Origin of the sequence: Streptomyces lincolnensis (assembly GCF_021173675.1) — a bacterium.
In the GTDB taxonomy this organism is placed as follows: Bacteria; Actinomycetota; Actinomycetes; order Streptomycetales; family Streptomycetaceae; genus Streptomyces; species Streptomyces lincolnensis_B.
On record NZ_JAIHON010000002.1, the window covers coordinates 742,611 to 796,938 of the forward strand.

At 71.3% G+C, this 54,328-nt stretch carries 57 protein-coding genes (1 of these 57 running past the window's edge); 31 read left to right on the forward strand and 26 right to left on the reverse strand.

Translation table 11 applies throughout. The features are described from left to right. Nucleotides 1-290, forward strand: the final stretch of a protein-coding gene (locus tag K4B79_RS06875; RefSeq protein ID WP_232025353.1) for an alpha/beta hydrolase. The gene continues 889 nt to the left of window position 1, outside the view; only the last 290 of its 1,179 coding nucleotides appear in the window; its start codon lies off the left edge, out of view; the stop codon is at nt 288-290. Nucleotides 291-522: 232 nt separating this feature from the next. After that, nucleotides 523-2,019, forward strand: coding sequence for a hypothetical protein (locus K4B79_RS06880; RefSeq protein ID WP_232025354.1), 1,497 nt, complete (start codon nt 523-525; stop codon nt 2,017-2,019). A 7-nt stretch (nt 2,020-2,026) separates the two neighbouring features. Here the strand turns inward: K4B79_RS06880 and K4B79_RS06885 are convergent, their stop codons facing one another. Then, entirely contained in the window at nt 2,027-2,440 is a 414-nt protein-coding gene (locus K4B79_RS06885) for a VOC family protein (RefSeq protein WP_232025355.1), read from the reverse strand. 291 nt (nt 2,441-2,731) lie between these two features. Here K4B79_RS06885 and K4B79_RS06890 point away from each other — a divergent pair, with 291 nt between their 5' ends. The 3 genes from K4B79_RS06890 (at nt 2,732) to K4B79_RS06900 (ending at nt 5,834) form a co-directional block, all read left to right on the forward strand. After that, entirely contained in the window at nt 2,732-4,330 is a 1,599-nt protein-coding gene (locus tag K4B79_RS06890; protein ID WP_232025356.1) for an ABC-F family ATP-binding cassette domain-containing protein, read from the forward strand. A 335-nt stretch (nt 4,331-4,665) separates the two neighbouring features. Beyond that, entirely contained in the window at nt 4,666-4,887 is a 222-nt protein-coding gene (locus tag K4B79_RS06895) for a helix-turn-helix domain-containing protein (RefSeq protein ID WP_010355597.1), read from the forward strand. 125 nt (nt 4,888-5,012) lie between these two features. Then, a complete protein-coding gene (locus tag K4B79_RS06900; protein ID WP_232025357.1) occupies nt 5,013-5,834 on the forward strand; it encodes an enoyl-CoA hydratase/isomerase family protein in 822 nt (273 codons plus the stop codon). 4 nt (nt 5,835-5,838) lie between these two features. Here the strand turns inward: K4B79_RS06900 and K4B79_RS06905 are convergent, their stop codons facing one another. After that, complete coding sequence (locus tag K4B79_RS06905; protein ID WP_232025358.1) at nt 5,839-6,573, reverse strand: nucleopolyhedrovirus P10 family protein; 735 nt, start codon at nt 6,571-6,573, stop codon at nt 5,839-5,841. Between the two features lie 85 nt (nt 6,574-6,658). On the opposite strand from K4B79_RS06905, the gene K4B79_RS06910 reads away from it, so the two are divergent. From K4B79_RS06910 to amaP, 5 genes are read left to right on the forward strand one after another with little or no spacing between them, the layout of a single operon-like run. Then, nucleotides 6,659-7,144 (forward strand): Asp23/Gls24 family envelope stress response protein, encoded by a 486-nt coding sequence (locus K4B79_RS06910; RefSeq protein WP_067430125.1) that lies wholly within the window; start codon nt 6,659-6,661, stop codon nt 7,142-7,144. A gap of 27 nt (nt 7,145-7,171) precedes the next feature. Continuing rightward, the gene (locus K4B79_RS06915) at nt 7,172-7,366 is read left to right on the forward strand and encodes a hypothetical protein (protein ID WP_232025359.1); all 195 of its coding nucleotides are present in this window, start codon (nt 7,172-7,174) and stop codon (nt 7,364-7,366) included. Continuing rightward, complete coding sequence (locus tag K4B79_RS06920) at nt 7,363-7,746, forward strand: Asp23/Gls24 family envelope stress response protein (protein WP_232025360.1); 384 nt, start codon at nt 7,363-7,365, stop codon at nt 7,744-7,746. Before K4B79_RS06915 ends, K4B79_RS06920 begins: the two co-directional genes overlap by 4 nt. Next, nucleotides 7,743-8,438 (forward strand): DUF6286 domain-containing protein, encoded by a 696-nt coding sequence (locus K4B79_RS06925; RefSeq protein ID WP_232025361.1) that lies wholly within the window; start codon nt 7,743-7,745, stop codon nt 8,436-8,438. The genes K4B79_RS06920 and K4B79_RS06925 overlap by 4 nt, the downstream gene beginning before the upstream one ends. Then, the gene (gene amaP / locus K4B79_RS06930; protein WP_232025362.1) at nt 8,435-9,022 is read left to right on the forward strand and encodes an alkaline shock response membrane anchor protein AmaP; all 588 of its coding nucleotides are present in this window, start codon (nt 8,435-8,437) and stop codon (nt 9,020-9,022) included. The genes K4B79_RS06925 and amaP overlap by 4 nt, the downstream gene beginning before the upstream one ends. Before the next feature lie 19 nt (nt 9,023-9,041). Here amaP and K4B79_RS06935 read toward each other — a convergent pair whose 3' ends face one another. The 5 genes from K4B79_RS06935 to K4B79_RS06955 all read right to left on the reverse strand — a co-directional run bounded on the left by K4B79_RS06935 (nt 9,042) and on the right by K4B79_RS06955 (nt 13,878). Next, on the reverse strand, nt 9,042-9,797 hold the full coding sequence (locus K4B79_RS06935; protein WP_232025363.1) for an SDR family oxidoreductase: 756 nt from the start codon (nt 9,795-9,797) through the stop codon (nt 9,042-9,044). A 5-nt stretch (nt 9,798-9,802) separates the two neighbouring features. Further along, nucleotides 9,803-11,587 (reverse strand): glycoside hydrolase family 15 protein, encoded by a 1,785-nt coding sequence (locus K4B79_RS06940; RefSeq protein ID WP_232025364.1) that lies wholly within the window; start codon nt 11,585-11,587, stop codon nt 9,803-9,805. A 100-nt stretch (nt 11,588-11,687) separates the two neighbouring features. Then, nucleotides 11,688-12,482 (reverse strand): SURF1 family cytochrome oxidase biogenesis protein, encoded by a 795-nt coding sequence (locus K4B79_RS06945; RefSeq protein ID WP_232025365.1) that lies wholly within the window; start codon nt 12,480-12,482, stop codon nt 11,688-11,690. A gap of 87 nt (nt 12,483-12,569) precedes the next feature. Beyond that, nucleotides 12,570-12,803, reverse strand: coding sequence for a hypothetical protein (locus tag K4B79_RS06950; RefSeq protein WP_232025366.1), 234 nt, complete (start codon nt 12,801-12,803; stop codon nt 12,570-12,572). A 79-nt stretch (nt 12,804-12,882) separates the two neighbouring features. Next, nucleotides 12,883-13,878, reverse strand: a complete 996-nt coding sequence (locus K4B79_RS06955) for a DEDDh family exonuclease (protein ID WP_232025367.1) — start codon at nt 13,876-13,878, stop codon at nt 12,883-12,885. 202 nt (nt 13,879-14,080) lie between these two features. On the opposite strand from K4B79_RS06955, the gene K4B79_RS06960 reads away from it, so the two are divergent. After that, entirely contained in the window at nt 14,081-14,791 is a 711-nt protein-coding gene (locus K4B79_RS06960) for a VIT1/CCC1 transporter family protein (RefSeq protein WP_232025368.1), read from the forward strand. 47 nt (nt 14,792-14,838) lie between these two features. On the opposite strand, the gene K4B79_RS06965 is transcribed toward K4B79_RS06960, so the two are convergent. From K4B79_RS06965 to K4B79_RS06980, 4 genes are all read right to left on the reverse strand, one after another. Next, nucleotides 14,839-15,849, reverse strand: coding sequence for a CopD family protein (locus tag K4B79_RS06965; RefSeq protein ID WP_232025369.1), 1,011 nt, complete (start codon nt 15,847-15,849; stop codon nt 14,839-14,841). Nucleotides 15,850-15,949: 100 nt separating this feature from the next. Next, entirely contained in the window at nt 15,950-17,320 is a 1,371-nt protein-coding gene (locus tag K4B79_RS06970) for a CoA transferase (RefSeq protein ID WP_232025370.1), read from the reverse strand. A 61-nt stretch (nt 17,321-17,381) separates the two neighbouring features. Beyond that, a complete protein-coding gene (locus tag K4B79_RS06975) occupies nt 17,382-18,950 on the reverse strand; it encodes a S8 family peptidase (RefSeq protein ID WP_232025371.1) in 1,569 nt (522 codons plus the stop codon). A 108-nt stretch (nt 18,951-19,058) separates the two neighbouring features. Continuing rightward, entirely contained in the window at nt 19,059-20,588 is a 1,530-nt protein-coding gene (locus tag K4B79_RS06980; RefSeq protein WP_232025372.1) for a S8 family peptidase, read from the reverse strand. Between the two features lie 275 nt (nt 20,589-20,863). Between K4B79_RS06980 and K4B79_RS06985 the strand changes: the two genes are divergently transcribed. From K4B79_RS06985 to moaA, 3 genes are all read left to right on the forward strand, one after another. Beyond that, nucleotides 20,864-21,220: a DUF485 domain-containing protein gene (locus K4B79_RS06985; RefSeq protein WP_232025373.1), complete on the forward strand. Its 357-nt coding sequence runs from the start codon at nt 20,864-20,866 to the stop codon at nt 21,218-21,220. Next, nucleotides 21,217-22,845 carry a solute symporter family protein gene (locus K4B79_RS06990; RefSeq protein ID WP_232025374.1) on the forward strand — a complete coding sequence of 543 codons (1,629 nt, stop codon included), beginning with the start codon at nt 21,217-21,219 and terminating at the stop codon, nt 22,843-22,845. The genes K4B79_RS06985 and K4B79_RS06990 overlap by 4 nt, the downstream gene beginning before the upstream one ends. 139 nt (nt 22,846-22,984) lie before the next feature. Beyond that, the gene (gene moaA, locus K4B79_RS06995) at nt 22,985-23,974 is read left to right on the forward strand and encodes a GTP 3',8-cyclase MoaA (protein ID WP_232025375.1); all 990 of its coding nucleotides are present in this window, start codon (nt 22,985-22,987) and stop codon (nt 23,972-23,974) included. A gap of 24 nt (nt 23,975-23,998) precedes the next feature. On the opposite strand, the gene K4B79_RS07000 is transcribed toward moaA, so the two are convergent. Both K4B79_RS07000 and K4B79_RS07005 read right to left on the reverse strand, forming a co-directional pair. Beyond that, on the reverse strand, nt 23,999-24,226 hold the full coding sequence (locus tag K4B79_RS07000; protein WP_232025376.1) for a hypothetical protein: 228 nt from the start codon (nt 24,224-24,226) through the stop codon (nt 23,999-24,001). Nucleotides 24,227-24,467: 241 nt separating this feature from the next. Then, nucleotides 24,468-24,887: a DUF3099 domain-containing protein gene (locus K4B79_RS07005; RefSeq protein WP_232025377.1), complete on the reverse strand. Its 420-nt coding sequence runs from the start codon at nt 24,885-24,887 to the stop codon at nt 24,468-24,470. Between the two features lie 245 nt (nt 24,888-25,132). Here K4B79_RS07005 and K4B79_RS07010 point away from each other — a divergent pair, with 245 nt between their 5' ends. Beyond that, nucleotides 25,133-25,411 carry a GlsB/YeaQ/YmgE family stress response membrane protein gene (locus tag K4B79_RS07010; protein WP_232025378.1) on the forward strand — a complete coding sequence of 93 codons (279 nt, stop codon included), beginning with the start codon at nt 25,133-25,135 and terminating at the stop codon, nt 25,409-25,411. A 59-nt stretch (nt 25,412-25,470) separates the two neighbouring features. Here K4B79_RS07010 and tyrS read toward each other — a convergent pair whose 3' ends face one another. Genes tyrS through K4B79_RS07025 form a run of 3 tightly spaced genes read right to left on the reverse strand, consistent with a single transcriptional unit; the run spans nt 25,471 to nt 29,697 of the window. Beyond that, on the reverse strand, nt 25,471-26,739 hold the full coding sequence (gene tyrS, locus K4B79_RS07015) for a tyrosine--tRNA ligase (RefSeq protein WP_232025379.1): 1,269 nt from the start codon (nt 26,737-26,739) through the stop codon (nt 25,471-25,473). A gap of 43 nt (nt 26,740-26,782) precedes the next feature. Continuing rightward, complete coding sequence (locus K4B79_RS07020) at nt 26,783-28,177, reverse strand: metallopeptidase TldD-related protein (RefSeq protein ID WP_232025380.1); 1,395 nt, start codon at nt 28,175-28,177, stop codon at nt 26,783-26,785. Beyond that, entirely contained in the window at nt 28,174-29,697 is a 1,524-nt protein-coding gene (locus K4B79_RS07025; protein WP_232025381.1) for a TldD/PmbA family protein, read from the reverse strand. Before K4B79_RS07025 ends, K4B79_RS07020 begins: the two co-directional genes overlap by 4 nt. Before the next feature lie 249 nt (nt 29,698-29,946). On the opposite strand from K4B79_RS07025, the gene fabG reads away from it, so the two are divergent. The 3 genes from fabG to K4B79_RS07040 all read left to right on the forward strand — a co-directional run bounded on the left by fabG (nt 29,947) and on the right by K4B79_RS07040 (nt 31,952). Next, a complete protein-coding gene (fabG, locus tag K4B79_RS07030) occupies nt 29,947-30,651 on the forward strand; it encodes a 3-oxoacyl-[acyl-carrier-protein] reductase (RefSeq protein ID WP_232025382.1) in 705 nt (234 codons plus the stop codon). Nucleotides 30,652-30,656: 5 nt separating this feature from the next. Then, entirely contained in the window at nt 30,657-31,424 is a 768-nt protein-coding gene (gene fabI, locus K4B79_RS07035) for an enoyl-ACP reductase FabI (protein ID WP_232025383.1), read from the forward strand. 174 nt (nt 31,425-31,598) lie between these two features. Next, the gene (locus tag K4B79_RS07040) at nt 31,599-31,952 is read left to right on the forward strand and encodes a hypothetical protein (RefSeq protein WP_232025384.1); all 354 of its coding nucleotides are present in this window, start codon (nt 31,599-31,601) and stop codon (nt 31,950-31,952) included. On the opposite strand, the gene K4B79_RS07045 is transcribed toward K4B79_RS07040, so the two are convergent. Further along, a complete protein-coding gene (locus K4B79_RS07045) occupies nt 31,927-32,622 on the reverse strand; it encodes a FadR/GntR family transcriptional regulator (protein WP_232025385.1) in 696 nt (231 codons plus the stop codon). The two genes, K4B79_RS07040 and K4B79_RS07045, sit on opposite strands and share 26 nt — an antisense overlap. Before the next feature lie 82 nt (nt 32,623-32,704). Between K4B79_RS07045 and K4B79_RS07050 the strand changes: the two genes are divergently transcribed. The 4 genes from K4B79_RS07050 (at nt 32,705) to K4B79_RS07060 (ending at nt 35,202) form a co-directional block, all read left to right on the forward strand. Next, nucleotides 32,705-34,069 (forward strand): CynX/NimT family MFS transporter, encoded by a 1,365-nt coding sequence (locus tag K4B79_RS07050; protein WP_374208428.1) that lies wholly within the window; start codon nt 32,705-32,707, stop codon nt 34,067-34,069. Between the two features lie 51 nt (nt 34,070-34,120). Then, complete coding sequence (locus K4B79_RS47685) at nt 34,121-34,237, forward strand: SGM_5486 family transporter-associated protein (RefSeq protein ID WP_269463113.1); 117 nt, start codon at nt 34,121-34,123, stop codon at nt 34,235-34,237. Between the two features lie 173 nt (nt 34,238-34,410). Then, complete coding sequence (locus tag K4B79_RS07055; RefSeq protein ID WP_232025387.1) at nt 34,411-34,617, forward strand: hypothetical protein; 207 nt, start codon at nt 34,411-34,413, stop codon at nt 34,615-34,617. 66 nt (nt 34,618-34,683) lie between these two features. Beyond that, complete coding sequence (locus K4B79_RS07060) at nt 34,684-35,202, forward strand: SixA phosphatase family protein (RefSeq protein WP_232025388.1); 519 nt, start codon at nt 34,684-34,686, stop codon at nt 35,200-35,202. A 76-nt stretch (nt 35,203-35,278) separates the two neighbouring features. Here the strand turns inward: K4B79_RS07060 and serB are convergent, their stop codons facing one another. Continuing rightward, nucleotides 35,279-36,493 (reverse strand): phosphoserine phosphatase SerB, encoded by a 1,215-nt coding sequence (gene serB, locus K4B79_RS07065; protein ID WP_232025389.1) that lies wholly within the window; start codon nt 36,491-36,493, stop codon nt 35,279-35,281. A gap of 256 nt (nt 36,494-36,749) precedes the next feature. Further along, complete coding sequence (locus K4B79_RS07070) at nt 36,750-38,993, reverse strand: streptophobe family protein (RefSeq protein ID WP_232025390.1); 2,244 nt, start codon at nt 38,991-38,993, stop codon at nt 36,750-36,752. A gap of 251 nt (nt 38,994-39,244) precedes the next feature. On the opposite strand from K4B79_RS07070, the gene K4B79_RS07075 reads away from it, so the two are divergent. Next, nucleotides 39,245-41,779, forward strand: a complete 2,535-nt coding sequence (locus K4B79_RS07075; protein WP_232025391.1) for an ABC transporter ATP-binding protein/permease — start codon at nt 39,245-39,247, stop codon at nt 41,777-41,779. A 93-nt stretch (nt 41,780-41,872) separates the two neighbouring features. Here the strand turns inward: K4B79_RS07075 and K4B79_RS07080 are convergent, their stop codons facing one another. The 3 genes from K4B79_RS07080 to K4B79_RS07090 all read right to left on the reverse strand — a co-directional run bounded on the left by K4B79_RS07080 (nt 41,873) and on the right by K4B79_RS07090 (nt 44,699). Continuing rightward, nucleotides 41,873-42,622: a transglycosylase SLT domain-containing protein gene (locus tag K4B79_RS07080; protein ID WP_232025392.1), complete on the reverse strand. Its 750-nt coding sequence runs from the start codon at nt 42,620-42,622 to the stop codon at nt 41,873-41,875. A 299-nt stretch (nt 42,623-42,921) separates the two neighbouring features. Continuing rightward, on the reverse strand, nt 42,922-44,007 hold the full coding sequence (locus K4B79_RS07085; protein WP_232025393.1) for an S-adenosylmethionine:tRNA ribosyltransferase-isomerase: 1,086 nt from the start codon (nt 44,005-44,007) through the stop codon (nt 42,922-42,924). Beyond that, nucleotides 44,004-44,699, reverse strand: coding sequence for an SDR family NAD(P)-dependent oxidoreductase (locus tag K4B79_RS07090; protein WP_232025394.1), 696 nt, complete (start codon nt 44,697-44,699; stop codon nt 44,004-44,006). The genes K4B79_RS07085 and K4B79_RS07090 overlap by 4 nt, the downstream gene beginning before the upstream one ends. A gap of 182 nt (nt 44,700-44,881) precedes the next feature. Here K4B79_RS07090 and K4B79_RS07095 point away from each other — a divergent pair, with 182 nt between their 5' ends. The 4 genes from K4B79_RS07095 to K4B79_RS07110 all read left to right on the forward strand — a co-directional run bounded on the left by K4B79_RS07095 (nt 44,882) and on the right by K4B79_RS07110 (nt 47,502). Continuing rightward, nucleotides 44,882-46,027 carry a GAF domain-containing sensor histidine kinase gene (locus K4B79_RS07095; RefSeq protein ID WP_232025395.1) on the forward strand — a complete coding sequence of 382 codons (1,146 nt, stop codon included), beginning with the start codon at nt 44,882-44,884 and terminating at the stop codon, nt 46,025-46,027. Beyond that, nucleotides 46,020-46,661 (forward strand): response regulator, encoded by a 642-nt coding sequence (locus tag K4B79_RS07100; protein WP_232025396.1) that lies wholly within the window; start codon nt 46,020-46,022, stop codon nt 46,659-46,661. Before K4B79_RS07095 ends, K4B79_RS07100 begins: the two co-directional genes overlap by 8 nt. A gap of 168 nt (nt 46,662-46,829) precedes the next feature. Beyond that, a complete protein-coding gene (gene chpE, locus K4B79_RS07105) occupies nt 46,830-47,075 on the forward strand; it encodes a chaplin ChpE (RefSeq protein ID WP_232025397.1) in 246 nt (81 codons plus the stop codon). Nucleotides 47,076-47,262: 187 nt separating this feature from the next. After that, on the forward strand, nt 47,263-47,502 hold the full coding sequence (locus tag K4B79_RS07110; protein ID WP_232025398.1) for a chaplin: 240 nt from the start codon (nt 47,263-47,265) through the stop codon (nt 47,500-47,502). A 179-nt stretch (nt 47,503-47,681) separates the two neighbouring features. Here the strand turns inward: K4B79_RS07110 and K4B79_RS07115 are convergent, their stop codons facing one another. Further along, complete coding sequence (locus tag K4B79_RS07115) at nt 47,682-48,470, reverse strand: hypothetical protein (protein WP_232025399.1); 789 nt, start codon at nt 48,468-48,470, stop codon at nt 47,682-47,684. 151 nt (nt 48,471-48,621) lie between these two features. On the opposite strand from K4B79_RS07115, the gene K4B79_RS07120 reads away from it, so the two are divergent. The 3 genes from K4B79_RS07120 (at nt 48,622) to K4B79_RS07130 (ending at nt 51,021) form a co-directional block, all read left to right on the forward strand. After that, nucleotides 48,622-49,419, forward strand: coding sequence for an ABC transporter ATP-binding protein (locus tag K4B79_RS07120; RefSeq protein WP_232025400.1), 798 nt, complete (start codon nt 48,622-48,624; stop codon nt 49,417-49,419). Nucleotides 49,420-49,512: 93 nt separating this feature from the next. Further along, nucleotides 49,513-49,944: an NfeD family protein gene (locus tag K4B79_RS07125; RefSeq protein ID WP_232025401.1), complete on the forward strand. Its 432-nt coding sequence runs from the start codon at nt 49,513-49,515 to the stop codon at nt 49,942-49,944. A gap of 129 nt (nt 49,945-50,073) precedes the next feature. After that, a complete protein-coding gene (locus K4B79_RS07130; protein ID WP_232025402.1) occupies nt 50,074-51,021 on the forward strand; it encodes an SPFH domain-containing protein in 948 nt (315 codons plus the stop codon). Nucleotides 51,022-51,094: 73 nt separating this feature from the next. Here the strand turns inward: K4B79_RS07130 and K4B79_RS07135 are convergent, their stop codons facing one another. The 3 genes from K4B79_RS07135 to K4B79_RS07145 all read right to left on the reverse strand — a co-directional run bounded on the left by K4B79_RS07135 (nt 51,095) and on the right by K4B79_RS07145 (nt 53,110). Further along, nucleotides 51,095-51,601, reverse strand: a complete 507-nt coding sequence (locus K4B79_RS07135; RefSeq protein WP_232025403.1) for an HNH endonuclease — start codon at nt 51,599-51,601, stop codon at nt 51,095-51,097. Between the two features lie 143 nt (nt 51,602-51,744). Then, a complete protein-coding gene (locus K4B79_RS07140) occupies nt 51,745-52,284 on the reverse strand; it encodes a YbhB/YbcL family Raf kinase inhibitor-like protein (RefSeq protein WP_232025404.1) in 540 nt (179 codons plus the stop codon). 43 nt (nt 52,285-52,327) lie between these two features. After that, complete coding sequence (locus K4B79_RS07145; RefSeq protein ID WP_232025405.1) at nt 52,328-53,110, reverse strand: sporulation protein; 783 nt, start codon at nt 53,108-53,110, stop codon at nt 52,328-52,330. A 138-nt stretch (nt 53,111-53,248) separates the two neighbouring features. Between K4B79_RS07145 and K4B79_RS07150 the strand changes: the two genes are divergently transcribed. Continuing rightward, nucleotides 53,249-53,899, forward strand: a complete 651-nt coding sequence (locus tag K4B79_RS07150) for a DNA-3-methyladenine glycosylase (protein ID WP_232025406.1) — start codon at nt 53,249-53,251, stop codon at nt 53,897-53,899. The last annotated feature ends 429 nt before the right edge of the window (nt 53,900-54,328 follow it).

Below are 54,328 nucleotides of genomic sequence, written 5' to 3' on the forward strand. Positions count from 1 at the left end.
TGCACGGCCGCCGCCCCACCACCGACACCGCCACCAACACCGCGGCCGACACTTCCGCCGGCACCGCGGCCGGCACTCCCGACCGCCACCGCCCCATGGCGCCCACCCTGATCATCCACGGCCCGGACGACCGGGTGGCCCCCTGGGCCCACTCCCGCCGCCTCGCCGACGCCCACCCCAACCGGGTCGCCCTCCACACCGTCCGCGACGCTCCCCACGGAGCCATGTGGAACGCCGATCCGAAGGGGTACGAGGAAGCACTGCGCCGCTTCCTGACCCCCTTGATGTGATCCCCATGTGATCCCCTGCGATCCCCGTGCGCCCCCGCACGCTCCCCGCACCCACCGACGTCCCACCGACGACACCCCCCTCCACACCCGGTCCCACAGGTTCCGTTTAACCCCGTACCACTGGCCTGATCTCGTACTTCGTCCTCCCGCGACGGCCCGCCGCAGACCCTCCCCCCGGCCCGCCGTGGCATTCCGTTTGGGTTTTCGGACCGTCAACCGGAAGACTGCACCCGTGACGTCCCGTATCCCGCGCGACTCCAGGCTTCGACTCGTCCGCCCGCGACCCCTGGCCGCCGCCCCCTCAGCTGTGAACCAGCGGCGCCCACGCCGCCCCGCGCCCCGGCCCCCGGAAGGCACACCGGCCCCCGCGGAACTGGCCAGAATGGCGCGCTCCGGCCTGGCAGCCGCGGCCCGTGTCGCCCGCTGGGCGGACGCCGCACTCCACCCCGGCCGGGACGGCGCGACCTCCGACGGCAAAGGCACCCTCTCCGACGAGACCGCCGAACGGGCCGCGGCCGAGCTGGGCCTGACCCCGGATCAGATCCGCGCGGACTGGGACACGGCCCGCCTCGCCGGCCTCGTCGAGGTGCACGGCGACAGCGCCCGCCCCGGTTGGCGGCTGCGCGCCTGGAACCGCGACGACAGTGCCGTGCTGCGCGGCTGGGTCGCCCTCTTCGACGCCTGGTCGCTGGCCTACCCGGAACCCACCGACCACGAGCCGGCCGCCGTCGCCGAGGTCGTCTCGGCCATGCCCCAGGTGCTCTCCTTCCTCCAGCTGTCCGCCGGCCCCGTGCCCGAGGAACAGCTCCTGGACCTCCTCCAACAGCGGGTCACCGAACTGCGCACCGAGCGCTGCGAGATCCCCTACGGCCCTCGCTCGGAACCCGCCCACCCGACGCACCCGGCCCACCCGGCCCTCGCGGAGGCCGAGCCGGCGCAGTCCGCCGCGCTCCACCTCGCCTCCGCGCGACCGGAGTCCGAGGCCGCACCGCGGCCCGAGCCCGACGCCCCGCTCGCCCCCCTCCTCGACTGGGCCCTGCGCGCGCTCGCCTCCGTCGGCGCCCTCACCTACGGCCACGGACAGGCCACGCTCACCCCGCTCGGCAGCTGGGCGGTCTGGGTCAAGCTGGAGCAGATCTGCGTGGCCGCCCAGAGCCCCGCCGGGAACATCGAGCAGGCCGCCGAGGGCATGCTCCGCGGCTGCGCCCAACTGCGCCCGAACGCGGCCCGCGCCGAGTACCGCGCCTGGCTCGCCGCGCGCCCCGTCGGCAACGCCGTCACCGAACTGATCGACGCCGCCCGCGGTGACGACGCCCTGCTGCGCGGCCTCGCCTTCGAGGCCCTGCGCGTCGTCGGCGCCCCCGCCGAGCCCGACGTGCGCTCCGTGGCCGACGAGCCGACGCTGCGGCCGTACGCCCTGCTGTGGCTGGCCGAGCACGACGGGATCGACCCGGAGGACGCCCACGAGGTCCTCACCCGCGAGGAGGCCACCTGGCTGTGGGTCGACACCGCGGCCGCCGTCGCCGACCACGGCGAGGCCCCGATGCTGGTCCGGCACCTGGAGTCCGCCCTCCAGCCGACCGTCCCCGCCCTGCTCGACGAGGTGCGCGCCGTCGGCCACCCCCGCACCGTGCAGGTCCTGGTCGCCCTCGCCGCCGCGCACCCCGACCCGGCCCTGGCCAAGGCCGTCCGCCGGGCCGCCTTCCAGGTGCACACCGGAGGAAGCTGACGGCCTGCTACGCCCCTATCTCCGGGGCGTAGGTGCCGAAGCTCCAGACATTGCCCTCGGCGTCGCGGGCCATGTAGTCCCGTGAGCCGTAGTCCTGGTCGGTCGGGGGCATCAGGATCTCCGCGCCGTGTTCCACGGCCCGCTGGTGGTGTGCGTCGACGTCGTCCACGACGACGTACACCCCGGTCGGGCCCGCCTCCTTCATCGCCTTGTCGTAGGCGCTGCCGGTGCCCTTGGAGCCGAGCATCACCGCGCCGTTGCCCTGCACCAGTTCGGCGTGCACCACCGCGCCGTTCTCGTCCTCGTACACGGACAGTTCCGTGAAGCCGAAGGCCTCCGTGAGCTGCCGGATGGCCGCCTTGGCGTCCGCGTAGATCAGGGTGGGGTAGATGCTGGGACGCCCGCCGCCCGTGCCTGCCATGTCCATCACTCCCTCGTGACCGCATGCCGGAAATCGGTGATCTCTCCCGGAACTGCCGGATCTCCCGGAAAATCACCTGCTGCCCAGTCTTGCAGGGACCACTGACAACGGCCCCCGCGCCGGTGAGGCCGGGCGGGGCAGGGTGGGGCCGGTGATCGAACACGCGAACGCAGAAAAAGTGGTTGCACGGCCCCGTTAGACTGGCCCCATGGCCATTCTCCTCGCGCATTAGACGGCGGGAACGTCCTCAGCCGTCCATCCCGCCCCCCATATCCGCCCTGGAGTCTGTCCGTGATCTCCGCCTCCGGTATCGAGCTGCGCGCCGGTGCCCGCGTCCTCATCGAGTCCGCCACCTTCCGTGTCACCAAGGGCGACCGCATCGGCCTGGTCGGCCGCAACGGCGCAGGGAAGACCACCCTCACCAAGTGCCTGGCCGGCGAGGGCGTCCCGGCCGGCGGCACCATCACCCGCTCCGGCGAGGTCGGCTACCTCCCGCAGGACCCCCGCACCGGCGACCTCGACGTCCTCGCCCGCGACCGCGTCCTGTCCGCGCGCGGCCTCGACGTACTGATCCGCAAGATGCGCGAGAACGAGCAGCGGATCGCCAACGGCCAGGGCTCCACCCGCGAGAAGGCCCTCAAGCAGTACGAGCGCCAGGAGACGGAGTTCCTCACCAAGGGCGGGTACGCCGCCGAGGCCGAGGCCGCCACCATCGCCGCCGCGCTCAACCTGCCCGACCGGGTGCTCGGCCAGCCGCTGCACACTCTCTCCGGCGGTCAGCGCCGCCGTATCGAGCTGGCCCGCATCCTGTTCTCCGACGCGGACACCCTGCTGCTCGACGAGCCGACCAACCACCTCGACGCCGACTCGATCGTCTGGCTGCGCGACTACCTCAAGACCTACCGCGGTGGCTTCATCGTGATCTCCCACGACGTCGACCTGGTCGAGACGGTCGTGAACAAGGTGTTCTACCTGGATGCCAACCGCGCCCAGATCGACGTCTACAACATGGGCTGGAAGCTTTACCAGCAGCAGCGCGAGGCCGACGAGAAGCGCCGCAAGCGTGAGCGGCAGAACGCCGAGAAGAAGGCGGCCGCGCTCAACTCGCAGGCCGACAAGATGCGCGCCAAGGCCACCAAGACGGTCGCCGCGCAGAACATGGCCCGCCGTGCCGAGCGGCTGCTGGCCGGGCTCGACGAGGTCCGGCAGTCCGACAAGGTCGCCAAGCTCCGCTTCCCGGAGCCCTCGCCCTGCGGCAAGACCCCGCTCATGGCGGAGGGCCTGTCGAAGTCGTACGGCTCCCTGGAGATCTTCACCGACGTCGACCTGGCCATCGACAAGGGCTCCCGGGTCGTCATCCTCGGCCTGAACGGCGCCGGCAAGACCACCCTGCTACGGCTGCTGGGCGGGGTGGAGAAGCCCGACACCGGCGAGGTCATCGAGGGCCACGGCCTCAAGCTCGGCTACTACGCCCAGGAGCACGAGACCCTGGACCCCGAGCGCACGGTCCTGGAGAACATGCGGTCCGCCAACCCCGACCTGGACCTGGTCGAGGTCCGCAAGACGCTCGGCTCGTTCCTGTTCTCCGGCGACGACGTCGACAAGCCGGCCGGGGTCCTGTCCGGCGGTGAGAAGACCCGTCTCGCGCTCGCCACCCTGGTGGTGTCCTCGGCGAACGTGCTGCTGCTGGACGAGCCGACCAACAACCTCGACCCCGCCAGCCGCGAGGAGATCCTCGGCGCGCTGCGCACCTACAAGGGCGCGGTCGTCCTGGTCACCCACGACGAGGGCGCCGTCGAGGCGCTCCAGCCGGAGCGGATCATTCTGCTGCCGGACGGTGTCGAGGATCTGTGGGGTTCCGACTACGCGGATCTCGTCGCGCTCGCTTGATCGAATCCGTGATCCACAGCGTATGGATCATTCGGCCTACCGGTGATCCATCATCTGTGTGAGATCTCCTCGTACCGAGGTGTGTCCTACATCCATTTCCCGGCCGAGCCCTTTATCGACAAGGGCTCGGCCGTCGCACGTCTCTGACCTGGTCATTCGTGAAAGAACCCGTTCGGCGGTACGAACGCCACTGAGTTGAATCACGGATTCCGCTTGTGGGGACGCGCTCCTGTCGTCAAAACCAGGTCTTACGGACCTTGCCGAATGGGTGGCCATGAAGCCCCGGAGGGGTGATCATGAGGAGACCAGAGCGCACTTCCCATGAGGAGGCACGGGTGGCCGAGACTCTGAAGAAGGGCAGCCGGGTAACCGGCGCCGCGCGCGACAAGCTCGCGGCAGACCTGAAGAAGAAGTACGACTCCGGTGCGAGCATTCGAGCGCTGGCCGAGGAAACCGGCCGCTCGTATGGCTTCGTCCACCGGATGCTCAGTGAGTCCGGCGTCACGCTTCGTGGGCGTGGCGGCGCGACCAGGGGCAAGAAGGCCGCGACGTCCTGAACCGGGCGGCCCATCGGCTTTCGATGGTGGCCACCCGGTCGTTCAGCTGATCGACCGGGTGGTTACTGTGCAGTCACTTAGCATCGCTGTATCGCTCTGCTGACCGCACGCATCGGAGGCACCCCATGGCTTCGCCCGACCAGGACGTCGTTGCCCGAGGTCCCGAAGTTTCCGCACTCGACAAGGACGGCGTACGGCTCACCGTCGACGACGCGATCGCCACGGTGACGCTGACCAACCCGGCCAAGCGCAACGCGCAGAGCCCCGCTCTGTGGCGGGCGCTGGCCGAAGCCGGTCGGCTGCTGCCGGGGTCGGTCCGTGTCGTCGTGCTGCGTGCCGAGGGCAAGTCCTTCTCCGCCGGACTCGACCGGCAGGCGTTCACGCCCGAGGGCTTCGACGGCGAGCCGTCGTTCATCGACCTCGCGCGTGGCACCGATGCCGAACTGGACGCTGCCATCGCCGAGTACCAGGAGGGTTTCACCTGGTGGCGGCGGAGCGACATCGTGTCCATCGCCGCCGTACAGGGGCATGCCATCGGGGCGGGCTTCCAGCTCGCCCTTGCCTGTGATCTGCGCGTCGTCGCCGACGACGTGCAGTTCGCCATGCGCGAGACCAGCCTGGGCCTGGTGCCCGACCTCACCGGCACGAACCCCCTCGTGGGGCTCGTCGGATACGCCAGGGCCCTGGAGATCTGCGTGACCGGACGGTCCGTGCAGGCCGAGGAGGCCGTGAGCACGGGGCTGGCGAACGTCGCGGTACCCCTGGACCAGCTCGACGGCGCGGTACGCGACCTGGCGGGAGCGGTCCTCGCCGCGCCCCGCGACGCCGTCATCGAGACGAAGGCACTGCTGCGCGGCGCCCAGGACCGCGACTACGAGGCCCAGCGCACCGCGGAACGAGCGGCCCAGGCCCGGCGGCTGCGGGATCTGGCCGGCGTGGGCGAGTGAGCGCTCATCCGACCGCGGTCACCAGGACCGCCACCGTCGGATGACCCGGCAGCGCCCGTTCCACCGCCGCACGGACCTCCCGGGCCACGTCCAGGGCCCGGTGGTCCGTGCCGACCGCCAGCTCCACCCGGACATGCCGTCGGGGCAGGGCGGCGGTGTCGTCCTGCCGTTCCGCGATGTGCGCCGGGCGGCCCAGCACGTCCGTCAGACGGTCCACGCCGGGGACACCCAGGGCCGCTTCGGCCGCCCGTCCGGCGTCGTCGTCCCCGCTCGACGGAGCGGCGGGGGCCGGCTCGGAGGGTCGTACGGGATCGGGCCGGGGCTCCTGCGCAGGCGGTTCCGGCTCCTCGTCCAGCAGGTCCGTCACCCGTAGGTCGACCTCCGCCACCTCCAGGCCGAGGCCCTGGGCCGCCGTCACCACCAGCGCGCGCAGGCGCGCCGCCGTCACCGGCAGGGGTGCGGACGCCGTCGCGCCGAACTCCGCCGTCACGCGCAGCGGACCGGGCGGCAGAGCGCCCGGCGGAGGCGGTACGGCGGGCTCGCGCACGTCCGCCGGATCGGCGAGCCCGATCCGCACCGGACCCAGCCGCAGCCCGCGCGTCTCCCGTGCCGCGCGCCCCAGTACCGCCCCGGCCGCCTGCTCGGTGATCCACACGCCGTCGCGCGCGCCGCCCAGGGGCAGCAGTCTCCCGAGCCCCAGCTGATGCCGCACTGCCCGCGCCCACCGTTCCGCTGTCATTCCTCCAGCCTGCCGCATCCCTGGCGCGCGATCGCGCAACCCCGCTTACGGTGGTCGAAGAGACGAGCGGAAGGGGAGTACGGCCATGAGCGACATGACGGAGCGGAACCGGACACAGAGCGCCGAGGGCGAGTTCGAGCCGCCGGTCCAGACCCGCAAGACCGTCAAGCGCGGCGGCGGGGACCCGGCCACCAGAGGGCGGACGACCATCGCCGACGGTGTCGTGGAGAAGATCGCCGGCATGGCCGCCCGGGACGTCGTCGGCGTGCACGCCATGGGCAGTGGGCTGAGCCGCACCTTCGGAGCGGTGCGGGACCGGGTCCCCGGCGGGGCGAAGTCGGTGACACGCGGGGTCAAGGTCGAGGTCGGCGAGGTGCAGACCGCGCTCGACCTGGAGATCGTCGTCGACTACGGCGTGGCGATCGCCGACGTGGCCCAGGCCGTACGGGAGAACGTCATCGCCGCGGTGGAACGGATGACCGGCCTGGAAGTCGTCGAGGTCAACATCGCCGTGAGCGACGTGAAGCTTCCCGAGGAAGAGGACGAGGAGCCGGAATCCCGTCTCCAGTAGCCACCCCCACAGCTTAGGGAGCGCAGCATGAGCATGGCCGTGGTCGGCATGATCGCCGGCATGGCGCTGGGCTTCGCCGGGTATTTCGGCGGGTTCGGCGCCTTCCTGCTGGTGGCGGCCCTGGGCGCCGTCGGATTCGTCGTCGGCCGGTTCCTGGAGGGGGACCTGGAGCTCGGCGACTTCTTCCGCGCCCGTGACGACCGCCGCGACCGGCGGCGATGACGTCCGCGAGCGGTGCCGCCGGAGAACCTCGCGGATCCCTGACCGCCGTCCCGCCGGGTGAGCGCGGCGCGACCCGGATCGCGGACCGGGTCGTCGCGAAGATCGCCGGACAGGCGGCACGCGAGGCGCTCGGCGCCCTGTCCCCGGAGGCCGAACCCCCCTACGCCGGTGTCGTGGTGCACCACGAGGTCGCCCGGATCCGGGTGCACGTCGAACTCGACTACCCCGGCGACATCGGTTCCCGGTGCGGTCGGGTGCGTCGTCATGTCGCCGAGCGGGTAGGCGCGTTGGTGGGTATGGAGGTGTCGGAGGTCGCCGTCCAGGTGGAGCGGCTGCACCTGGCTCCGGCGCACGGCGCGGCACAGGGGAGGACGCGATGAGCGAGCCCCAGGGCTCCGAGGGCACCACACGACGACTGCCGGTCATCGAGAAGGCGGCCGACACGGGCGGGGAGTACGAGGCTCCACCCGTCGAGGTCCCGCCCGCCGAAGCCCCGCCCGTCCTGGACGACACGGGCGGCGAGACGGGCGGCGACCGCCGCTTCTGGTCGGCCCGCCGGGTCCCCGCGGGGATCGTGGCCGTGCTGCTCCTGGTCGTCGCGGGCGCCTTCCTGTACGACGTCGCCGCCGTGCGCGCCCGTCGGGACGCCCTGTCCTGGCGCCGCGATCTGGCCCGGCAACTCGCCGAGCGGCCCCTCGACGACACCTGGGTGCTGGTCGGCGCGGGCGTCGCCGGGGTGCTCGGCCTGTGGCTGATCGTGCTCGCCTGCACGCCCGGCCTGCGCGCCGTGCTGCCGATGCGCCGCCCCCGCGCCGACGTACGCGCCGGCCTCCACCGGGACGCGGCCGCCACAGTGCTGCGCGACCGGGCCATGGAGGTCTCGGGCGTGCAGTCCGTACGGGTGCGCGTGCGCCGCGCCCGGGCCGACGTCCGCGCCGTCTCCCACTTCCGTGAGGTGGACGAGGTCCGCGCCGACCTGGACGCCACCCTCGCCGCGGCGGTCGGGGGCCTGGGACTGGCCCGCCCGCCCGCGCTGTCCGTGCATGTGGCCCGACCCGGCCGGAAGGGGTGAGGACGGTGCTCAGGACCGTCAACCGCGTAGTGCTCGGCCTTGTCGGCCTCGTCCTGTTCGTCCTCGGCGGTTCCGTCCTCGCCGTGGGGCTGGGCGCCCCGGCCCCCTCCTGGTGGATCCACGACGGCCGCCACGACGTGCTGTTCAGCGACGGCGAGCGGACCCGCTGGCGCGACGCCGGCTGGTGGTGGCCGACCGTCCTCGCGGTCCTCGCCGTCCTCGTCCTGCTCGCCCTGTGGTGGCTGACCGCCGTCCTGCGCCGCCGCCGGCTCTCCGAGGTGCTCGTCGACACCGGCGACGGCGAGGGCGCGCTGCTCAGGGGGCGGGCCCTGGAGAACGTACTCGCCGGGGAGGCGGCCCGGTCGGACGGCGTCGACCACGCCCACGCCCACCTCACCGGCCGCTCCAGCGCCCCGGAGGCCCGCGTACGGCTGCACCTGGAGCCGCACGTGGACCCGGCGGCGGCCCTGCGCGACCTCACCGCCCAGGCCCTGACCCACGCCCGCGATTCGGCGGGGCTCGCGTCCCTCCCGGCGGAGGTCCGGCTGAACGGGGTCAAGCACCGCGCGGAAAGGGTCAGTTGAGAAACCGGCAGGCAGCCGCTCAGAACCCGTGCCGCATCCCACCGTCGACAGGCAGCATGACCCCCGTCAGATAAGAAGCCGCCGGCGACAGCAAAAACGCCCCGACCCGCCCGAATTCCTCCGGCGTCCCGTACCGCCGCAACGGAATCCGCGATTCCTGCGCGGCCCGCGCGGCCTCGGGATCCGCGGCCATTCCGTCCAGCTCCCGCACCCGGTCCGTGTCGATACGCGACGGCAGCAGCCCCACGACCCGAATTCCCCGCGGCCCCAGTTCGTCGGCGAGCGACTTGGCGAATCCGGCGAGACCCGGACGCAGTCCGTTGGAGATCGTCAGCCCGGGAATCGGCTCGTGCACCGACGCGGACAGTACGAACCCGATGACACCCCCCGCTTCCAACGCGGCGGCGGCCGCCCGCGCGAGCCGGACCGCGCCGAGGAACACCGACTCGAATGCCGCCTGCCACTGCTCGTCCGTGTTGTCGGCGACGAACCCCGGCGCGGGCCCGCCCACGCTGACGAGCACGCCGTCGAATCCGCCGAAGTGCTCACGCGCCGCGGCGATCAGCCGGGCCGCCGCCTCCGGGTCGGCGTTGTCCGCCGAGACCCCGACCGCGTTCGGTCCCAGCGCCCCGGCCGCGTCGGCGACCCGCTTCTCCTCCCGCCCCGTGATGACCACCTTCGCCCCGTCGGCGACGAGTTCGCGCGCGACCGCGTTGCCCAGGCCCCGCGTGGCTCCGGTGACGACGTACACCCGGTCCTTCAGTCCAAGATCCATGGCCCCTATCCTGCCCCTTCGGTCCCGAAGAGGGCGAGGGCGGTGTTCACCAGACCGATGTGGCTGAACGCCTGCGGGACATTGCCGAGCTGGACGCCCGCCACCGGGTCGTACTCCTCGGACAGCAGCCCCACGTCGTTGGCGAGACCGACCAGCCGTTCGAACAGCTCGCGCGCCTCCTTCGTACGGCCCGTCATGTGCAGTGCGTCGGCGAGCCAGAACGAGCAGGCCAGGAAGGTGCCCTCGCCGCCCGGCAGCCCGTCCACGGGGCTCTCGGCGGCGCTGTAGCGGCGCAGCAGACCGCCGTGGCCGAGTTCGTCGCGGACCGCGTCGATGGTGCCGATCACGCGCGGGTCGTCCGGCGGGAGGAAGCCGACACGGGGGATGAGCAGCAGCGCGGCGTCCAGTTCGCGCGAGCCGTAGTACTGGGTGAAGGTGTTCCGGTCGGCGTCGTAGCCCTTCTCGCACACCTCGCGGTGGATCTCGTCCCGCAGGGCGCGCCAGCCGTCCAGGTCGCCGGGCAGGTCCGGGTGGGCCTCCAGGGTGCGCACGGCCCGGTCGGCGGCCACCCACACCATCACCTTGGAGTGCACGAAGTGGCGGCGGCCCCCGCGCACCTCCCACAGCCCCTCGTCCGGCTGCCGCCAGGCCGAGCCCAGGAACTCCATCAGGGCGCACTGCAGGGCCCACAGGTGCGGCCGGGTGGGCAGGCCCGCCTCCCGGGCCAGCGACAGGGAGTCCATGACCTCGCCGTAGACGTCCAGCTGGAGCTGGTCCACGGCCCCGTTGCCGATCCGTACGGGACGCGAGTCGGCGAAGCCGGACAGCCACGGCACCTCGAACTCGGGCAGCCGCCGCTCGCCGGCCAGGCCGTACATGATCTGGAGGTCCGCCGGGTCGCCGGCCACCGCGCGCACCAGCCAGTTCCGCCAGGCCTCGGCCTCCTCGTGGTAGCCGCACGCGATCAGGGCGGCCAGGGTGAGGGTGGAGTCGCGCAGCCAGCAGTAGCGGTAGTCCCAGTTGCGCACCCCGCCCGCCTCCTCCGGCAGCGAGGTGGTCGCGGCGGCCACGATGCCGCCCGTGGGCGCGTAGGTGAGGGCCTTGAGGGTGATCAGGGAGCGCACCACGGCGTCCCGGTGCGGGCCGTCGTAGCGGCAGCGGTCGGTCCATGCCTTCCAGTCGGCGAGGCTGGTCTCCAGTGACCGGTACGGGTCGACCAGCGGCGGGCGCGGCTCGTGCGAGGGGTGCCAGGTCAGGACGAAGGCGACCTTCTCGCCCTCGGCGACGGTGAACTCCGCGTGCGTGCCGAAGTCCTCGCCCCAGGTGCGCACCGCGGGCTCGCTGCGCAGCCACGCCGAGTCGGGCCCCGCGACGGCCACCCGGTGCCCGTCGGACCGGCGCATCCACGGCACGACCGAGCCGTAGTCGAAGCGCAGCCGCAGGGTGCTGCGCACGGTGACCTGACCACCGAGCCCCTCGACGATGCGTACGACGTCGGGGGCGCGGTCGCGTTGGGGCATCAGGTCGGTGACGCGCACGCTGCCCTCGGCGGTCTCCCACTCGGTGTCCAGGACCAGGGTGCCGGGGCGGTAGGCGCGCCGCGTACACAGGTCCGCACCCTGGGGGGCGATTCTCCAGTGGCCGTTGTCCTCGTCGCCGAGGAGCCGGGCGAAGCAGGCGGCCGAGTCGAAGCGGGGCAGGCACAGCCAGTCCACGGAGCCGTCCCGGCCGACCAGCGCCGCGGTCTGTTCGTCGCCGATGAGGGCGTAGTCCTCGATAAGGGGGTGCACTCAGTGCGGGTTCCCGGCGGGCCGAGGGGGCAATCAGGCGAAGGGCCGGGGGAGTGACGGCGCCCGGGGCGCCCCGGTTCACGTGAGGGTGGGACGCGGTTCAGACCGCCGCCGGTGCGGACTCCTCCGTCGTCTCCTCGGTGTCCGCCGCCCCGCGGTCGCGCAGTTCACGCCGGACCAGGACCACCCAGCCGACCGGGACGGCCGCGGAGAACAGCCACCACTGGATGGCGTACGCGTAGTTCAGCGCGGCGTCCTCCTTGCCGGGCTGGCCGACCAGCTCGGGGGTGTCGCCCTTCGGCTCGGGAGCCGTCTGCGCGAGATAGCCGCCCAGCACGGTGGCGCCCAGGCGGCGCGCCTGCTCCTCGCTGTTGATCAGCATGATCTGCCGGTCCGGCAGGCCCTTGAGGTCCTTGATGCCGCTCGCCGCGGTCGTCTCGTCGGGCATCAGCCGCCCGGTGACGGTGATCCGGCCGCTCGGCGGCGCGGGGATCTTGGGGAACGCGGTCTGGCTCGGGCCGTCCGCGGGGATCCAGCCCCGGTTGACCAGCACCACCTTGCCGTCCGTGAGGACGAACGGGGTCAGCACGTGGAAGCCGACCGTCTCGTCGGAGTTGACCCGGCGGCGGACGACGACCTCGTCCGCGGTGTCGAAGGTGCCCGTCGCGGTCACGCTGCGGTACCGGTCCTCGGAGGTGACCGTGTGCCCGGGGGAGGTCATCGTCTCCACCGGCACCGGCTTCGCGCCCAGCGCGTCGGTGACCAGCTGGTTCCTCGCCGAGCGCTCCTCGTAGCGGTGCATCTGCCAGATGCCCAGCCGGATCATCGTGGGGATGAGCAGCAGGGCGACCAGCGTGAGGATCACCCACTGCCGGGACAACAGGAAGCGGTACACCCCACGACCGTACAACTCGGGCCATGGGGTGTTCGCACAGGGGTGTGGTGAAGGGAGGGGCGGACCGTGTCGGTGGCAGGGGTGTGGTCAGACCTTGTCGACGATGCCCGCCTTTCCCTCCGCGCGGGCGCAGTGGGCGCCGCAGTACCAGTGGCCCTCGACCTCGACGCCCTGCCCGATGATCTGCACCCGGCAGTGCTCGCAGATGGGGGCCATGCGGTGGATCGCGCAGGAGAAGCAGTCGAAGACGTGCACCGCGCCCTGGGCGTGCACCTCGAAGGTCATTCCGTAGTTGTTGCCGCACACTTCGCAAGTCGCCATGCGCCACAGGGTGGGGGCTCGGCGCGGCACGGGCGAGCGGGCGCCGGGCGAGTCGCCCGGCAATCACCCGTCCGTACGGTCATCCCTCCGACGCCGGTTCCACATCGGCGAGGAGCTGCCCGAAGGCCGCCTCGTCCACCACCGGTGTGCCGTACTGCCGGGCCTTGACCACTTTCGAGGTGCCCGAGTCCGGGTCGTTGGTGACGAGCAGGCTGGTCAGCCGGGAGAGCGAGGTGGCGACATGCAGCCCGGCCTCGACCGCGCGGTCCTCCAGCAGGTCGCGCTCGACCGAGGTGTCCCCGGAGAACGCCACCCGCATGCCCTGCTTGAGTGGTTTGCCCGTTTCGTAGCGGCCCGGGTTGGGGTAGGGGCAGGCGGGCCTGCTGCGGGAGGGGCGCCAACTGGTCGGCCGGTAGCTGCCGTAGCCGCCGCTCGACTGCTGCCCGATCCGGGGGGCCGCCCGGTCCGTCCACTCGGTGAGCGGCCGGCACTCGTGCAGCGGCAGCCGGACCCCGCCCGCGGCCGCGGCCAGCAGGCTCGGCCGGAAGGCCTCCGCCAGCACGCGCGCGTCGTCCAGCGCGTGGTGGGCCCGCCGCTGGACGACGCCGAAGTGCGCCGCCAGGGTCTCCAGTTTGTGGTTGGGCAGGGGCAGGCCCAGCTCCTTGGACAGCGCGATGGTGCACAGCCGCTGCCGCACCGGTGCCTCGCGCTCCGCGCGCGCGTACTCGCGGGCGATCATCTGCCAGTCGAAGACCGCGTTGTGCGCGACGAGCACACGGTCCTCCAGACGGGTGGAGAACTCCTCGGCGATGTCCTTGAAGAGGGGAGCGCCCCGCAGTACGTCGCTCGTCAGACCGTGGATCCACACCGGGCCCGGATCGCGCTCCGGGTTGACGAGCGTGTACCAGTGGTCCTCGACCTCGCCGCGCGCGTCCAGGCGGTAGACGCCCGCGGAGATTATCCGGTCGTCCCGGGCCAGGCCGGTGGTCTCCACGTCAACGACCGCGTATCCCTTCGGATACGCGGCCGGCCAGTCTGTGGCGGAGGAGGCTGCGGGCATGCGGTCTTCGAGCATGGTTCCTGAGGATACGGGCCACGACTGACAGTCCGGTCCGGCCCCCGTCCGTCAGGTGCCGTGCCGCGTCCGCCTGTTCGGGCGTCGAGCGGCGGCACGGGTCGCGGGACGCCGAAGTTCCCCTGCCCGGTGGCGGGTTCGCTCCCGGCGCCGGACCGCGTCGGTCCCGCCCCGCCGCGCCCCGGAGTGCGATCCTCCGGCTGTGACCGAACCCACGCATGACGAGTCCCACGGCGGAGCGCTCGGCGTCCGCCTCAACTGGCTGCGGGCGGCGGTCCTGGGCGCGAACGACGGCATCGTCTCGACCGCGGGTCTCGTCGTCGGCGTGGCCGGGGCGACCGCGGACCGCTCCGTGCTGCTGACGGCCGGCCTGGCGGGTCTGCTGGCCGGCTCCCTGTCCATGGCGGCGGGGGAGTACGTGTCCGTCTCCACCCAGCGCGACTCCGAGAGGGCCGCCCTGGCCCTGGAGCGGCGGGAGTTGCGCGAACAGCCCGCCGCGGAACTGGCGGAGCTGACCGAGCTGCTGGAGCAGCGGGGCCTGACGCGGGAGGTGGCCCGGGAGGCGGCCGTCCAGCTGACGGAACGTGACGCGCTCAGGGCGCACGCGCGCGTGGAGCTCGGTATCGACCCCGACGAGCTCACCAACCCGTGGCACGCGGCCTGGGCGAGCTTCCTGGCGTTCACCGTCGGAGCGCTGCTGCCGCTCCTGGCGATCGTCCTGCCGCCCTCCTCCGGGCGCGTGCCGGTCACCGTCGTCTGCGTCCTGGCCGCGCTCGCCCTGACCGGCTGGAGCAGCGCGCGACTGGGAGCGGCGACGCCGGGGCGGGCGGTGCTGCGGAACGTGGCGGGCGGCGCGCTGGCGATGGCGGTGACGTACGGGGCGGGGTCACTGCTGGGCGCGGCGGGGGTCTGAGGGCCGGTCGGGGGCAGCGGGCCTCCTCCTCGGTACCTGACGCCCGGTCACCAGCGGATCGGCAACGGGAGTGCGGTCAGCAGGCCGGACACCGCGACCACCATTCCCAGCGCCACGACCTCGGCCCGCGCGGGAGAACAGGCGCTCAGAGGGTCGGCCGCCCGGCCCAGCCGGATCCGCGCCCACAGCGCGAGCGCGGCGACGGCGGCGACGAGGAGCACCTTGGCCAGCAGGGCGCGCCCGTACGCCGTCGCCGTCAGCTGCTCCAGGATCGTGCCGGAGGGCATGCGGCGCAGCGAACTCCACACCCCGGTCGCCGTGATGACGGCGAGCAGAACGGCGGCCACGCGCGCGTACAGGCCGAGGAGGGCGGCGCCCGCCGTCGGCGAGGACCGCCAGTGCCGCAGCGTCCGGAGCGCGTACACCAGACCGCCCGTCCACAGCGACGCGCACGTCAGGTGCACCAGGGTCAGGCCGGAGCCGACCAGGGCGGTGTCCTCGGGGGCGGGATGCGCCCGCAGGGCCTCCGCCACGATCACCGCGGCCAGCGGCCAGACCTGGGTCGCCGGACGGCGCGAGAGGGCGCACAGACCGGCCGCGAGGAAGGCGTTGACCTCGATCAGGGCGAGCTTGCCCTCCCGGGACTCGTACAGGCCGCCCACGTCGATCTCGGCGACGCCCCCCGGCACCAGGTTGCCCGTCGCCACCACCGAGGCGAGCCCCAGGGCCGCGACGAACCCGGTGCCGGCCGCGTACGGCGCCCAGCTCGGGGGTCCGGCCGGGGGAGCGCCGGGCACCGAACGGGCCAGCCGGCGCACGAACAGCTCGCCCAGGGGAACGCACAGCGCCGCGAACAGCACCGCCCGCAGGAGGCCCACGCCGCGGACGCCGGGCGCCGCCGCCTCCCCCGTCTCGTGCAGCGCGACGGACGGCCCGAGCAGGGGGATCGAGGCGCCCAGCGCCACCAGGACGAGAACGGCGACGGCCCGGCCGGTACCGGGGCGCCGCTCGGGCCCGCTCGCTTCGGCCACACCGGTACCGGGTCTTATCAAGGTCACCTCAAGATCTTCACCAGGCCCGACAGAACAGGGCAAGTGCAGGGAAACAACTGGCGGTACGGCATTCCGCCCATAGGTACGTTTCCGGCCCGGCACCCGCTCAGTGCCAGCGCCCCTCGTCGGCGCCCCACGGTCCCGGCGGCCGGGCCCAGTCGACCGGCCCGCCCGCGAAGGACACGGGCGACCGGGCGTACCGCAGCCGCCCGAGCGGACTGTCCCGCTCGGCCAGCCACGGCTCGGCACCGTCATAGAGGGCACCGTCGGCGTCCCCGGTTCCCGCCCCGTCCGTCAGCCACCGTGCCGTCCGCGCCAGCGCCAGCCGGACCACCCGGCTGCCTCCGTCGTACGACTGCTCCGTCAGCGCCCGCAGCACCGCCGCCGCCAGGAGGTAGCCCGTCCCGTGGTCCAGGGCCTGCGCGGGCAGCGCGCCGGGCCGCTCCCGTGACCCCTCGACGGCCGCGATGCCGGTGGCCGCCTGGACCAGGCTGTCGAAGCCCCGACGCCCGGCCCACGGCCCGTACGCACCCCAGGCCGACAACTGCGCCACGACCAGGCCGGGCCGCCGCTCGGCCAGGGCCGGCGCCGACAGTCCGAACCGGTCCAGGGCGCCCGGCCGGTAGCCGGTGACGACCACGTCCGCCGCCGCGAGCAGGTCCTCGAAGACCCGTCGGTCGGTGGTGAGGTCGAGGGTCGCGGACCGCTTCCCGAAGCCCGTGTCGGCGTGCTGGTCGGGGAGTTCGGGCAGCCGTGGCGCGTCCACGCGCAGGACGTCCGCGCCGAGCAGGGCGAGCGTGCGGGTGGCGACGGGGCCCGCGATGACCCGGGTCAGGTCCAGGACGCGCAGCCCCGCGGCGGGCAGCAGGGGAGCGTCGGCGGGGTCGAGCGGGGCGAGCACGCGCGCGTGGGCCGAGTCCAGGCGCTCCCGCTCCACCAGGGGGCGTCCGGCCACTGCGGCCGCCTGTTCGTGCGCGGCCCATTCCTCGGGGGTGCGCAGGGCGACGGCGAGGCCGCCGGCCGCGTACACCGCCTCCTCGACCTCCAGGGCGGGCCGTTCGGCGAGCGCCGCCTCGACCGCGGCCACGTCCGGGGGCACGCCCAGCACGTCCAGCAGCCGGGCGCGATGGTGCGGATAGTTCGCGTGCGTGCGGACCCAGCCGTCGGCCGTCCGCCAGAACCGGGACAGCGGGGCGAAGGTGACGGGCGCCCGCCCGTCGACCGTCAGATGCCGTTCGCTCAGGAACGCGGTCGCCACGGCCCCGTCGTCCACGCGTACGGCGGGCACCTCGGGCAACCCGGCCCGGCGTGCGCCCAGTTCGGCGGCGGCCAGCGCGCACGCGCCCACGCAGGCCCTCGCCAGTGCCCGTACGGGAAGGCGCCCTCGCAGAGCGCCCTCCCGCACCACGGTCGACATCCGGGAGACGAGGGCGGGATCGCCGCCCACCGCGGACCAGGCCACCTTGATACCAGTCATTACTGCACTATGCAGTATTGATTCGATCAATATGTGGACGGGTCTTGACCGTCCCTTGCGGCTACTTCGTCACCGCGTCCAGCGCGTCCACCGTGCCCCAGCCGTAGAACCCGTTGCGGTTCTTCGAGCCCTCGCACACCGCGTCGACCTTGCCGTCGCCGTTGATGTCGTACGGGTCCGTGCACGGCGTGGCGTCGGCCTCCGCGTACAGCAGGGCCTTCACCAGGGCCGGCGTGGCGTACGGGTGCGTCGACTTGATCAGGGCGGCGACGGCCGCGGCGTGCGGCGACGCCATCGACGTACCGGCCATGTAGCCCCACTTGCCGCCGGGCAGCGTGCCCAGGATCAGACCGCTCGTCGCGGGCGGCGCCGGGGTCTGGTAGGCGGTCGAGTCACCGCCGGGCGCGGCGACGTCGATGACGCCGAGGCCGTGGTTGGAGAAGGACGACTTGATGCCCTTCGCGCCGGTCGACGCGACCGTCACGACACCCGGCAGCTGGGTCGGTATGTCCAGGCACTTCGACGGGTCGATCACCCGGTCCGAGGGCGTGCCGTCGTTCGGCGAGACCGGGTCGGTGATCTCGTCGGCCGCGAGGTCGTAGTTCTCGTTGCCGGCCGCGGCGACGTTGACCACGCCCTTCTTCTCCGCGTACCGCGAGGCCCGGGTGATGGCGTCGACGAGCGCCTTCTGGTCAGGGTCGTCGGTGCAGTTGAAGTACCACGGGTCGGTGTAATAGCTGTTGTTGGTGACGTCGACGCCGTGCGTGGCCGCCCACATGAAGCCGCAGACCACGGCCTCCGTGTAGAAGTAGCCGGCGGTGGTCGACACCTTGATGCCGGACACCTTCACCCCGGGCGCGACACCCGTCATGCCGACGCCGTTCTTCGCCGCGGCTATCTCACCGGCCACGTGCGTGCCGTGCGGGCTCTCGGACGCGCTCGGCCGCCACGCCCCGTCGGCCGTGTCCGGCTTGCCCGTCACGCAGTTGACCGACGCGGCCCGGTCGAAGTTCGGCGCGATGTCCGGGTGGGTGTCGTCGACACCGGTGTCGATCACCGCGACGGTGACCTTGCTGCTGCCGAGCGTCTTCTCGTGCGCCTTGTCCGCCTTGATGGCCGGCAGGTCCCACTGCAGGTTCTCCAGCGGGTCCTGGCCGGCCTCCGCGTCGGCCTTGGCCGCGGCGAGCTCCGTCGCGGTGAGCGCCTTCGGCGTCCCCAGGTCCTCGGTCGACTGCGCGGGCAGCGGCGCGTTGCGCGTGTTGCCCGCCGAGTCCACCCCCTTGACCTTGCGGATGGTCTTCGCGAAGTCCGGGTTCGACGAGTGGACGACGATCACGCCGATCGTGTCGTACGACGTCACGATCGTGCCGCCGGCGTCGGCGATGGCCTTCTTCACCGTGGCCGAAGGGGCCTTCCCGGGGCGGACGTTGACGACATAGCTCAGCGCGCCCGCGTCGGCCTTGCCGACCGAGGCGAGGACGTCGTTCACCGTGCCGGTGACGCCCTGCACCGTGTCGGGCAGAACGGACGCGGACGCCGTCGCGGTGGGCAGGAACGCCATGGCCGTGGCCATGGTCATCCCGAGCGGGATCGTGATCGCGCGCCGGAAGCGCGGGTGAACCACTGTCATGGTGTGGATGTCTCCAGTTCGTTCGTGGGACGAGCGGACCGTGCGGGAGGTCTGAGGGGACCTGGGGCGCCCTGAGGTGCACAGGGACGGGGGTGTGGGCAGGAGCGGCTACTTCACCGCGCGCAGCGCGTTGACGATGCCGTACCCGTAGAAGCCGTTGACACGCTTGCCGCCCTCGCACACCGCGTCCTGCGTGCCGTCGCCGTCCTGGTCGTAGGAGGCGGGGCAGCCCGGGTTGTCCGCCTGGGCCTTGAGCAGCGCCTGGAGCTGGGCCGGCGTGGCGAACGGATGCTTCGACTTCAGCAGCGCGGCGACTCCGGCCGCGTGCGGCGAGGCCATCGAGGTGCCCTGGAGGAAGGCGTACGCGCCGTTCGGCATCGTGGACAGGATGCGGCCGTCCTTCGACGGCGTGTCCGGCAGCTGGTAGCGCCGGTCACCGCCCGGAGCCGCCACGTCGACGACGCCCTTGCCGTACGTGGAGTAGTACGACTTGAGGTTCTGCACGCCCGTCGCGCTGACCGTGACGACACCCGGCAGCTGGGTCGGGACGTCGAAGCACTCGTGCGGATCGATGGTCCGCGTCACCGGCGTGGAGTCGTCCGGGCTGGTGCTGTCGACGATCGCGTCCGAGTCCAGGTCGTGGTTGGAGTTGCCCGCCGACGCCACATTGAGCGTGCCCTTGCGCTGGGCGTACAGCTGTGCCCTGTTGACCGCGTCGACGATCGCCTTCTGGTCCGGGTCGTCCATGCAGTTGTACAGCCAGGGATCGACGTAGTAGCTGTTGTTCGTGATCTCCACACCGTGGTCGGCGGCGAACACGAAGGCGCACACGACGCTCTCGGGGTAGAAGAGGCCGTTGTCCGGGTCGCTCACCTTGATGCCGGCGACCTTGACGCCGGGGGCGACCCCGGCGACGCCTATGCCGTTGCGGGCCGCGGCTATCTCACCGGCCACATGCGTGCCGTGGTAGTCCTCCGGGGTGTACGGGCGCCAGGCACCCGCGGCGGTGTCGGCGACGCCGCCGACGCAGTTCGCCGACTGGGACGCGGAGAAGTTCGGGGCGAGGTCGGGGTGGGTGTCGTCGACACCGGTGTCGATCACGGCGACGGTCACCTTGCGGCTGCCCGGGTTGATCTTCGCGGCCTTGTCCGCGCCGATCGCCCGCAGGTCCCACTGGTCGGCTTCCAGGGGCTCGCTGTCCGGCACCGCGGCGGAGGCGCTCGCGACCTTGGCGGCCTGCGTCCCGGACAGGAACTGCGCCGCGCCCTCGTCCGTCGTCCCCGCGGCGGTCAGCGGCGCGGTGCGCGTGGCACCCGCCGACTGCACCCCGCGCACGGCACGCATGGCCTTCGCGAAGTCCGGGTTCGAGGAGTGGGCGACGATCACGCCGATCTTGTCGTACGTGGTCACGACCGTGCCGCCGGCCGCGGGAACGGCCCGCTTCACCGACTCGATCGTGCGGCGGTCCACCTTGGTGTTGACGACATACGCCAGGGCCGGCGCGTCCGCCGTCTGCGTGGCCTTCTCCGCGCTCGGGGCGGCCGAGGCGGCAGCCGGCAGGAAGCCGAGCGAGGCGGTCAGCGACAGCACCACGGGCACGGCGAGAGCGAGACGCGGTCTGGAACGCAGATGAGGCATGGGGTCTCCACTTCATCCAGGAGCGTTTCCGGAAATATCCAGAAACGAGACCGGCCCGAGACACAGGTCGCGCTCGGGCAGGTACATGACGGGCAGTGCAGCCCGAAGCTATCTTCCGAAGTCGCTGGCCAGCAATGACTTCTCCGAGGTGACTTGCGAAAGAAGCCCTCGTTGTTGAACCGGTCCTTGCGCGCCGCCGTGACCTTGGGCAGGGAGCGCGAGGACACTCGCCCCCGATCCCCGTCACAACCGCACCCGCAACGCGAGGAGACTCCGTGGCCACCGACGCACCGCCACCCTCGAAAGAACAACACAAACTCCCCTCCCCCGAGGAGTTCACCGAGGTGCACGAGAGCGCGGAGTTCGGTGAACTGCGCCGCTCCTACCGCTCCTTCGCCTTCCCGCTGACCGTCGGCTTCATCGCCTGGTACCTGCTGTACGTCCTGCTCTCGAACTACGCGGGCGACTTCATGGGCACCAAGGTCGTCGGCAACATCAACGTGGCGTTCGTCTTCGGTATCGCCCAGTTCGTCACCACCTTCCTCATCGCCTGGTGGTACTCGCGGCATGCCGCCGCGAAGCTCGACCCCAAGGCCGAGGCCATCAAGACCCGAATGGAGGGCGGCGCATGAGCCCCGCGATGACCCATGTGCAGCTCGCGGCCAACGAGGCCAGCGAACACCGGCCACTGATCATCACCCTGTTCGCGCTCTTCGTGGTCGCGACCCTCTTCATCACCGTCTGGGCGGGCCGCCAGACCAAGGACGCCGCGGACTTCTACGCCGGCGGCCGGTCCTTCAGCGCCTTCCAGAACGGCCTCGCCGTCTCCGGCGACTACATGTCCGCCGCGTCCTTCCTCGGCATCGCGGGCGCCATCGCCCTCTTCGGATACGACGGCTTCCTGTACTCCATCGGCTTCCTGGTCGCCTGGCTGGTGGCGCTGCTCCTGGTGGCCGAGCCGCTGAGGAACTCCGGCCGCTACACCATGGGTGACGTCCTCGCGTACCGCATGCGCCAGCGCCCGGTGCGCACGGCGGCCGGTACGTCCACGATCGTCGTGTCGATCTTCTACCTGCTGGCCCAGATGGCGGGCGCGGGCGTCCTCGTCTCGCTGCTGCTCGGCATCACCTCCGACGCCGGCAAGATCCTCATCGTCGCCCTCGTCGGCGTCCTGATGATCGTGTACGTCTCCATCGGCGGCATGAAGGGCACCACCTGGGTCCAGATGGTCAAGGCCGTGCTGCTCATCGGCGGCACCATCCTGATCACCTTCCTGGTGCTGCTGAAGTTCAACTTCAATATCTCCGACCTGCTGGGCACGGCCGCCGAGAACAGCGGCAAGGGCGCCGCCTTCCTGGAGCCCGGCCTCCAGTACGGCGCGACCGGCACCACCAAGCTGGACTTCATCTCCCTCGGCATCGCCCTGGTCCTCGGCACCGCCGGTCTGCCGCACATCCTGATCCGCTTCTACACGGTGCCCAACGCCAAGGCCGCCCGGAAGTCCGTGAACTGGGCGATCGGCATCATCGGCGGCTTCTACCTGATGACCATCGCGCTCGGCTTCGGCGCCGCCGCACTGATCTCGCAGGACGAGATCATCGCGTCCAACCCGTCCGGCAACACCGCGGCGCCACTGCTCGCCCTGCATCTGGGCGGCGTGGACTCGGCCTGGGGCGCGATCCTGCTCGCCACCATCTCGGCGGTGGCCTTCGCGACGATCCTGGCGGTCGTCGCCGGCCTGACCCTGGCCTCGTCCTCGTCGTTCGCGCACGACATCTACGCGAACGTCATCAGGAAGGGCCAGGCCACCGAGAAGGAGGAGGTCAGGGCCGCCCGCCTCGCGACCATCGGCATCGGCGCCGTCTCCATCCTCCTCGGCGCCCTCGCCCGCGACCTCAACGTCGCCGGCCTGGTCGCCCTGGCCTTCGCGGTCGCGGCCTCCGCCAACCTGCCGACGATCCTCTACAGCCTGTTCTGGAAGCGGTTCACCACCCAGGGCGCGCTGTGGTCGATCTACGGCGGTCTGATCGTCGCCGTCGGTCTGGTGCTGTTCTCGCCCGTCGTCTCCGGTGACCCCAAGGCGATGTTCCCCGACGTGGACTTCGCCTGGTTCCCGCTGAAGAACCCGGGCATCATCTCCATCCCGTTCGGCTTCCTGATGGGCTGGCTCGGCACCGTCCTGTCCAAGGAGGAGCCCGACGTCAAGAAGTACGCGGAGCTGGAGGTCCGGTCCCTGACCGGCACCGGCGCCCACTGAGCACGTCCCCCGCGCGGCCGCGTCGTAGTTCTCTACGACGCGGCCGCGTCGTACGTCGTGGGTTCGGGCCCTGTCGATGTCAGACGTCTCACGTAGGCTCACAGGTGACGGAAACAGTGTGACGAGGGAGGGGGCCCACGTGCTCATCGACACCTACGGCCGGCAGGCCACCGACCTGAGGGTCTCGCTGACCGACCGCTGCAATCTGCGGTGCACCTACTGCATGCCCGAGGAGGGCCTGCAGTGGCTGGCCAAGCCCGACCTGCTCACCGACGACGAGATCGTCCGTCTGATCGACATCGCCGTCACCTCCCTGGGCATCGAGGAGGTCCGCTTCACCGGCGGCGAGCCCCTGCTGCGGCCCGGCCTGGTCGGCATCGTCGAGCGGGTCGCCGCCCTGGACACGCGCCCCCAGATGTCGCTGACCACCAACGGCATCGGCCTCAAGCGCACCGCGACCGCCCTGAAGACGGCCGGCCTGGACCGGGTCAACGTCTCCCTGGACACCCTGCGCCCCGACGTCTTCAAGACCCTCACCCGCCGGGACCGCCACCAGGACGTCCTCGCCGGCCTGGAGGCCGCCCGGGACGCGGGCCTGACCCCGGTCAAGGTCAACTCGGTCCTGATGCCCGGGCTCAACGAGGACGAGGCCCCGGACCTGCTGGCCTGGGCGGTGGAGCACGACTACGAACTGCGCTTCATCGAGCAGATGCCCCTGGACGCCCAGCACGGCTGGAAGCGCGACGGCATGATCACCGCAGGGGACATCCTCACCTCCCTGCGCACCCGCTTCGAGCTCACCGAGGAGGGTTCCGAGAAGCGCGGCTCGGCCCCCGCCGAGCGCTGGATCGTCGACGGCGGCCCGCATGTGGTCGGGGTCATCGCCTCCGTCACCCGCCCGTTCTGCGCGGCCTGCGACCGCACCCGGCTCACCGCCGACGGCCAGGTCCGCACCTGCCTGTTCGCCCGCGAGGAGACCGACCTGCGCGCCGCCCTGCGCTCCGGCGCCGGCGACGAGGAGATCGCCCGCATCTGGCGCCTGGCGATGTGGGGCAAGAAGGCGGGCGCGGGCCTGGACGACCCGACCTTCGTCCAGCCGGACCGGCCCATGTCGGCGATCGGCGGCTAGGGGCTGTCCTCCGCCGGACAGACCTTAGGAGCCCTCCGGCGCCGTCCAGTCCTCGAACCTCACCACGTCCTTGAGAAAGCCCCGGACGCCGAGGAACTGCGACAGATGCTCGCGATGCTCCTCGCACGCCAGCCACGTCTTGCGCCGCTCCGGCGTGTGCAGCTTCGGGTTGTTCCAGGCGAGGACCCACACGGCGGCCGCGCGGCAGCCCTTCGCGGAACAGATCGGGGTATCGGGGTCAGGGACGATCACAGCCCGACCCTAACCCGATCGGCGCACAAGAAAGCACGCACAAAAGGCGACGCCGAGCAGCCACGGGGGGAGCTGCCCGGCGTCGGTCTGTCGCTCCGACGGGGGATGCGGAGCGCCTACGAAGTATGTCACGGGTAACCCACCGCCCGGCACCGGAACAACATGATTGATCTGAGCTTTTCTTGAGCTTGGTGGGGGCCTGACTTCCGCTTCCGGCGCACCCGATACGGATGCGCCATGATCACGCCCGCTCGTGCGGTCCGGAGCGCGCACCGGGTGTCGGATCGGCCCTCACGTCCTCCGGACCGGGTTCCGCGAAGCCGTCCTGGGGCGCGGCGCCGGCCTCCTCCGCACGCGGCGGGAGGATCATCGGCGGGGTCGGCGCGGTCACGAACGTCGACGGCAGTGACGGCGCGTTCTCCCGCCCCGCGTTGGCGACCACCACGGCGACATACGGCAGCACCATGCCGAGCACCAGGGCAACGATCGCGACGTGCCGTTCGACGTTCCACAGGGTGGCCGCGAGGATCACCGCGATCGTGCGGACCGTCATCGAGATGACGTACCGGCGCTGCCGCCCGCGCACATCCTCCTGGAGCCCCGTCCGGGCTCCGGTGATCCGGAACACCTGGGCGTTGCCGCCGTCATGCTGCTTCCGCATCACATTCCACCATCCGCCCGCATCGGCCCCTCCCCGTACCGCACCAGGTCCGTCCCCCGTCGGGGAACCGGGCCCGGACAGCTCCCACGTTACGCCTGGCCTGCGCCGCCTACGAGACCGGGGCGCCCCGGATCGGGCCGATCCGACCGGGCCGTAGCGCGTACGGGCGAGGCCGACATGCGGCGTAGCGCGTACGGGCCGACACTGGGCGTAATGCTCACGTCGAGCCGTACAAGGAGGCAGCCATGGGCTGGTTGTGGGCGATCATCGTCGGATTCGTGCTGGGCCTGATCGCGAAGGCGATCATCCCGGGCAAACAACACAGCCCCCTCTGGCTGACGACCATCTTCGGCATGCTGGGAGCCATCGCCGGCAACGCCCTCGCCCGCGCCTTCGGCGTCGACGCGACGTCGGGCATCGACTGGAGCCGCCACGCCTTCCAGCTCATCGCCGCGGTGGTCATCGTCCTGGTGGGCGACATGCTCTACATGGCGACGCTGGGAAGGAACAAGCAGAGAACCTGAGGGCAGGCGAGCGAAGGGGGCGGTTGCCGATACCGGGAACCGTCCCCTTCGCGTGTGGCTCAGGCGCCCGTGACCTCGACCGCCGCCAGGTTCTTCTTGCCGCGCCGCAGCACCAGCCACCGCCCGTGCAGCAGCTCGTCCTTCGAGGCGACCGCGTCCTCCGCCGTGACCTTCACGTTGTTCACGTAGGCCCCGCCCTCCTTCACGGTCCGCCGCGCGGCGGACTTGCTGGCCACGAGACCGACCTCGGCGAACAGGTCGACCACGGGACCGAGCTCGGCGACCCGGACGTGCGGCACCTCCGACAGGGCGGCCGTCAGCGTCTTGTCGTCCAGCTCCGCCAGCTCGCCCTGCCCGAAGAGCGCGCGGCTCGCGGCGATCACCGCGGCCGTCTGGTCGGCGCCGTGGACCAGGGTCGTCAGCTCCTCGGCGAGCGCCCGCTGCGCGGCCCGGGCCTGCGGCCGCTCCTCGGTCTGCTGCTCCAGCTCCTCGATCTCCTCGCGGGACCGGAAGCTGAAGATGCGCAGGAACTTGGAGACGTCCCGGTCGTCCGCGTTCAACCAGAACTGGTAGAAGGCGTACGGCGTGGTCATCTCGGGGTCGAGCCAGACCGTGCCGGACTCCGTCTTGCCGAACTTGGTGCCGTCGGCCTTGGTGATCAGCGGAGTGGCCAGCGCGTGCACCACGGCGTCGGGCTCGACCCGGTGGATCAGGTCGGTGCCCGAGGTGAGGTTGCCCCACTGGTCGCTGCCGCCGGTCTGCAGCGTGCAGCCGTGCCTGCGGAACAGCTCCAGGAAGTCCATGCCCTGGAGGATCTGGTAGCTGAACTCCGTGTAGCCGATGCCCGCGTCGGAGTTGAGCCGCCGGGCGACGGCCTCCTTCGCGATCATCTTGTTGACCCGGAAGTACTTGCCGACATCCCGCAGGAACTCGATGGCCGACAGTCCCTGGGTCCAGTCCAGGTTGTTGACCATGATCGCGGCGTTCGGGCCCTCGAAGTCGAGGAGCGGGGTGATCTGCCCCCGGAGCCGCTCGACCCACTGGGCCACGACGTCCGGCGAGTTCAGCGTCCGCTCCGCGGTCGGCTTGGGGTCGCCGATCAGGCCCGTCGCACCGCCCACGAGGCCCAGCGGACGGTTGCCCGCCTGCTGGATCCGGCGCATCGTCAGGATCTGCACGAGGTTGCCGAGGTGCAGGCTGGGCGCGGTCGGGTCGAACCCGCAATAGAACGTGACGGGACCGTCCGCGAACGCCTTGCGCATTGCGTCCTCGTCAGTGGAGAGGGCGATCAGCCCGCGCCACTTCAGTTCGTCGACGATGTCCGTCACGGTTCTCGTATCTCCTTGGTTTCGCTCGTAATCAGGTACGAGGTTATACGCCCTGACTGACAGAGCTCATATTGAAGTCCGGCACCCGCAGGGCCGGCATCGCAGCCCTAGTGAACCAGTCGCTCCACTCTCGCGGCAGCGTCTTTTCCGTGCGCCCGGCCTCCGTGGCCCGGCCCAGCAGATCGACCGGCGACTCGTTGAACCGGAAGTTGTTCACCTCGCCGCTGACCTCGCCGTTCTCGACGAGATAGACGCCGTCCCGGGTCAGGCCGGTGAGCAGCAGCGTGGCCGGGTCGACCTCGCGGATGTACCAGAGGCAGGTCAGCAGCAGCCCGCGCTCGGTGTTCGCGACCATCTCCTCCAGGGATTTGTCCTCGCCCCCGTCCAGGATCAGGTTGTCGATCCCCGGCGCGACCGGCAGCCCGGTCAGGTCCGCGCTGTGCCGGCTGGTCAGCAGACCGCTCAGCTGGCCCTGCCGCACCCACTCGGTGGCGGACAGCGGCAGCCCGTTGTCGAAGACCGACTGGTCGCCCCCGGAGGAGTGCACGAGCACGAAGGGCGCGGACTCAAGGCCCGGCTCGTTCGGGTCGCTGCGCAGCGTCAGCGGCAGATCGGTGAGCTTCTCGCCCACGCGCGTGCCGCCGCCCGGCTTGGAGAACACCGTGCGGCCCTCGACCGCGTCCCGGCCCGACGCCGACCACATCTGGTAGATCAGCAGGTCCGCGACGGCCGTCGGCGGAAGCAGCGTCTCGTACCGCCCGGCGGGCAGCTCGATGCGCCGCTCCGCCCAGCCGAGCCGGACGGCGAGCTCCGCGTCCAGCGCCGCCGGGTCGACGTCCTTGAAGTCCCGGGTGGAGCGGCCCGCCCACGCCGAGCGGGTGCGGTCCGGAGACTTGGCGTTCAGCTCCAGCGTGCCGTTCGGCTGGTCGTGCCGCAGCCGCAGCCCCGTCGACGTGCCGAGATAGCTGGAGACCAGCTCGTGGTTGGCGAAGCCGTACAGCTCCCGACCGCCCGCACGCGCGCGTGCGAAGGCCTCGCCGAGCGCCGGCGCGAAGTCGGCGAACACGGCGGACGAGGTCTCGGCCGGCGCGTCCGTGAAGTCGGGCGACACCGGTACGCCGGTGACCAGCGGCCGGGCGTCCTCGGCGGGTCCGGCCCCGCGCGCGGCGGCCTCGGCGGCCCGTACCAGGGGCTCCAGCTCGTCCTCGGTCACGGCCGAGCGGGAGACGACACCGGAGGCGGTGCCCTCCTGGCCGTCGACGGTCGCGACGACCGTGAGGGTCCGCCCGCGCGTCACGCCGTTCGTGGTCAGCGCGTTGCCCGCCCAGCGCAGGTTGGCGGTCGACTGCTCGTCGGCGATCACCACACAGCCGTCGGCCCGGGACAGCGCGAGGGCACGCTCGACGATCTCGTACGGCTTGCTGGTGCGGGCGCTCATCGACCGGCCTCCTGCGTGGTGTTGAGGATGTTGACGCCCTTGAAGAGGGCCGACGGGCAGCCGTGCGAGACGGCCGCGACCTGGCCCGGCTGGGCCTTGCCGCAGTTGAAGGCGCCACCCAGGACATAGGTCTGCGGACCGCCCACCGCGGCCATCGAGCCCCAGAAGTCGGTGGTCGTCGCCTGGTACGCCACGTCCCGCAGCTGCCCGGTGATCCGCCCGTTCTCGATCCTGAAGAACCGCTGGCCGGTGAACTGGAAGTTGTAGCGCTGCATGTCGATGGACCAGGACCGGTCCCCGACGACATAGATCCCGCGGTCCACGCTGCCGATCAGATCCTCGGTCGACATCCCGGCCGGATCCGGCTGCAGGGACACGTTGGCCATCCGCTGCACGGGCACATGGCCGGGGGAGTCGGCGAACGCGCACCCGTTGGACCGCTCGAACCCGGTCAGCTTCGCGATCCGCCGGTCCAGCTGGTAGCCGACGAGCGTGCCGTCCTTCACCAGGTCCCAGGACTGGCCCGCGACGCCCTCGTCGTCGTAGCCGATGGTCGCGAGCCCGTGCTCGGCGGTGCGGTCGCCCGTCACGTTCATCAGATCGGAGCCGTAGCGCAGCTTGCCCAGCTGGTCGAAGGTGGCGAAGGAGGTGCCGGCGTAGGCGGCCTCGTAGCCGAGCGCGCGGTCCAGCTCGGTGGCGTGGCCGATGGACTCGTGGATGGTCAGCCACAGGTTGGACGGGTCCACGACGAGGTCGTAGACGCCCGCCTCGACGCTCGGCGCGCGCATCTTCTCGGCGAGTAGCTCCGGGATCCGCGCCAGCTCGTCGTCCCAGTCCCAGCCGGTCCCGGTCAGGTACTCCCAGCCGCGTCCGACCGGCGGTGCGATGGTGCGCATGGAGTCGAACTCGCCGCTCGACTCGTCGACCGACACGGCGGTCAGCGACGGGTGCAGCCGGACGCGCTGCTGGGTGGTCACGGTCCCGGCGGTGTCGGCGTAGAACTTGTTCTCATGGACGGTGAGCAGCGAGGCGTCGACATGGTTGACGCCGTCCGCCGCCAGCAGCCGCGCGCTCCAGTCCGCGAGCAGCGCGGCCTTCTCCTCGTCGGGCACGCTGAACGGATCGATCTCGTACGACGAGATCCACGTCTTCTCGGCGTGCACCGGCTCGTCCGCCAGTTCCACACGCTCGTCCGACCCGGCCGCCTTGATCACCTGCGCGGACAGCTTCGCCATCTGCACCGCCTGCGAGGCGACCTTGGCGGCCGCGTCCAGGGTCAGGTCCACGCCCGAGGCGAACCCCCAGGTGCCGCCGTGCACGACCCGCACCGCGTACCCGAGGTCGGTGGTGTCCGACGTCCCGGAGGGCTTGGCGTCCCGCAGCCGCCAGGACGCGCTGCGCACCCGCTCGAACCGGAAGTCCGCGTGCGCCGCGCCCAGCGCACGCGCGCGTGCCAGCGCGGCGTCGGCGAGGGCACGTAGGGGGAGCGCCGTGAAGGCTTCGTCGATGGTATGAGGCACCTGGGTCTCTTCCTGTAGGCATGACTGTGACCGGCGGTTGCCCCGATCATGTCGCGGCCACGGGTCCGCGGACCACACGTTTGTGCCCGGAGTCCGCACTTTCTGTAGGGACCCGACAGTGAGTCCCCCGAGCCACTGTGGGTGCCCGAATGTCCGCGCGGGGGCCGGGCCCGATAGGTTTTCGGAGAAGCCGCCTGTCATCCAGGTGTTCGGGCGGGTGTGTCAGACCGCTATCGAAAGGGTGATCCGTTGAGCCGCTCGGTTCTCGTCACCGGAGGCAACCGGGGCATCGGCCTCGCCATCGCCCGCGCATTCGCCGACGCCGGCGACAAGGTCGCCATCACGTACCGCTCGGGGGAGCCGCCGTCCGGCTTCCTGGCCGTCAAGTGCGACATCACCGACCCCGAGCAGGTGGAGCAGGCCTACAAGGAGATCGAGGCCGAGCACGGCCCGGTCGAGGTCCTGATCGCCAACGCCGGCGTCACCAAGGACCAGCTCCTGATGCGGATGTCCGAGGAGGACTTCACCTCGGTCATCGACACCAACCTCACCGGCACCTTCCGGGTGGTCAAGCGCGCCAACCGCGGCATGCTGCGCGCCAAGAAGGGCCGCGTCGTCCTGATCTCGTCGGTGGTCGGGCTGTACGGCTCGCCGGGACAGGCGAACTACGCCGCATCCAAGGCCGCCCTGGTCGGCTTCGCGCGTTCCCTCGCCCGTGAGCTGGGCTCGCGCAACATCACCTTCAACGTCGTGGCGCCCGGTTTCGTCGACACCGACATGACCAAGGTCCTCACCGACGAGCAGCGCGCCGGCATCGTGTCGCAGGTGCCGCTCGGCCGGTACGCGCAGCCGGAGGAGATCGCCGCGACGGTGCGGTTCCTCGCCTCGGACGACGCTTCGTACATCACTGGAGCCGTCATCCCCGTTGACGGCGGACTGGGAATGGGTCACTGATCACCATGAGCGGAATTCTCGAGGGCAAGCGCGTCCTGATCACCGGTGTGCTGATGGAGTCCTCCATCGCCTTCCACGCCGCCAAGCTGGCCCAGGAGCAGGGCGCGGAGATCATCCTGACCGCGTTCCCGCGGCCCACGCTGACCGAGCGCATCGCCAGGAAGCTGCCCAAGCCGGCCAAGGTCATCGAGCTCGACGTCACCAACGGCGAGCACCTCGCGCGGCTGGCCGACCTCGTCGGCGAGGAGCTCGGCGGCCTCGACGGCGTCGTGCACTCCATCGGCTTCGCGCCGCAGGACGCGCTCGGCGGCAACTTCCTCAACACGCCGTTCGAGTCCGTGGCCACCGCCATGCACGTCTCGGCGTACTCCCTGAAGTCGCTGACCATGGCCTGCCTGCCGCTGATGCAGAACGGCGGCTCAGTCGTCGGCCTCACCTTCGACGCGCAGTACGCCTGGCCGCAGTACGACTGGATGGGCCCGGCCAAGGCCGCCCTGGAGGCCACCAGCCGTTACATGGCCCGGGACCTGGGCAAGCAGAACATCCGCTGCAACCTGATCTCCGCGGGCCCGATCGGCTCCATGGCCGCCAAGTCCATCCCGGGCTTCAGCGACCTGGCCGCCGTGTGGGACGAGCGCTCGCCTCTGGAGTGGGACCTCAAGGACCCGGAGCCGGCCGGCAAGGGCGTCGTCGCCCTGCTGAGCGACTGGTTCCCGAAGACCACCGGCGAGATCATCCACGTCGACGGCGGTCTGCACGCGATCGGCGCCTGACACCTCCGTAGCGATGTGCGGGGCTGTACCGATGTGCGGGGCCCGCGTCCTCCGGGACGCGGGCCCTCACCCGTTCGGCCCACCAGGCCGGGCGCGCACCGGCCGCAACTGGGCACGCTGGATTACGCGTTCACTCCGCGATTCCCTCCCCAGTACGGCCGAGGAGGTCCCCTTGTGCGCATGTCCCGCAGCCTGGCCTCAGTGACCGTGGCCGTCTCCGTCGTGCTGTCCCTGCCGTACGACGCGCTGCCGCACGCGCGCGTGGAGGCGCGCGAGGCCGCCGAGCCGGAACTGTTCGGCGCCTCCTGCCACAGCAGGGTCGACGGTTCCCGGGTGACGGCGTACTGCCACAACCCGTATCCGCGCGTGGACGGCGTCAGGCTGCACATCGAGTGCGACCGCTGGTGGGACATCGACAGCGACGGCGCCCAGGTCGAGGCCGGCCCCGCGCAGACCGTGCGTCTGACCGGCCGTTGCTGGAAAGAGGTGCGGGCGGTGTGGGTCAGTCACCGGAAGCTGGCGCGCTGAGCCGCCCCGGACGGCACAGGAACGGATAGCCGGCCGCCTCCTCGGCGGCCACCGCCGCGTCGCCCGTCCGGATCGCGTCGACGAGCCGCGCGTGGTCCATGTGCGTCTCAGGCGTCAGCTCCTCGCCGATGTCCTCACGCAGCCAGTCCCGCAGCACCTCGCCCAGGTCGGCGTACATCTCGGTCATCACGTCGTTGTGGGAGGCGGCCACCACCGCGAGGTGGAAGGTGGCGTCCGCGGCCACGAAGGTCTCCGCGTCGCCCGACTCCCAGGCCTCCTCGCGCCGCACCAGGAGCGCGTCGAGCTGCTTGAGGTCCTTCTCCGTGCGCCGCACGGCGGCCAGCCGGGCGGCGGACGACTCCAGGGTGGAGCGCAGCTCGGCGATGTGCCGGGGATCGGCGTCGGCGAAGCGGCGGTGCATCACACCCGCCAGCTCGCTGGTCGCCGCGACGTACGTTCCCGAGCCCTGGCGGATGTCCAGCAGGCCGTTGTGCGCCAGCGCGCGCACGGCCTCGCGGACGGTGTTGCGGGCCACACCGAGCTGCTCGACCAGTTCGGGCTCCGTCGGGATCCGGGAACCGACCGGCCACTCGCCCGAGGTGATCTGGGTACGCAGTGCGGCGATGACCTGCTCGGACAGCGCCGACCGGCGGGGATGGCTCAGAGGCATGGCACACCTTCGCACGGGCGGGGCCGGTGCGGGCGACCCGAGGATGGACAACCAATCATCCCATGATTCTATGATGGGTCTCATGGCACGTGAGGAAATACGGACGACGACGTCCACGACCGTACGCAGTTCGGCCACCGACGCGCGGAGCGGCGCGGCCGGTGACGGGGCCGCCGATGCCCAGGGCGCCGCGATGCCCGCCCCGCGCGCGTGGGCGGTGCGTCTGGTCGTCGTCGGCATCGTGCTGTCCGCCCTGAACCTCCGCCCGGCCATCACCAGCCTCGGCGCCCTCCTCGAGGAAGTCCGCGACGGCCTCGGCATGAGCGGCAGCGTCGCCGGGCTCCTCACCTCCATGCCCCCGCTCTGCTTCGCCCTCTTCGGCGGCCTGGCCCCCCGCCTGGCCCGCCGCTTCGGTCCTGCCGCCGTGGTGTGCGCGGGCATGCTCGCCATCACGACGGGCCTGCTCGTACGCCCGTACGCGGGGAGCACGGCCGGGTTCCTGGCCGCCAGTGCCCTGGCCCTCATGGGGATCGCCGTCAGCAACGTCCTGATGCCGGTCATCGTCAAGCGCTGGTTCCCGGACCGGGTGGGCTCCATGACCGGTCTGTACTCCATGGCGGTCGCCCTCGGCACCGCGGCGGCCGCCGCGGTGACCGTGCCGATGACCGACGCCCTGGGCGGCAGCTGGCAGCCCGGGCTCGCCCTGTGGGCCGTCCTGGCGGCCACGGCGGTGGTGCCGTGGGTCCCGCTCGTCCGGGACCGGGGAGCGACCCCGGACGAGCGGGACACCGCCTCCTCGGCCGGGCGGGCCCCCGCGTCGCCGCCCGGGCGGAGCCCCGCGCGCGAGGAGGCCGCCCCTACCGTGCGCATCACCCGGAGCCGTACCGCCTGGGCGCTCGCGGTGTTCTTCGGGCTCCAGGCCACCGCCGCCTACATCACGATGGGCTGGATGGCGCAGATCTTCCGGGACACGGGCGTTCCGGCGTCCACGGCCGGGCTGCTGCTGGCCGTCACCATGGTGATGGGCGTGCCGCTGGCCTTCGTCATCCCGCGCCTGGCCACCCGGCTGCCGCACCAGGGCCCGATCGTGGTCGCGCTCGGCGTGTGCGGGCTCGCCGGCTACGCCGGCCTGTACCTCGCCCCGGCCGCCGGCGCCTGGGCCTGGGCCCTCCTGCTCGGCATCGCCAACTGCGCCTTCCCGCTGGCGCTCACCATGGTCGGGATGCGGGCCAGGACCGGCGTGGGCGTCGCCAAGCTGTCGGCCTTCGCGCAGAGCACCGGCTATCTGATCTCCATCCCGGGCCCGCTCCTGGTCGGCGTGCTCTACCAGAGCAGCGGCGGCTGGGGGCTGCCGATCGCTCTCATGACCGCCCTGATGATCCCGCAGATGGTGGTGGGCGTCCTGGCGGGGCGCAACCGTACGGTGGAGGACGAGGCGGTCCGCTGAGCGGGATGCCCCGCCGTGGGCCCCGGATCCGGGGAGTGCGAGACTTGCCGTATGCCAGTGCTCGAGCCGAACCCCCAGAACGGCCAGAAGAAGATGCTGCTCGTCTTCGGCTCGTTCTTCGCCATCTTCATCATCATCGCCGTCATCGCGACGATCGCCTCACCCTGAGAGCGCTAGTCCGAGGGGGCCGGGGTGGGGGTAACCCCCCTGTCCCCTAGGGGGCGAGTGTCAGGGTCAACTGGGTGGATCACCGGATGGGTTGAGAGGCGCGGAGCCCGTAGCTTCGAGATGTGACCGCGAGAGGCGGATCACGGACCACTCGAAGACGAGCGGAGGCACTCATGTCGGCCCCTACGCAGACTCCGCCCCACCCGGCGTCCCGGGGCGGCGTCGACATGCGCCTGCCCTGGTGGGCCCTGGCTCTGCCGACGCTCGCCTTCGTCGTGCTCCTGGCGCTGATGCTGAACCCGTCGGACGCGCACGCGGCGACCGGCGACCCCGCCGTCACCCGTCTCCTGGAGCACCTGCGGCAGCTCATAGCGGGCTGAGCACGGCCTGATCCGCCCGGTCAACTCCCTGCGCCCCATGGCGTGTTTCGTGCGAAGCTGGATCCCATGAGCGTCGCAGAACCCCGCAGGATTGTCCTCTTCCGGCATGCGAAAGCCGACTGGCCACAGGTGACCGACCATGAGCGGCCGCTCGCCGACCGGGGCCGCAAGGAAGCGGTGGAGGCCGGACGGAGGCTGACCGACACCGGTCTCTCCTTCGATCTGGCCCTGTGCTCCACGGCGACCCGGACACGCGAGACATGGAAACTCGCCGTCCAGGAGTTCCCGCACCGGCCGAAAACGGTCTACGAGGAGCGGATCTACGACGCCTCTCCCGGCGAACTGATCGCTCTGCTCAACGAGACCCCCGACGACGCGCAGAACGTCGTCCTGATCGGCCACAACCCGGGCGTCCAGGGTCTCGCCGACATCCTCGCCGGCTCCGCCGAGGGCGACGCGCGCGACCGGATGAGCGGCCGCGGCTTCCCGGCCGCCGCCTTCGCCGTCCTGTCCTTCAGCGGCTCCTGGAAGGCCCTGGAACCGGGCGTCGCCACGCTGCTGGACTACTGGGCCCCGTCCGACTGACCCCACCCCCGAGAACCCCTGTAGACGCGCGTGAGGGGCCCGGCGGTGCCGGGCCCCTCACCATGCGGTACGTCGCTCAGTCCTCGTCGTGCATGTCCGCCGCCTCGACCTCTTCACGGGTGACGCCCAGCAGGTACAGGACCGTGTCGAGGAAGGGGAAGTTCACCGCGGTGTGCGCGGCCTCCCGCACCACCGGCTTGGCGTTGAAGGCGACCCCGAGTCCGGCCGCGTTCAGCATGTCCAGGTCGTTGGCGCCGTCGCCGATCGCCACCGTCTGGGCCAGCGGTACGCCCGCCTCCGCGGCGAACCGGCGCAGCAGCCGCGCCTTGCCCGCCCGGTCCACGATCTCCCCGGTGACCTTGCCGGTCAGCCTGCCGTCGACGATCTCCAGGGTGTTGGCATGGGCGAAGTCCAGCCCGAGCCGGTCCTTGAGGTCGTCGGTGACCTGGGTGAACCCACCGGACACCACGCCCACTTGGTAGCCGAGCCGCTTCAGCGTGCGGATCAGCGTCCGTGCCCCCGGCGTCAGCCGCACCTCGCTGCGGACCTTGTCCACCACCGAGGCGTCCAGCCCCTTCAGCAGCGCCACGCGCGCGTGCAGCGACTGCTCGAAGTCCAGCTCCCCGCGCATCGCCGCCGCCGTCACCTCGGCGACCTCGTCCTCACAGCCGGCGTGCGCCGCGAAGAGCTCGATCACCTCGTCCTGGATGAGCGTCGAGTCCACGTCCATGACGATCAGCCGCTGGGCCCGCCGGTGCAGCCCCGCCGCGACGACGGCGACATCGACGCCGAGCATCGCCGCGTCGGTCACCAGGGCCGTGCGCAGCGGTTCGGTCTCCACACCCGACACCGCGAACTCCACCGCGGTCACGGGGTACTTGGCGAGCCGGAAGATACGGTCGATGTTGCCGCCGGTCCGGGTGATCCGACCGGCCACCGCCGCCGTCGCCTCCGCGGTGAGCGGGTGCCCGAGGACCGTCACCAGGGAACGGCCCAGGCCGCGCGGCCGGTTGTCACCACGGCCGGAGATGATCTCCGCCTGCATCTTCACCGACTCCGCCCAACTGTGGACGGTGGACCGCAGATCGCCCTCCAGCCCACTCGGCGGCGCGGTCACGAGCGCGCACAGCACCATGCGGCCACGGGTGACGACCTGCTCGATGTCGACCACGTCGACGGAGAAGGCGGCGAGGGTGTCGAAGAGTCCGGCGGTGATGCCCGGCCTGTCCTTCCCGAAGATCTTCACGAGAAGGGTGGGGACGTCGGAGCTCGAGGTCTGCGAAGGGCTCATGGTGTTCCCACCGTATCCGGCACTCAGCGCATTCCGCGCAGGAGGTCCGTCTGACGGACACGGAACAGTGGGCGACGGGCAGGTGTCGTGGATCTTACGGCGTGGGGGTGTTTGCGCAGCGTGCACGGGTGGCGCGGCGGCGTGACAAACGGTGAGCGCGGACCGGTCCGTGCCGGGCCTGGACCCGGAGCAGGCAGGCGCGCGCGAGAGCGGGCGTCCCCGTGTCAGCCCGCCGCGCGCGTCCCGCCGCGGTTCGTCATCGTCGTCCCTTCGGCCCCCTGGGAGGCGGCGGAGGGGGCGGGGGAGGAGGCGGTGGAGGCGGGCGCCGTTTCTGCGGCGCGGACGACGGACGGTCCTCGCCCTCCGGCTGCGCGGTCCTTCCCGACGGCCGGGGCGAGCGAGGAGGCGGATCGATCGAACGGGCCACCGTCGGAGCGCCGTACATGTCGTCACCCGGCGACTGCGAGACGTCCGGCCACGACGACGCCTCCTCCGCCGAACGCGCATCCCCGGCGGACCCGGCCCCGGTCCCCGCCCCCTCGTACGGCGACGCCTCGCCGTACCGCCTCTCTCCGGGCCGCGGGTTCCCGGGCGGCGCCGTGCCCCCGCGCTCCTGCCCCGCGCCGGGTGGCCGGGCGTCCTCCGGCATCTGCGCGGGCCGGCGCCCCTGCCCCGACCCGGGTGGCCGGGCGTCCTCCGGTTCCCGGACGATCTCCTCCGGCACCTGCAGATAGGGATTGGTCGCCGGATTCGGCGGCCGGTAAGGCGCCCCGGAGGCGTACGGCCCGGACCGACTCCCACCCGTCCCTCCACGCGGCCTGCCCGGCGCTCCTGGTACTCCCGGCGCCCCGCCGGCATACGGCCCCTGCCAGCCGGACCCGGCCCCACCGGGCCCCCTGGCCTCGCCGCCCCCTCCGGACGGTCCGGCCCCTGCGGAATACGACATCCCACCAGGCACCCCAGGCCCCCCGGACTCGACAGCCCCGCCGGCCCCGGCCACGTACGCACCCCGACCACCCGCATCCCCCGGCCCCGGCGCCCCCACGTCCCCCAGCGCCAGCACCGCCGCCCGCTGCCCCGCCGCACCCGTGGCACGGGCGAGCAGCGCCCCCACCGCCCCCACCCCCGCGCCCCACAGCGCGCCGAGGAGCAGGGCCATGCCGAGGTTGCCGTCGAGGGTGATGCCGGCGCCGAAGGCGTTGAAGCCCAGCACGGACAGGGAGGCGTCCACGGAGACCTCGGTCAGCCAGGCGAGCAGCGGCAGGGCCAGCGCCGTGCCGATCCCCAGCCGCAGCGCGCACCGGCCCGCGAAGCGCAGAGCACCCGGATCCCGCACGACCGCACCGGGGCCCGCGCCGGCCTCGGCACCCGGCGCCGCACCGGTCCCCGCACCACGCTCCATCACAGGCGTCCGCACCGCCGTCAGCACCCCGGCGAGCAGCATCATCAGCGCCGTGGCGACACCCAGCAGCCACACCCGCCCGTCCAGCTCGGCCAGCCGTCCCAGCGTCACGGACTGGTCGGACTCGGAGTTCAGCAACCGGTCGAGCGGATCGGGCAGGAAGTTCGTCAGCACCCCGGAGGCCCGGCCGTCGAACGGCACGAACAGGCCGATCGGAATGCCCAGCCACACCCCGTTGGGCGCGCCCAGCAGCGCCGCGCCCGCGATCCGTTTGGGGTTGTCGTCGCCGATCGCCGCGTACGCCGCCGCCGCGAACCCGGCGGCCACCGCCATCAGCAGCACCGTGACGAGGGCGGACGCGGCCGGCCGTACCACCCGGTGGACGGCCTCCCAGCCGTGGGGGAGCGGCGTACGGCGTGAGGCGAGCAGCGCGATCAGCAGCACCCCGGCGCACCAGCCGAGTCCGCCGAGCAGCGTCGGCGCGGTGTCCACGGTGAAGCCCACGGCGGCCTGCGCGTCGACGAGGTCGCCGATCCGGTCGGGCAGCAGCCCCCCGATGTCGCCGATGTCGCCCAGTCCGGGGATCTCGACACCGCCGTCCCCGCCGCCCGCACCGGGCAGGTCGTCGAGCCCCAGCGCGCTCCCGTCGATCGTGATGACGTCGTTCCCGGCCCAGGCCAGCCCGCCGAGCATCGCCACGAACAGGGCGACCACCGTGCCCGCCCGCGCGAGGAGTTCGGAGGGTGCGATCACCAGCCCGGCCGTGCGCAGGGACCGGAGGAAGAACCATGACAAAAGGAGCGCTCCGACCAGTCCGACGCCGAGTGGCGTGATCTCGATGGCGGTCGCCGCCTGCGCGCCCGTCAGACCGAACGCGGACACATCACCGGACGGAGTGACCGAACCACCCGCCCCAAGAGCCACCACAGCCGCGGTCATCGGCCCCAGCGAGGCGGTCTCGTCCGCTCCCAGCAGATGCAGACCGAGCGCGGCCGTCCCCGCCATCCCGATCAACGCCCAGCTCACCGCGGCGATCGCGGACAACAGGATGTCCCCCCACGGCAGCCTTGTGCCGGGCCTCGCGGTCCCGACGCTCATGGACGCACTCATGGCAGACCCCCCGATCCGCGGCGCGGCCGGTCGCCGCGCTGTCCCCCTCGCGTGGATTACCCACTCTCCGGGTCGGTTTCAACCCCGTCAACGGAACCGGTCGATGCGTATGAACGTGGTCTTCACAAGGCCCGACTTTCGGTCAGGGGGTGCAGCCTGAAATAGTTCCCGACGATGTTCGACATCCCTAGACTCCCTGTGTTGGGGGTAACTCGGGGGACTACTCAGTGGGGCATGGAGTGCCGGAACTCGTACTGGAATCAAATGGACGGACCTGGACGCTTGATCCGTCCAGGTCATACACCCTCGGACGTGATCCGCAGGGGGATGTGGTGCTCGACGACGCCAGGGTCTCCTGGCGGCACGCCACGATCAGCTTCAACGGCCGTGGTTGGGTCATCGAGGACCACGGCAGCACCAATGGCACGTTCGTGCAGGGGCAGCGGATCCATCAGCTGGAGCTCGGCCCTGGCGCGGTCGTGAACCTGGGCAACGCGACGGACGGGCCGCTGGTCAGCCTCTCCGGTGCCGCGGCCGCCGTTGCCTCGCCGCAGGCCCAGCCGCAGCAGCAGCCGTACGCCGCGCAGGGCGCGAACCCGGGCTGGGCACAGCAGGCGCCGCCGCAGCAGGCTCCGCAGCAGGCGGGCCCGCAGGCCGGCTGGCAGCAGCCGCAGCAGGCCCACCCGGGCGCGCCGATCCCGCAGCAGCAGGGCCCCGGTGGTGGCGCGGGGGCGCCGCCGGTCTACGGCGACCGCAGCCCGACCACGTTCCACCAGTTCTCGCTCGGCCGCGTGATGCGCATCGGCCGTGCCCTGGAGAACGAACTGGTCGTCTCGGACCTCCAGGTCTCGCGCCACCACGCGGAGTTCCACGCCACGCCCGACGGCCGCTTCGAGATCCGTGACCTGGGCTCGCACAACGGCACCTACGTCAACGGCCAGCCGATCGCCAAGGGCGGTTCGCAGCTGCTCGGCCCGAACGACATCGTGGGCGTCGGCCACTCCACGTTCCGCCTGGTCGGCGACCGGCTCGAGGAGTTCGTCGACACCGGTGACATCTCCTTCTCGGCCCGCCACCTGACCGTCACGGTCGACGGCGGCAAGCAGATCCTGAAGGACGTCTCCTTCGGCGTACCGGAGAAGTCGCTGATCGCGGTCATCGGCCCGTCCGGTTCCGGCAAGTCGACCCTGCTCAAGGCGCTGACCGGCTACCGGCCCGCCAACCAGGGCGATGTCCTCTACGACAACCGGAACCTCTACAAGCAGTTCGCCGAGCTGCGCCAGCGCATCGGTCTGGTCCCGCAGGACGACATCCTGCACAAGGAACTGACCGTCAAGAAGGCCCTCAAGTACGCGGCCAAGCTGCGCTTCCCCGCCGACACCACGGCGCAGGAGCGCGAGAACCGCATCGACGAGGTGCTGCGCGAGCTGAAGCTGGACATCCACAAGGAGAAGAAGGTCACCTCCCTCTCCGGCGGCCAGCGCAAGCGCGTCTCGGTGGCCCTGGAGCTGCTCACCAAGCCGTCCCTGATCTTCCTGGACGAGCCCACCTCCGGTCTCGACCCGGGCATGGACCGCGACGTCATGCAACTGCTGCGCGGCCTCGCCGACGACGGCCGCACGGTCCTCGTCGTCACGCACTCCGTGGCCGAACTGGCGATCTGCGACAAGCTCCTGGTGATGGCGCCCGGCGGATCCGTCGCCTACTTCGGTCCGCCGGAGGAGGCCCTGAACTTCTTCGGCTACGACACCTGGGCCGACGTCTTCTCCGCCTTCGAGAACTACCGCGACTACGACTGGGCGGGACGCTGGAAGGGCTCCCAGCACTACCAGATGTACGCCGCGGACATCGACGCCGTCGCACCACAGTCCGTACAGATGCCGCCGATGCAGGCGATGAGGCCGCCGAAGCCGCAGGGCTGGATGTCCCAGTTCGGCACCCTGGTGCGCCGCTATGTCTCGGTGATCGCCTCCGACAAGGGCTTCCTGGCACTGACGGTGATCCTGCCGCTCGTCCTCGGCTCGGTGAGCCTGCTCATCGACTCGGGCAAGGACCTCCTGGTCAACACGGAGATCAACCCCACCACCGGCAAGCCCGTCGCCAACGGCACGGCCCTCACCGTCCTGCTGATCCTCGCGGTGGGCGCCTGCTTCGCCGGTGCCGCCAACTCCGTCCGTGAGCTGATCAAGGAACGGGTCATCTACGAGCGGGAGCGCGCCACCGGCCTGTCCCGGTCGGCGTACCTGATGTCCAAGGTGTTCGTGCTCGGCGTGATCACCGTCCTGCAGGGCCTGATGGTCGGCATCATCGGCTTCTCCAGCCGCACCATCCCGGACGAGGGCCTGATCCTCGGCAGCCAGACGCTGCTGGAGCTGTGCATCCCGATCATGGCGCTGGGCTTCACCGCGATGATGTTCGGCCTGATCATCTCGGCCCTGGTGAAGACCGCCGAGAAGACCATGCCGCTGCTGGTGATGTTCGCGATCGTCCAGGTCGTCTTCACCGGCTGCCTGTTCCCGCTGGCCAACTCGGTCGGCGTCAACGAGCTGTCGTACCTGATGCCGTCGCGCTGGGCGGTCGCCGCCGCGGGCGCCACGCTCGACTTCAACCGGATCAGCCCGCCCGCCAAGGGCGACAGCAACGACCCGCTGTGGGAGAACACCGTCGGCGCCTGGGGCATGGACATGGCCGCCCTGATCGCCATCGGCGTGATCTGCGGCTTCTTCGTGGCCCGCTTCCTGCGCCGCCACGAGCCCGAGGTCATGCGCAAGTAGTCGTTGCCGGTACGACGGCGAAGGGCGGCACCCGCTGGGGGTGCCGCCCTTCGCCGTACGGGAGGTCCGTGTACCTGCAGGCCCGCGCCGGCCTCAGTACGCGCTGTTGACGTTGTCGATCGACCCGTACTTGTCGGCCGCGTAGTTCGCCGCGGCGGTGATGTTGGCGACCGGGTCGTACTGGCTCCAGGCGGTGCCGGCGACGTGGTAGGCGTCGAAGGTCGGCTTGATGACCTGGAGCAGACCGATCGACGGCGTGCCGTTGATGGCGTTGATGTCCCAGCCGTTGATGGCGTTCGGGTTGCCGGAGGACTCCCGCATGATGTTGCGGTACAGGCCGTTGTACGTGCCCGGGATGCCCTTGGCGTCCATGATGTCCAGGGCTTCCCTGATCCAGCCGTCGAGGTTGTTGGCGTAGGTCTTGGCGGCCACGGGCTTGACCTGGACGCGCTTGGCGGACCGGCTCGCGGCCTCCTTCGCCTTGCGCTCCCGGTCGGCCTTCTTCTTCGCGGAGGCCTCGGCGGCCTTCTTCTCGGCGGCGGCCTCGGCCTTCGCCTTGGCCAGGGCTCGTGCCGCGGCCTTCTCCTTGGCCTCGATGGCCCTGCTCTGGAGGCTGTCCCCGGCGAGCTGCTCGGAGACGCCCGACCGCAGCCCGGTGAGCTGCTCGGAGCTGTAGGCCACCTGCCCCGGGGCGGCGGCCGCCTCCGACGTGGTCGTCTGCCCGCCCGGAATCGCGGTGAAGGCGACGGCGGCGGCGCCGAGCGTGGCGACCCCGGCGATCGCGATCCGGTGGCGCTTGGTCAGCGCGCGACTATGACCACGAGTGTTGGTGTTCTTGGGCATGGCGAAATGGACCTCTTCGAATAGCGCGGAGGTCGCTCGTCAGTCCGGGGGGACAGTGGTGCTTCCGGCACAAACGCCGCGGGTGGGACCCGCGGCGCTGAGCGACGGCTGCCATTCTTAGCGGCCGCAAAATGCAGTGGCAAAGATGTGACCTACGAAGCCGGTTAGTGGATCAGGGAAGGGCAAAACGGGACAGATTAGAGCGTCTGCCCCGTTCATGCGGGAAACCTTTGTCTCCTATTTCTCTTAGTACGTGATCTGCGCCCTATGTGCGGGCTCACATCGGGCACGTAAAGGTCTCACCAGCTGTTGCTGTCGCAATGCTCTGTGTGAGGGTTCTCCTCCGGAAGCAGGAGATGCACGTCCCCGAACTCGTGCCACAGGTAGAGCCCGCGCAGCGCCGCCTCGTACCCCCGGTCGATCGCCGCCCGCCCGGCGACCGCCTCCAGCATCAGCAGATGCGAGGCCTCCGGCTCGTGCAGCCCCGTCAGCAGCCCGTCGACCACCCGCACCCCGCGCTCCGGGGTGACCACGAGATCGGTCCACCCCGCACGCGCGCGGACGACGCCGTCGCACCCGGCGGCCGACTCCACGGCCCGCACGGCGGTCGTCCCCACCGCGATCACCCGGCCGTCGCCCGCCTTCACGGCGTTGATCAGCCGCGCCGACGCCTCCGGCACCGAGAACCGCTCCGGATACGGCGGCTCGTGCGCCTCCGCCGAGGCCACCCCGGTGTGCAGGGTGATCGGCGCGAACTGCACGCCCCGGCTCACCAGCTCGGCCACCAGGCGCGCGGTGAAGGGCCGCGCCGCGCTCGGCATCTCCGCACTGCCCGACCCGTCGGGCGACGGCAGTGCGAACACCGTCCGGTACACGGACAAAGGCTGATCCCGCTCCGTATAGGAGTAACGGATGGGCCGCCCGTACTCCCGCAGCAGCCCGAGCACGCCCGCTCCCGCGACCCGCGCCCACCACAGCCGCTCGCTCCGCGCCGCCACCGGTTCCTCCAGCGTCAGCCGCACACCCCCGGGCAGCCGCACCTCCGTCCCCGCGGGCCCTCCCGCACGCGCGCGTGTGGTGCCCCTCCCGTCCGGATCCCGCAGCTCGACCGCCCACCGCCCGTCGTCCCCGCGCGTGGAGAAGTGCACCACCACGCGCGCGTGCCCGATCCGCCCGTCCACGGCCGCGGCCAGCGTGGACGAGGTGTTGACCACCAGCAGATCCCCCGCCCGCAGCAGCCGGGGCAGCTCGACGAACGCGTGGTGCGACACCGCCGCGCCACGCGACACGAGCAGCCGTACGGCGTCCCGGCCCCGCCCGGGACCACGCTGCTCGGCCGGTACCCGCGCCGACAGCTCCTCGGGGACCCGGACCGCGACCGTCATCGTGGCTCCAGCAGAGCGGGAGCGCCGTAGCGTCCGTTCGCGGGCCGCTCGTCCAGCAGCCGCAGGAACGCCGGCACCACCGTGACCGGCTCCGGCCGCGGATCGCCGTCGTCCGGTACGGCCGCCGCGTACAGGTCGGTCGCCATGTCCCCGGGGTCCACCGCCCACACCCGCAGACCCGGCTCCTCCTCGCCCAGCACCGCCGCCAGATGCTCCAGGGCCGCCTTGGACGCCCCGTAGCCGCCCCAGGTCTCGTACGCCTCGGCGGCCGCGTCCGAGCTGACCGCGATCACCGTGCCGGACCCGGACGCCCGCAGCAGCGGCAGGGCCTCCTGGACCAGCCCCAGGGCCGCCACCACATTGACCTCCAGCGCCCGCCGCAGCCCCTCCAGGGACAGCTTCTCCAGCCGGACCAGCGGCTCGGCGCCCAGCGCGCTGGCGTTGTTCACCAGCAGGTCCAGCCCGCCGAGCCGCCGAGCCGCCGCCACCAGCGCCTCCCGGTGCCCGGCGTCCGTCACGTCCCCCGGCAGGGCGGTCACCCGTGTTCCGTGCGCCGCGAGCCACTCCGCCGTCTCCCGGAGCGCCGGCGCCGTCCTGGCGTCGAGCACCAGATCCCAGCCCCGGGCCGCCAGGGCCTCGGCCAGCGCCCGGCCCAGCCCCTTCGAGGCGCCCGTGATGATCGCTACCGGCATGAGACACGTCTCCTCGTCCTCGACACCCCCGATCGGTGCCCCCACCGTAGGAACCGGGGCGCGGGCGCCGCGTCGGACGCGGGCAGCAGACGCGGCGGCCCTTCGCCCTAGGTCCCCCGCCCTAGGCGGCCACCGTCACAGGTCGGATCCGCGCTGTCACACCCCGCCGGTACCGTGAGGGCATGAGTCAAGGCCCCAGGTCCGGACTGGCCGCGGTGAGCACCGCGCTGCTGGCCATGAGCAGGCACCTCGAGGTGCGCGACGTCCTCAAGACGATCGTCGCCTCGGCCCGTGAGCTGCTCGACGCCCAGTACGCGGCCCTCGGCGTCCCCGACGACCACGGCGGCTTCGCCCAGTTCGTCGTCGACGGCGTCAGCGACGCCCAGTGGAAGGCCATCGGCCCCCTCCCGCGCCAGCACGGCATCCTCGCCGCGATGCTCCACGAGGCCCGGCCCGAGCGCCTCGCCGACGTCCGCAAGGACCCCCGCTTCGAGGGCTGGCCCGCCGCCCACCCCGACCTGGTCGACTTCCTGGGCCTGCCGATCCGCGACGGCGACGAGGTCATCGGCGCCCTCTTCCTGGCCAACAAGAACTGCCCGCGGCCTGAGGGCGGCTGCGGCTTCACCGAGGACGACGAGGAACTCCTCGCGATCCTCGCCCAGCACGCGGCCATCGCCCTCACCAACGCCCGGCTCTACGAACGCAGCCGCGAACTGACCATCGCCGAGGAACGCTCCCGCCTCGCGCACGAACTGCACGACGCGGTCAGCCAGAAGCTGTTCTCCCTGCGCCTGACCGCCCAGGCCGCCGCCGCTCTCGTGGACCGCGACCCCTCCCGCGCCAAGGGCGAGCTCCAGCAGGTGGCCGCGCTCGCCGCCGAGGCCGCCGACGAACTGCGCGCCGCCGTCGTCGAGCTGCGCCCCGCCGCCCTCGACGAGGACGGCCTCGTGGCGACCCTGCGCACCCAGATCCAGGTCCTGGACCGGGCCCACACCGCGCGCGTGACCTTCGCGGGCCATGGCGTCCGCGCCCTGCCCGCGGCGCAGGAGGAGGCCGTGCTGCGCGTCGCCCAGGAAGCCCTGCACAACGCCCTGCGGCACTCGGGCGCCGACCACGTCGACGTGAGCCTGGGCCGGTCCGGCAGCGGAGCCGTGCTCCGGGTGACCGACGACGGCGGCGGCTTCGACCCCCAGGGGATACGCCGCGCGGGACGCCACCTCGGCCTCGTCTCCATGCGCGACCGGGCGAGCGGCGTCGGCGGCACGCTGACCGTGGAATCGGCGCCCGGCAAGGGCACCACGATCGAGATGGAGGTCCCCGGTGGCTGACGCGATCAAGGTCCTGCTCGTCGACGACCACCAGGTGGTCCGCCGGGGGCTGCGCACCTTCCTGGAAGTGCAGGACGACATCGAGGTCGTGGGCGAGGCCGCCGACGGCGCCGAGGGCGTCGCCCGCGCCGAGGAACTGAAGCCCGACATCGTCCTCATGGACGTCAAGATGCCCGGCATGGACGGCGTGGAGGCCCTGCGCAAGCTCCGCGAACTGAACAACCCCGCGCGCGTGCTCATCGTCACCAGCTTCACCGAGCAGCGCACGGTGGTCCCGGCACTGCGGGCGGGTGCCGCCGGCTACGTCTACAAGGACGTCGACCCCGACGCCCTGGCCGGCGCCATCCGGTCCGTGCACGCCGGACACATCCTGCTCCAACCCGAGGTCGCGGGCGCCCTGTTGTCCCAGGAGGAGAACAACTCCGGCCAGGGGAGAGGCGGTTCGCTCACCGAACGGGAGCGCGAGGTGCTCGGGCTGATAGCCGACGGCCGGTCCAACCGCGAGATCGCCCGTGCCCTGGTGCTCTCCGAGAAGACCGTCAAGACCCACGTCTCGAACATCCTCATGAAACTCGACCTGGCGGACCGCACCCAGGCGGCGCTCTGGGCCGTACGCCATGGCCTGACCGGCTGAAACGCGCCCGGCGCGCGCCCCGCACGGCAACACGGAGCGTTGCATTCCGGACTGAGATTCATACCGTCGTGGGAATGTCCCCCGGATGGCGCATCCTTCCTGGATCTCCGCCGTTCTCCAGTGCGTGCTGCGGTGAACCGCCGCAGTGATCGCTAGGAGGGCTTGGAAATGAAGAACCTGAAGAAGGCAGCGGCCGTGACGATGGTGGCCGGCGGTCTGGTCGCCGCCGGAGCCGGCATGGCCTCCGCCACCGGTGGCGCGGGTGCCGACGGCAGCGCCGTGGGCTCCCCGGGCGTCGCCTCGGGCAACCTCGTCCAGGCCCCGGTGCACGTCCCGGTGAACGCGGTCGGCAACAGCGTGAACGTCATCGGCGTGCTGAACCCCGCCTTCGGCAACCTCGGCATCAACCGCTGAGACCGGTCGCCCCACGGGCAGTGACCTCCGGCCTCCCGGGCGCACCGGGGGGCCGGTCCGTTTGTCGTTCGAATAATCCGAACGGGCAAGAGGACTCGAATCCGCGTGCCGTTCCGGATCCCTCCGGCGTTCTCAGCGCACGACCCGCGGCCGGGTCGGACACGTAACCGCAGGAGGAGCGCTTCTCATGAACATCGCCAAGAAGGCCGCCGTGGCCCTCACCGTCGCCGGTATCGCCACGGGTGCCGCCGCCGGTGCCGCTGTCGCCGACGCGGGAGCCGACGGCGCGGCCGTGAAGTCGCCGGGTGTCGGCTCGGGCAACCTCGTCCAGGTCCCGGTCCACGTTCCGGTGAACGCGGTCGGCAACACCGCCAACCTCATCGCCCTGCTGAACCCGACCTTCGGCAACGCGGGCACGAACGACTGACCTCGTCTCAGCCGACCAGGGCCTCTTGAGTCAACGGCGACTCGAGGGGCCTTTGGTCGTGCTCGGCCGAGTTGCGGGCCATCGTGCCGCCCAGGGCGGCTCCCGTCCCACAGAAGGCGGCACCCGCAAGCGCGGGCAAGCGCCCCCCCGGGCAATCACGGCGCACCGTGGAACCCGGCTCAGCGAACCCCCCGTTCCCGCTCCTCCACATACGCGTTGTACGCGGCCACCTGCGCCCTGCGCGCCGTACGCTCCACCGGCCGCAGGGCCTCGCCCCGGGCGGCCATCTCCCCCGAACTCACCGCGCCCCCATGGCCGTTCTCATAGGCCAGCGACACCAGCAACCCCACCCGCTGCGCCAACTCCAGCACCCGCACCGCCCGCGGCGGATACCCCGGCGCCAACACCTCCCGCCCCCGCTCGGCCCGCGCCCGATACGCGTCGATCGCCGCCTCCGCCACCGGCCCCGACCCGGCCACGTCCAGCCGCGTCAGCACCTCGGTGGCGTCCCGCAGCGCCTCGGCCAGCTCCCGCTCGGCCTCCCCCAGGGACGGCACATCGGCCGGCGGCGCCTCCCGCACGGCAAGGCAGTGCCAGACGACCTCGACATGGACATCACCCTCGGGCCCGGCCTCGTACACCTCGGGCACCAGGCCGAGCGCGGCACCGTGGCAGACCACCGCCTCCTTCGCCTCCAGCGCCCGCGCGTTGAACTCCGGCGGGCCGCTCAGCCCCAGCGGATGCCCCGGCGCCGGCAGCGCCACCCGGAGGCCCGTGACCCCGAGCGACCGCAGCCGCCCGAGCGCGAGCGTGAGACCGACCGGCGCCGTCTCGCCGGGCAGCCCCTCCACCCGGTGCACGGCGTCCTCCCCGACGATCGAGAGCACGGCGTCATCAGGTGAGACAAGTCCGGCCAACAGGGCATTTCCCCAAGCGGCAAGGCGTCCAGAGCGTGGTTCCGTGAGCATGCCCCCAGCCTAAGGACCGGACCGATGGAGGGGAGCGGGTGGCCGGTGGCGTAGATTTCCTAGAGGACTGCGCCCACCGGCGCGGCGGACCGAGCCACTGGCTTACGCGACAGCCGAGACCGGCCACACTGCAAGGGGAGACAACGCGCTCATGAGCGATGTTCTGGAGCTTCAGGACGTATCCGTGGTCCGTGAGGACCGGGCTCTGGTGGACCAGGTCTCCTGGTCGGTCAAGGAGGGCGAGCGTTGGGTCATCCTCGGCCCGAACGGCGCCGGCAAGACCACGCTCCTGAACCTCGCGTCGAGCTACCTCTACCCCAGCAAGGGCACCGCCACCATCCTCGGCGAGACCCTCGGCAAGCCCGGCACCGACGTCTTCGAGCTGCGCCCGCGCATCGGCATGGCCGGCATCGCCATGGCCGACAAGCTCCCCAAGCGGCAGACCGTCCTCCAGACCGTGCTGACCGCCGCCTACGGCATGACCGCCGGCTGGCAGGAGGAGTACGAGGAGATCGACGAGCAGCGCGCCCGCGCCTTCCTCGACCGCCTCGGCATGAGCGACTACCTGGACCGCAGGTTCGGCACCCTCTCCGAGGGCGAGCGCAAGCGCACCCTCATCGCCCGCGCCCTGATGACCGACCCCGAGCTGCTCCTCCTCGACGAGCCCGCCGCCGGTCTCGACCTCGGCGGCCGCGAGGACCTCGTACGCCGTCTCGGCCGTCTCGCCCGCGACCCGATCGCCCCCTCGATGCTCATGGTCACCCACCACGTCGAGGAGATCGCCCCCGGCTTCACCCACGTCCTGATGATCCGCCAGGGCAAGGTCCTCGCCGCCGGCCCGCTGGAGCTGGAGCTCACCTCCCGCAACCTCTCCCTCTGCTTCGGTCTCCCGCTCGTCGTCGAACAGGTCGGTGAGCGCTGGACCGCGCAGGGCCTTCCTCTGTCGTGACCCGGTGAAGTACCCGCGAAAACACGGGTAAGAAGCAGGTTCGGGTCCCATGCGCCCTGTCCGTGGCGGGACTTGCGGACCTACCATGACCACGTGAACGACATCGACGCATGGGTGTGGTGGCTCATCGGCGCGGCAGCGCTCGGAATCCCGCTCGTGGTGACCGCGATGCCGGAGTTCGGCATGCTCGCGGTGGGCGCGGGAGCGGCGGCGATCGCGGCCGGACTCGGCGGGGGCGTCGTCGTCCAGGTGCTGGTCTTCGCGGCCGTCTCGACCGCCCTCATCGCCGTGGTGCGGCCCGTCGCCGCCCGGCACCGCTCGCAGCGCCCCCAACTCGTCAGCGGAGTGGACGCGTTGAAGGGCAAACAGGCCCTCGTGCTGGAGCGTGTCGACGGTTCCGGCGGCCGGATCAAGCTCGCCGGAGAGGTCTGGTCGGCCCGTTCCCTCGACACCGGGCGCGCTTTCGAAGTGGGTCAGGAAGTGGACGTCGTGGAGATCGAGGGTGCCACGGCGATCGTCATGTGACCTCGGACGACGTAACTGAACCGAACGCACCACGAGTTACCCGACGGTCTGTCAGACTCGTCCAGCAAGATCTTCAACACCATAAGATCTTCCGAAAGCGCCGAAGCCGAGAAGGGTACGGGGAGCACGATGGAACCGGTCATCATCGTCTTGATCATCCTGGTGGTGTTGGTCTTCATCGCCCTCATCAAGACGATCCAGGTCATCCCGCAGGCGAGCGCAGCGATCGTCGAACGGTTCGGCCGCTACACGCGCACGCTCAACGCGGGCCTCAACATCGTCGTCCCGTTCATCGACACCATCCGCAACCGCATCGACCTGCGTGAACAGGTCGTGCCGTTCCCGCCCCAGCCGGTGATCACCCAGGACAACCTGGTCGTGAACATCGACACGGTCATCTACTACCAGGTGACCGACGCCCGCGCCGCGACCTACGAGGTCGCCAGCTACATCCAGGCGATCGAGCAGCTCACCGTCACCACGCTCCGCAACATCATCGGTGGCATGGACCTGGAACGGACCCTGACCTCCCGCGAGGAGATCAACGCGGCCCTGCGCGGCGTCCTCGACGAGGCCACCGGCAAGTGGGGCATCCGCGTCAACCGCGTCGAGCTCAAGGCGATCGAGCCGCCCACCTCCATCCAGGACTCGATGGAGAAGCAGATGCGCGCCGACCGTGACAAGCGCGCCGCGATCCTCACCGCCGAAGGTACGCGTCAGGCGGCGATCCTCACCGCCGAGGGTGAGAAGCAGTCCCAGATCCTGCGCGCCGAGGGTGAGGCCAAGGCCGCCGCCCTGCGCGCCGAGGGCGAGGCCCAGGCCGTCCGTACGGTCTTCGAGGCCATCCACGCCGGAGACCCGGACCAGAAGCTCCTGTCCTACCAGTACCTCCAGATGCTCCCGAAGATCGCCGAGGGCGACGCCAACAAGCTCTGGATCGTCCCCAGCGAGATCGGCGACGCCCTCAAGGGCCTGTCGGGCGCGATGGGCAACTTCGGCGCCATGGGCGGGGGCGGTTCCTCCGGCAACGGCGGCGGCAGCGGCTCGGAGCGCCGGGAGAAGCCATCGATCGACTGAGACCCGTCGGGCTGGAAAACAGAGGTTCCCCGCACCCACTCCAGGGGTGCGGGGCTGCCTTCAAGACGACCGGCTAGGCCGCATCGCGGGCCAACCACTCCGGCAGAGCCGAGAAGTCCTCGCGGCCCAAGGACAACAGCATCGCGTCGGCGGGAGTCGGCTCGAACGGCTGCCGCAGCAACGGCATCCCCGCCTCCTCCGGAGTCCGGTTCGCCTTGCGGTGGTTGTCCTCCGCGCACGAAGCCACCGTGTTCAGCCAGGTGTCCTGACCACCCTGCGCCCTCGGCACCACATGGTCCACGGTCGTCGCCCGCCGGCCGCAGTACGCGCACCTGTGCCGGTCCCGCACCAGAACACCCCGCCTCGACCACGGGGCTTGTCTTCGGAACGGCACCCGTACATACCTGCACAACCTGATCACCCGGGGCGCCGGTATGTCGACCGCGGCTCCGCGCATGCGCAGTTCGGGGTGGGACTGCTCGACGACGGCCTTGTCCTGAAGCACCAGAACGACGGCTCGGTTCAACGTCACTGTCGACAGCGGCTCGAAGCTCGCATTCAGCACCAGCGTGTCACGCATCCAGCCCACCTCCCACGTCACCGGCCCACCCACTGGCGGGCTTGGATCAACTCTGGCCGGGCACGCCGAGATGGACAACGCAATAAAAACTGCCCGCCTCTGATCAATTCCAAGACCAGAGACGGGCAAACGTCCCGTGAACGTCAGGCTTCGGCGGGCACCTCGTACTCACCGATCAAATGGGCGCGCGCGATCGCGTGGAACCGCAGGTTGAAGCCGACGAAGGCGGGAGAGGCGTCGGAAGCGGGACCGAGCTTCTCCTGGTCCACGGCGTACACCGTGAAGACATACCGGTGCGGCCCGTCCCCGGGCGGCGGAGCGGCACCACCGAAGTCCTTCGACCCGTAGTCGTTCCGAGCCTGTACGGCCCCCTCCGGCAGCCCCTCGAACTTGCCGCTGCCCGCGCCCACCGGCAACTCGGTCACCGAGGACGGGATGTCGAACACGACCCAGTGCCAGAACCCGCTGCCCGTCGGGGCGTCGGGGTCGTAGCAGGTCACGGCGAAGCTCTTGGTCTCCGGCGGGAAGCCCTCCCACCGCAGGTGCGGCGAGGTGTTGCCGGCCGCGTGGACCTGAGCGTCCTTGAGCGTCGCGCCCTCCGCGACGTCCTCGCTCGTGACCGTGAACGACGGCACGGGCGGGTGGAAGTCATGGGGCAGCGGCCGCCGCTTGAGCTCGGTCACCTCGGTACCTCCTGATCGAAGACTGGAATCAGCAGTTCCGAGCCTAGAACCAGTTGCGCTTGCTGCCGACCTCGGACAGCCACTGGTTGAGATACGCGACCCAGTCGGTGCCCTGGTAGTCGTGCAGACCCACCTGGAAGGAGCGGAAGGTGTCGCTGCCCTCGCTGAACAGTCCCGGCTTCTTGTCCATCTCCAGCACGACGTCCATCACGCTCTGGTCGGCGACGAAGCTCAGCTCGACCTGGTTCAGTCCCCGGTACTGCTGCGGCGGGAAGAACTCGATCTCCTGGTAGAAGGGGAGCTTCTGGCGCGTACCCCGGATGAGACCGCGCTCCAGGTCGGCGTTCTTGAAGCGGAAGCCCAGCTGGATGAAGGCGTCCAGGATGGCCTTCTGCGCGGGCAGCGGGTGCACGTTCACCGGGTCCAGGTCACCGGAGTCCACGGCACGCGCGATCTCCAGCTCGGTGGTGACGCCGATGTTCATCCCCCGCAGCGACTGGCCGTCGATCGTCGTGATCGGCGTCTCCCACGGGATCTCCAGCCCGAACGGCACCGTGTGCACCGCGTTCGCCTTCAGCTCGAAGGCCCCGCCGAGCCGCTGCTTGGTGAACTCGATGTCCTGCTTGTACTCCTGGTCGCCGCTCTCGACCTCGACCTTGGCCTGAAGACCGACCGACAGCGCCTCGATCTGCTGGTCGACGGACCCGCCCTGGATCCGCACCTCGCCCTGGACGACACCACCCGGAACGACGTTGACCTCGGTCAGCACGGTCTCCACCGAAGCACCGCCGGCCCCCAGGCTCGCGAGCAGCTTCTTGAACGCCATGTCTCTCCCTCTACGTATGGATCCTTGATCCCTACAAACGCGATCCAGCCGTGGCCGGTTCCGGAACCTCACCCTTGCAAGGCGAGCCCGCCCTGACCACCCCGCTGCATCCACCCGTCTGCACTACCCTCGGACGGCATGATCGCGACCCCCGACCGTACGCCCCTGCCCCGGGACTTCTTCGACCGGCCCGTACTGGAAGTCGCCCCCGACCTCCTGGGCCGCGTCCTCGTCAGCAGCACCCCGCACGGTCCGATCACCCTCCGCATCACAGAGGTCGAGGCCTACGACGGCCCCAATGACCCCGGCTCCCACGCATACCGGGGCCGCACGGCCCGCAACGGGGTGATGTTCGGTCCCCCCGGACACGTCTACGTCTACTTCACCTACGGCATGTGGTTCTGCATGAACCTGGTGTGCGGTCCGGAGGGGACGGCGAGCGCGGTCCTCCTGCGCGCCGGCGAGATCGTCGAAGGCGCCGAACTCGCGCGCAAACGTCGACTCTCGGCCCGAAACGACATGGAACTGGCCAAAGGCCCCGCCCGTCTGGCCACCGCCCTCGGTGTGGACCGGGCCCTCGACGGCACCGACGCCTGCGCCCCCGGCGAGACCCCGCTGAGGATCCTGACCGGTACCCCCGTCACCTCCGACCAGGTACGCAGCGGTCCACGCACGGGCGTGGCCGGCGAGGGCGGCAACGGTGACATCCATCCGTGGCGCTTCTGGATCGCCAACGACCCGACGGTGAGCCCCTATCGGGCCCACGTCCCGAGGCGCCGCCGAAGTTGACTCGCCTTGGACGGGCGCGTAACGTAGCCCGAGCCGCTTGAACCGGGTACGGCAATCGCCTGCAGCCGGAAGCGGCCAAACCACTACCTACGACTTCCCCTCAGCAGGGGTGAATTCGGCGTGCCTGCACGCCTGAATTCCGAATCTGCGGGACTCGATTATGAGTTGGCGAGGGAATCGGCTAACGTAGTGAATGTCGAAAGGCCGACAGGCGAAAGCCAAAGCCTTCCGGCACATCCCGCCGACAGGGAATCAGGCCCGAAAGGATCTGATAGAGTCGGAAACGCAAGACCGAAGGGAAGCGCCCGGAGGAAAGCCCGAGAGGGTGAGTACAAAGGAAGCGTCCGTTCCTTGAGAACTCAACAGCGTGCCAAAAATCAACGCCAGATTTAGTTGATACCCCGTCTCCGGCCGGATCACCGGTTGGGA

Coding starts and splice junctions, on each gene's coding strand:
- K4B79_RS06885 (WP_232025355.1), bottom strand. CDS start 2,440: ATGGCAGGCACGGGCGGCGGGCGTCCCAGCATCTACCCCACCCTGATC.
- K4B79_RS06900 (WP_232025357.1), top strand. CDS start 5,013: ATGGCTTCGCCCGACCAGGACGTCGTTGCCCGAGGTCCCGAAGTTTCC.
- K4B79_RS06905 (WP_232025358.1), bottom strand. CDS start 6,573: ATGACAGCGGAACGGTGGGCGCGGGCAGTGCGGCATCAGCTGGGGCTC.
- K4B79_RS06910 (WP_067430125.1), top strand. CDS start 6,659: ATGAGCGACATGACGGAGCGGAACCGGACACAGAGCGCCGAGGGCGAG.
- K4B79_RS06915 (WP_232025359.1), top strand. CDS start 7,172: ATGAGCATGGCCGTGGTCGGCATGATCGCCGGCATGGCGCTGGGCTTC.
- K4B79_RS06920 (WP_232025360.1), top strand. CDS start 7,363: ATGACGTCCGCGAGCGGTGCCGCCGGAGAACCTCGCGGATCCCTGACC.
- K4B79_RS06925 (WP_232025361.1), top strand. CDS start 7,743: ATGAGCGAGCCCCAGGGCTCCGAGGGCACCACACGACGACTGCCGGTC.
- K4B79_RS06935 (WP_232025363.1), bottom strand. CDS start 9,797: ATGGATCTTGGACTGAAGGACCGGGTGTACGTCGTCACCGGAGCCACG.
- K4B79_RS06950 (WP_232025366.1), bottom strand. CDS start 12,803: ATGGCGACTTGCGAAGTGTGCGGCAACAACTACGGAATGACCTTCGAG.
- K4B79_RS06955 (WP_232025367.1), bottom strand. CDS start 13,878: ATGCTCGAAGACCGCATGCCCGCAGCCTCCTCCGCCACAGACTGGCCG.
- K4B79_RS06970 (WP_232025370.1), bottom strand. CDS start 17,320: ATGACTGGTATCAAGGTGGCCTGGTCCGCGGTGGGCGGCGATCCCGCC.
- K4B79_RS06975 (WP_232025371.1), bottom strand. CDS start 18,950: ATGACAGTGGTTCACCCGCGCTTCCGGCGCGCGATCACGATCCCGCTC.
- K4B79_RS06980 (WP_232025372.1), bottom strand. CDS start 20,588: ATGCCTCATCTGCGTTCCAGACCGCGTCTCGCTCTCGCCGTGCCCGTG.
- K4B79_RS06990 (WP_232025374.1), top strand. CDS start 21,217: ATGAGCCCCGCGATGACCCATGTGCAGCTCGCGGCCAACGAGGCCAGC.
- K4B79_RS07005 (WP_232025377.1), bottom strand. CDS start 24,887: ATGCGGAAGCAGCATGACGGCGGCAACGCCCAGGTGTTCCGGATCACC.
- K4B79_RS07010 (WP_232025378.1), top strand. CDS start 25,133: ATGGGCTGGTTGTGGGCGATCATCGTCGGATTCGTGCTGGGCCTGATC.
- K4B79_RS07020 (WP_232025380.1), bottom strand. CDS start 28,177: ATGAGCGCCCGCACCAGCAAGCCGTACGAGATCGTCGAGCGTGCCCTC.
- fabI (WP_232025383.1), top strand. CDS start 30,657: ATGAGCGGAATTCTCGAGGGCAAGCGCGTCCTGATCACCGGTGTGCTG.
- K4B79_RS07045 (WP_232025385.1), bottom strand. CDS start 32,622: ATGCCTCTGAGCCATCCCCGCCGGTCGGCGCTGTCCGAGCAGGTCATC.
- K4B79_RS07050 (WP_374208428.1), top strand. CDS start 32,705: ATGGCACGTGAGGAAATACGGACGACGACGTCCACGACCGTACGCAGT.
- K4B79_RS47685 (WP_269463113.1), top strand. CDS start 34,121: ATGCCAGTGCTCGAGCCGAACCCCCAGAACGGCCAGAAGAAGATGCTG.
- K4B79_RS07055 (WP_232025387.1), top strand. CDS start 34,411: ATGTCGGCCCCTACGCAGACTCCGCCCCACCCGGCGTCCCGGGGCGGC.
- K4B79_RS07060 (WP_232025388.1), top strand. CDS start 34,684: ATGAGCGTCGCAGAACCCCGCAGGATTGTCCTCTTCCGGCATGCGAAA.
- serB (WP_232025389.1), bottom strand. CDS start 36,493: ATGAGCCCTTCGCAGACCTCGAGCTCCGACGTCCCCACCCTTCTCGTG.
- K4B79_RS07070 (WP_232025390.1), bottom strand. CDS start 38,993: ATGAGCGTCGGGACCGCGAGGCCCGGCACAAGGCTGCCGTGGGGGGAC.
- K4B79_RS07080 (WP_232025392.1), bottom strand. CDS start 42,622: ATGCCCAAGAACACCAACACTCGTGGTCATAGTCGCGCGCTGACCAAG.
- K4B79_RS07085 (WP_232025393.1), bottom strand. CDS start 44,007: ATGACGGTCGCGGTCCGGGTCCCCGAGGAGCTGTCGGCGCGGGTACCG.
- K4B79_RS07090 (WP_232025394.1), bottom strand. CDS start 44,699: ATGCCGGTAGCGATCATCACGGGCGCCTCGAAGGGGCTGGGCCGGGCG.
- K4B79_RS07095 (WP_232025395.1), top strand. CDS start 44,882: ATGAGTCAAGGCCCCAGGTCCGGACTGGCCGCGGTGAGCACCGCGCTG.
- chpE (WP_232025397.1), top strand. CDS start 46,830: ATGAAGAACCTGAAGAAGGCAGCGGCCGTGACGATGGTGGCCGGCGGT.
- K4B79_RS07110 (WP_232025398.1), top strand. CDS start 47,263: ATGAACATCGCCAAGAAGGCCGCCGTGGCCCTCACCGTCGCCGGTATC.
- K4B79_RS07115 (WP_232025399.1), bottom strand. CDS start 48,470: ATGCTCACGGAACCACGCTCTGGACGCCTTGCCGCTTGGGGAAATGCC.
- K4B79_RS07120 (WP_232025400.1), top strand. CDS start 48,622: ATGAGCGATGTTCTGGAGCTTCAGGACGTATCCGTGGTCCGTGAGGAC.
- K4B79_RS07130 (WP_232025402.1), top strand. CDS start 50,074: ATGGAACCGGTCATCATCGTCTTGATCATCCTGGTGGTGTTGGTCTTC.
- K4B79_RS07135 (WP_232025403.1), bottom strand. CDS start 51,601: ATGCGTGACACGCTGGTGCTGAATGCGAGCTTCGAGCCGCTGTCGACA.
- K4B79_RS07145 (WP_232025405.1), bottom strand. CDS start 53,110: ATGGCGTTCAAGAAGCTGCTCGCGAGCCTGGGGGCCGGCGGTGCTTCG.
- K4B79_RS07150 (WP_232025406.1), top strand. CDS start 53,249: ATGATCGCGACCCCCGACCGTACGCCCCTGCCCCGGGACTTCTTCGAC.